This is a genomic window from Streptomyces sp. NPDC003038, from assembly GCF_040611115.1.
GTDB lineage: Bacteria > Actinomycetota > Actinomycetes > Streptomycetales > Streptomycetaceae > Streptomyces.
This window is the reverse complement of the sequence record NZ_JBEXNN010000041.1, coordinates 1-51,848: the sequence shown is the minus strand read 5'-3', so window position 1 is coordinate 51,848 and position 51,848 is coordinate 1. Positions and strand designations below refer to the sequence as shown.

The following is a 51,848-nucleotide window of genomic DNA, read 5'->3' as shown; positions in this document are numbered from 1 at the left end:
TCTCCGTCCAGCTGGCCGAGGCCATGGCCGAGTACTGGCACGCCCGCGTCCGCGCCGAGCTCGGATTCGGCGGCGAGGACCCCGCCAAGGTCGAGGACATGTTCGATCTCAAGTACCGCGGCGCCCGCTTCTCCCTCGGCTACGGCGCCTGCCCCGACCTGGAGGACCGCGCCAAGATCGCCGACCTCCTCCAGCCTGAGCGGATCGGCGTCCACCTGTCGGAGGAGTTCCAGCTCCACCCCGAGCAGTCCACCGACGCCATCGTGATTCACCACCCCGAAGCGAAGTATTTCAACGCACGCTGAGGCGGGCCGACGTAGACTAGTCGGTCCCATACAGGCCGGTCGCCTGTTCCCCGGGGCATGTCCCAGGGGAAGAGGTGACCGGCCTTCTCGTCCCTTCTGAGAGGTGTGCGCATGACGAGCACCGTTCCCGCCCCCGTCGCCCGTACGGCCGACGGCTCAGCCCTGCAGGCGGTGCTGCTCGACATGGACGGCACCCTCATCGACACAGAAGGCTTCTGGTGGGACGCCGAGGTCGATGCCTTCGGGGAGCTCGGCCACCGGCTCGACGAGTCCTGGCGTCACATCGTCGTCGGCGGCCCCATGAGCCGAAGCGCGGCCTTCCTGATCGAAGCCACCGGCGCCGCCATCACCGTCGGTGAGCTCAGCGTGCTGCTCAACGAGCGTTTCGAGGCGCGCATCGCCGACCGCGTCCCCCTCATGCCCGGCGCCGAGCGGCTCCTGAACGAGCTGGCCCGGCACAACGTGCCCACCGCCCTCGTCTCCGCCTCGCACCGCCGCGTCATCGACCGGGTGCTGCTCTCCCTGGGCCGTGACCGGTTCGCCCTGACCGTGGCCGGGGACGAGGTGCCGCGTACCAAGCCGCACCCCGACCCGTACCTGCTCGCCGCCGGAGGTCTGGGCGCGCACCCCTCCCGGTGCGCGGTCATCGAGGACACGACCACCGGCGTGGCCGCAGCGGAGGCCGCCGGCTGCCGGGTCGTGGCCGTCCCCTCCGTCGGTCTGATCACCCCCGCTCCCGGGCGTACGGTCGTCCGCTCGCTGGAGGACGTGGACCTGGCGTTCCTGCGCTCCCTCATCGTCCCGATGAACTGAGCGCACTCCCCACGAGGCCTGCGTGTGCCTGCCTGTGCCCGCGAGGCTGCCGATACATAACGAGACGCCCTGCACACGCTCTGTACCGAACAGAACACCCGCAGGATCGAATCCTGCGGAAGAATCTTCCGCGCGAGGCTCCGGAGGCTGAAATTCCATCCTCCCCGGGGCAGTTGCGCCGGGTGACCTTGGTCACGTGTCACGGCCTCGACGGACCTGTCCGCCGGCTCTGAAGGGTTCCCTTGTGTCCGCATTGATCAGCTCCTGACCGAATCTGCGGCGACCCCCTCATCAACAGGCAGTCCGCTCCCATCACCGTGCGATTACGTCCCAAGTCCGGCCAGTTCCAGCCATCCAGTCCACGGCCACTAGTGTCAATCCGGGCACTACGCCGCACCTCAGCCGTACCGGACACACACCCCTGTGCCGGGACCGCGTGGACCGATCGTCACAACACCGGCCCGATCGTTCCGCCCTGAACGGGCGACCGCCGCGAAGTGCCCTTCACACCGCTTTGAGCAAGTGCCGGTCATAGGGAGTACTTCCAGCATGAACCGCAAGACCCTGGTGCTGACGGCCGCGGCCGGACTGCTCACCCCCACGCTGGCCGCATGCGGCAGCGCGAGCGGCGGAGGAGCAGGATCCGGAGCGATCGTCGTCGGCACCACCGACCGGTTCGAAGCCGCCGACTCCGCCCCCGCCCCCTTCGACCCGGCCCACGCCTACGACGCCGGCGCCTGGAACGTCCTGCGCCAGACCGTCCAGACGCTGATGCACACCCCGCGCGGCGGCGGCCAGCCCGTCCCCGAAGCAGCCTCCGACTGCCGCTTCACCGACGCCGGCAACGAGAGCTACCGCTGCACCCTGCGCCCCGGGCTGAAGTTCGCGAGCGGTGACCCGCTCACCGCCAAGGACGTCAAGTTCTCCATCGACCGGGTCCGCGCCATCAAGGACGAGAACGGCCCGTCCTCGCTGCTCTCCACCATCGACACCGTCGAGACCAAGGGCGCCGACACCGTCGTCTTCCACCTGAAGACCCCGGACGCGACCTTCCCGAACAAGCTGTCCACCCCCGCCGCCGGCATCGTCAGCGAGAAGAACTACGACGCCAAGAAGCTCCGCGAGGGCTTCGCCGTGGACGGCTCGGGCCCGTACACGATGAAGGCCGAGGTCAAGGACAACCAGCTCGTCCGCGCCGTCTTCAGCAAGAACCCCCACTACAAGGGCGACCTCAAGCTGCAGAACGACAAGGCCGAACTGCGCACCTTCCCCGACTCCCAGGCCATGGGCAAGGCGCTCACCGACGGATCCATCCACATGGTGTCCCGCACCCTGTCGCCCGCCCAGATCACCGAGCTGTCGGCCAAGCCGCCCAAGGGCGTCAGGCTCGTCCCGATGCCCGGCCTGGAGATCCGCTACCTCGGCTTCAACACCGAGGCCCCGGTCGTCAAGGACAAGGCCGTACGCCAGGCCCTCGCCGCCGCCGTCGACCGGGGCGGGCTCATCTCGAAGGTCTACGGGAAGTCCGCGCAGCCGCTCTACTCGCTCGTCCCCACCAGCCTGACCGGGCACGTCAACTCCTTCTTCAACAAGTACGGCGAGGCCAACACCCCCAAGGCCGCCGCCCTGCTGAAGGAAGCCGGAATCAAGACCCCGGTCAAGCTGACCCTGAACTACACCAACGACCACTACGGCGACGGCACGGCCGCCGAGTTCGAGGCCCTCAAGACGCAGCTGAACTCCACTCAGCTGTTCGACATCACCGTCCAGGGCAGCGAATGGGCCGACTTCCGCCCCGCGCAGAAGAAGGGCGACCACGCCGCCTACGGGCTCGGCTGGTTCCCCGACTACCCGGACGCCGACAACTTCCTCGCCCCGTTCCTGGAGCAGGACAACTTCCTGGGCACGCCGTACGCCAACAGCACGGTGCGCACCAAGCTCATCCCCGACTCCCGGCGCGCGGTCGACCGTAACGTCGCCGTCCCCGCGATCACGGAGATGCAGGACATCGTCGCCGAGGACGTGCCCGTCCTGCCCCTGTGGCAGGGCAAGCAGTACGTCGCCGCACGCGACGGGATCACCGGAGTGGAGTGGTCGGTCAACGCCATCTCCGACCTCCAACTGTGGGAGCTCGGCCGCGGAGTCAGCGGCTGACACCGGCAAAAACCGGCAGCGGGTGTCGCAGGCCGGCGCAACGATTCGTTAAGACTGTGAAGGACGTTCGCGTGATGAGACGTAACCAGTGGTTGGCGGCCCCGCTCGGCGCAGCCACCGCCGCCGCGCTGCTCAGCGGTTGCGGTTCGACGGATGGCTCGAATGCCGGCAACGGCAAGGGCGTGGTCATGGGGATATCCGACAAGGTGAAGTCCACCGACCCCGCGTCGGGATACGACCCGGGCTCCTGGCTGCTCTTCAACAACGTCTTCCAGTCGCTGATGAGCTTCCCCAAGGGCGGCACCACGCCCGAGCCCGACGCCGCGCAGACCTGCTCCTTCGAGGGCAGCGAGAGCAAGGTGTACAAGTGCGTCCTGCGCGCCGGCCTGAAGTTCAGCAACGGCAACAGCCTCACCTCCAAGGACGTCAAGCACTCCTTCGAGCGCACGCTGAAGATCAATGACGAGAACGGCCCCGCCGTGCTCCTCTCGTCGATCGGCGGCATCGACACTCCCGACGAGAAGACCGTCGTCTTCCGCCTCAAGACGGCCGACGCGACCTTCCCCAGCAAGATCGCCTCGGGTGCCGGCGCCATCGTCGACCACCGCGAATACCCGGCCGACAAGCTCCGCACCGACAACAAGGCCGTCGGCTCCGGCGTCTACAAGCTGGACGCCTTCAGCGACAAGAGCGCCGGCTTCTCGGTCAACGAGTCCTACAGCGGCAAGGCCAAGGCGAAGAACAACGGCGTGACCCTGAAGTTCTTCAACGGGGACCAGGCCGCCCTCAAGACCGTCCTGGAACGCGGCGATGTCGACTTCGCCTTCCGCGGCCTGGCCGCCAAGGACATCGCCGGCCTGGCCTCCTCCAAGACGGGCGACCAGAAGGTCGACGTCGTCCAGGGCACCGGCGCCGAAGTCGAGCACATGGTCTTCAACATGAACGACCCGGTCGCCGGCAAGCAGCCCGTCCGCAAGGCCATCGCCTACCTCATCGACCGCGAGGCACTGGTCAAGGACGTGTACGCGGGCACCGCCACCCCGCTCTACTCCATCGTCCCGGCCGGCATCGCCGGACACACCACCCCCTTCTTCGACCGCTACGGCGGCACCCCGCAGCCCGAGAAGGCCAAGGCCGTCCTCAAGGCCGCCGGCATCACCGGCAAGATCAAGCTGACCCTGTGGTCCACGCCGTCCCGCTACGGCCCCTCCACCGACCAGCAGTTCCAGGTCATCGCCCAGCAGCTCAACGACAGCGGCCTGTTCGAGGCCGACATGAAGTCCGTCGAGTTCGACCAGTACGAGAAGGACATCAAGGCCGGCAAGTACGGCGTGTACGTGAAGGGCTGGGTCCCGGACTACCCGGACGCCGACAACTTCACGCAGCCGTTCTTCGGCGAGGGCAACGTCCTGGAGAACAACTACGACAACAAGGAGATCACCGGGACCATCATCCCGTCGACCGCCGGCAAGACCGACCGCGGCTCCGCCACGCCCGACTACACGCGCTTGCAGGACATCGTCGCCGACGAGATCCCCGTGCTCCCGCTCTGGCAGGGCAAGCAGTACGCCGTGGCGCGCCAGAACGTCGGCGGCCTCCAGTGGTCCCTGGACGCCTCGACCGTCTTCCGCTTCTGGGAGATCAGCAAGGGCTGACCCGACGGCCACGTGCGAACGGGCCGGCAGCCGCGCGACGCGGCTGCCGGCCCGTTCCCGTACCCGAGGGCTACTGCCCGGCGCCCGGGCGGACCAGACCGCTCTCGTACGCGTACACCGCCGCCTGAACCCGGTCCCGCAGGCCCAACTTCGTCAGCACATGCCCCACGTGCGTCTTCACCGTGGTCTCGCTCACGAACAGATCCGCCGCGATCTCCGCATTCGACAGGCCCCGGGCCACCAGCTTGAGCACCTCGACCTCACGCTCCGTCAGCGTCCCCAGCGAATGGGGAACGTTCTCCTCGCCCGACGGCAGGTGGCCCGCGTACTTGTCCAGCAGCCGCCGCGTGATGCTCGGTGCCAGCATCGCCTCACCCGCCGCGACCACCCGGATCGCCTGCACCAGCTCATGGGCGGGCGCGTCCTTCAGCAGAAACCCGCTCGCCCCGGCCCGCAGCGCTTCCACCACGTACTCGTCCAGATCGAAAGTGGTCAGGACGAGCACCTTCGCCGGGCCGTCCCGACCCGGACCGGTGATCTGCCGGGTCGCCTCCACCCCGTCCATCCGCGGCATCCGGATGTCCATCAGCACCACGTCGGGCTGGAGCGCCCGCACCTGGTCCAGCGCCTGCAGACCGTCCCCGGCCTCGCCCACCACCGCCAGGTCCTCCTCCGCCTCCAGGATCATCCGGAAGCCGGTGCGCAGCAGGGGCTGGTCGTCGACCAACAGGACGCGGATCGCCACGGGGTCTACCTCGATTCGTCGGACGGCTTCGGCGGACGCCGCCCATTCTGCCCTGGCCGGACGATCAGGATTCCGCCGGGCGGACCACCACGCCCTCCCCGGACGCCTCCGCCCCCGCACGCGGAACGATCACCAGCGGATAAGCCGGGGGAGTCCCCCCGAACTCCGGACACATCGCCTGGTGATCACACCAGCCGCACAGCTTCGTCGGCCGAGGCAGCCACTCACCGGTCTCCGTCGCCTCCCGGATCGCCTCCCACAGCGCGAGCAGCTTGCGCTCCACCCGCTCCAGATCCGCGATCACCGGGTCGTACGTCAGCACGTCCCCGCTCCCCAGATACACCAGCTGCAACCGCCGCGGCACCACCTGCTTCAGCCGCCACACCACCAGCGCGTAGAACTTCATCTGGAACAACGCGCCCTCGGCATACTGCGGCCGCGGCGCCTTGCCCGTCTTGTAGTCGACGATCCGCACCTCACCCGTCGGCGCCACGTCCACCCGGTCGATGATCCCGCGCAGCCGCAGCCCCGACTCCAGCTCCGTCTCCACGAAGAACTCCCGCTCCACCGGCTCCAGCCGCGTCGGGTCCTCCAACGTGAACCAGCGCTCCACCAGCGCCTCGGCCTCCGTCAGCCACCGCGCCAGCTCCGCCCCCTCGTCCCCGGCCGGGAACAGCTCCGTCAGCTCCGGCTTCGCCTCCAGCAGCCGGTCCCACTGCCCCGGGATCAGCGCCTTCGCCCGCGGCGCCGTCCGCTCCTGTGCCGGATGATCGAAGAGCCGCTCCAGCACCGCGTGCACCAGCGTCCCCCGCGTCGCCGCCGCACTCGGCTTCTCCGGCAGCTTGTCGATCACCCGGAACCGGTACAGCAGCGGGCACTGCATGAAATCGCTCGCCCGCGAAGGGGAGAGCGATGAGGGCCGCACAGCGCCCGGCGCTGCGTCGGCATCGGCTGCGCCTGGCACGGCACCGGAGCTCGTCGTCATGCGCAAAACCCTACGACCCGCCACCGACAGGAGGCGCATACCATCGACGCCGAGCCCCCCGGCACTGCATGATCGATGCATCACCCCGCGCTACGGCGCGGCCGGAAGCACGCCGGAACCACCGCGGAACCACACTGGGACCGTGCCGGAAACCGCCGACGGAACCGACCCGCCGGACAGCACCGAACGAAGGACAGCCGTGGCAGACACCGACGAAACCGGCGAGCGCGGAGCCCGGCGCTCCGGACCGGGCGGCGGACTCCTCATGGGCCGCCCCTTCGGCGTGCCCGTCTACGTCTCGCCCAGCTGGTTCCTGGTCGCCGCCCTCATCACCTGGGTCTTCGGCGACCAGCTCGACCGCATCCTGCCCGACCTCGGCCCGGTCCGCTACCTGGTCTCCCTCTTCTTCGCCGTCGCCTTCTACGCCTCCGTCCTCGTCCACGAACTCGCGCACACCGTCGCCGCCCTGCGCTTCAAACTCCCCGTGCGCCGCATCCAGCTCCAGTTCTTCGGCGGAGTCTCCGAGATCGAGAAGGAATCCGAGACACCCGGCCGCGAATTCGTCCTCGCCTTCGTCGGCCCCCTGCTCTCCCTCCTCCTCGCCGGAGCCTTCTACCTCGGCATGAAGGCCGTCGACCCGGCGACCGTCCCCGGCGTCCTGCTCGCCGGCCTGATGATCTCCAACCTGCTCGTCGCCGCCTTCAACCTGCTCCCCGGCCTCCCCCTCGACGGCGGCCGCATGCTCCGCGCCGTCATCTGGGGCATCACCGGCAAACCCATGACCGGAACCATCGCCGCCGCCTGGATCGGCCGCGGCCTCGCCGTCGCCGTACTCCTCGGCCTGCCGCTGCTCACCCACACCGGCCTCCTCGGCAACCGCACCGAGGAAATCGGCGGCATGGACACCGTCATGGACGCCCTGCTCGCCGCAATCCTCGCCGCCATCATCTGGACCGGCGCCGGCAACAGCCTGCGCATGGCCCGCCTGCGCGAACACCTCCCCGAACTCCGGGCCCGCACCCTCACCCGGCGCGCCATCCCCGTCGAGAACACCACCCCCCTCTCCGAAGCCCTGCGCCGCGCCAACGAAGCCGGCGCCCGCGCCCTCGTCGTCGTCGACGGCCACGGAGACCCCACCGCCATCGTCCGCGAGAGCGCCATCGCCTCCGTACCCGAACACCGCCGCCCCTGGGTCGCCGTCAGCACCCTCGCCCAAGACCTCACCGACGGCATGAAGGTCTCCGCGGAACTCGCCGGCGAAGAGCTCCTCGAACGCCTCCGCGACACCCCCGCCTCCGAGTACCTCGTCCTCGAAACCAGCGGCGAGATCTACGGCGTCCTGTCCACCCTCGACGTCGAGAAGGCCTTCGTGAAGGCCATGGCGCGGCCCCGGTCCTGAAGCCAATACACTGGTCACATGTCCGAACCGACCGGTGCCGCCCGCCGACGCGGGCCCTTCAAGGTCGGGGACCAGGTTCAGCTCACCGACCCCAAGGGCCGCCACTACACGTTCACGCTCGAAGCCGGGAAGAATTTCCACACCCACAAGGGTTCCTTCCCGCACGACGAGCTGATCGGTGCTCCCGAGGGCAGTGTTGTCCGCACCACGGGCAATGTCGCGTACCTCGCGCTGCGCCCCCTGCTCCCCGACTACGTCCTGTCCATGCCCCGCGGTGCCGCCGTGGTCTACCCCAAGGACGCCGGCCAGATCCTGGCCTTCGCCGACATCTTCCCCGGCGCGCGCGTCGTGGAAGCAGGTGTGGGCTCCGGCTCCCTGAGCAGCTTCCTGCTGCGCGCCATCGGCGATCAGGGCATGCTCCACAGCTACGAGCGCCGCGCGGACTTCGCCGAGATCGCCACGGCCAACGTCGAGCGCTACTTCGGCGGCCCCCACCCCGCGTGGCAGCTGACCGTGGGTGACCTCCAGGACAACCTGTCCGACACGGACGTCGACCGCGTGATCCTCGACATGCTCGCCCCCTGGGAGTGCCTGGAAGCCGTCTCCAAGGCACTCGTCCCCGGCGGCATCCTCTGCTGCTACGTGGCCACCACCACCCAGCTCGCCCGGACCGTCGAATCCATCCGCGAGTTCGGCTGCTACGCCGAGCCGCAGCCCTGGGAATCGATGATCCGCAACTGGCACGTCGAGGGCCTGGCCGTCCGCCCGGACCACCGGATGATCGGCCACACCGGCTTCCTCGTCACCGCCCGCCGCCTCGCGGACGGCGTCGAACCGCCCCTGCGCCGCCGCCGCCCCTCCAAGGGCGCCTACGGCGAGGACTACGACGGCCCCGGCAGCGACCGGTCCGCCTGACGGCTTCTCGCCGGCCCGGCCCGCCGGCCCAACACGAAGGCGCTGCCGCGCAGTTCCCCCAGCCATTCCGGGAACTGCGCGGCAGCGCCCTTTCGTTGTGCCGTACGACGGCTCCGCCGGCCCGGGCCCGGCCGAACCACCACGGACCCGGCCGTTCCGCGTCCGTGTGAGGTGTGGCACGATGCTGGCTCCCCGTCACCCTTCGCACAGGAGACACCCCGCGTGCCGTACAGCCCCGCCGAGCCGGCCCCGACATGGGAAAACCTGGCGCACAGCAGCGCCAGGCCCGTCCACTGGCTCGCCACGGCCTGCGCCATGGCCGCCGTCATGGCCATCGCGGGACTCGTCCAGCCGGCCACCGGCGCATCAGCCGAGACGTCCACCGAGACCGTCGCCGCCCCCGCGAACGGCCCCCGGCCCACCGCCCCCGACCTCACCGGCCTCATGTACCCCCTGGACTGCAAGGGCGCCCCACAAGCCACCACGGCCACCGCCCACGGCGACCTCGACGGCGACGGCCGCCCCGAGACCGTCGCGGCCGTCCGCTGCCAAGCAGGCTCCGGCACCCCGCCCCACGCGCTCTACGTCCTCACCCAGGACCGCACCGAAGGCGCCGGGCCCCGCGTCGTCGCCACCCTCCTCGACACCACCCGGCGACAGACCGTCACCGATCTCACCGTGCGCGACGGAGCGGTCACGGCCACCCTCCTCGGCTACTCCACCCCGGACGTCCCGCGCTGCTGCCCCGACACGAAGCAGCTCGCCAAGTGGCGCTGGAGCGGCGGAAAATTCCGCCAGGAGCTGACGGACTCGACCGCCAAGAGTGTTTGAAACGTCACTCGGCGTCGGGACCGAAGACTTCCACCCCGTCCGAAACGCGCCTTACGTGAATGCAGTCACCCGGACATTCCTTCGCCGAGTCGACCACGTCCTGGAGCACCGTCAGCGGCACCGGAGTCGTCGCCCCCGCGCTCTGCAGCAACTCGTCGTCCCCGCTCTTCACGTACGCCAGACCGTCGATGTCCAGCTCGAACACCTCCGGCGCGTACTGCGCGCAGATGCCGTCCCCGGTGCAGAGGTCCTGGTCGATCCAGACCTCAAGCGGCTCGCCGGCACCGCCGACGCCTGCCGCGGGAGCCTCCTGCTGCACGGTCATATCTCCTGCCGTTCCCTGCGCTGAGTGATCCGTCCCGGTCACTACTCGCAGCAAGTCGCGCGAGCTCTGACGGGTGTTGAACACTTCGACCTTACAACCGGCCGCTTTCCGATGTTGCTGGGTGGGTATTTCCCTGGTGTGAGGGAGTACGCAAGGGTGAAGATCGGACACACCCCTACCGTCTTTGTGATCTAGGGGTTTCAATCACCACCAGCCCAGGTAGGGTCAGGAAGCGTCCAGCTCCCCTTGGAGGAGGTGAGGACCGTGGCAGCCCACGACGACGACATCAACCGCGGCATCCGGCCCGGGCGAGGGTCCGAGGACCCCGCCGGCCAGGTTGCCTATCTCGAGCAGGAAATCGCCGTCCTGCGACGTAAGCTCGCCGACTCTCCGCGACACACGAGGATTCTCGAAGAGCGGATCGTCGAGCTGCAGACAAATCTGGCCGGCGTATCCGCACAGAACGAACGACTGGCGAATACGCTCCGTGAGGCCCGGGACCAGATCGTGGCCCTCAAGGAAGAAGTCGACCGGCTCGCACAGCCGCCGGCCGGTTTCGGTGTCTTCCTGCAAGCGAACGAGGACGGCACCGTCGACATCTTCACCGGCGGCCGAAAGCTCCGCGTGAACGTCAGCCCAAGCGTCGAACCGGAAGACCTCCGGCGCGGCCAGGAGGTCATGCTCAACGAGGCCCTCAACGTGGTCGAGGCCATGGAATTCGAGCGGGCCGGGGACATCGTCACCTTCAAGGAGATCCTCGAGGACGGCGAGCGTGCCCTGGTCATCGGGCACACCGACGAGGAGAGGGTGGTGAGGCTCGCCGAGCCGCTCCTGGACGTCCCTATCCGCGCCGGCGACTCCCTGCTGCTCGAACCCCGCTCCGGCTACGTCTACGAGATCGTCCCCAAGAGCGAGGTCGAGGATCTCGTCCTCGAAGAGGTCCCGGACATCGATTACGACAAGATCGGCGGTCTGGGCGACCAGATCGAGCTGATCCGCGACGCGGTCGAGCTCCCGTACCTCTACCCGGACCTGTTCAAGGAGCACGAACTGCGGCCGCCGAAGGGCATCCTGCTCTACGGCCCGCCCGGATGCGGCAAGACGCTCATCGCCAAGGCCGTGGCCAACTCCCTTGCCAAGAAGGTCGCCGAGGTGACCGGACAGGCCGCGGGGAAGTCGTACTTCCTGAACATCAAGGGCCCCGAGCTCCTCAACAAGTACGTCGGCGAGACCGAGCGGCACATCCGCCTCGTCTTCCAGCGTGCCCGGGAGAAGGCGAGCGAGGGCACCCCCGTCATCGTCTTCTTCGACGAGATGGAATCCCTCTTCCGCACCCGCGGATCCGGTGTCAGCTCGGACGTGGAGAACACCATCGTCCCGCAGCTGCTCGCCGAGATCGACGGCGTGGAAGGCCTGGAGAACGTCATCGTCATCGGCGCCTCCAACCGCGAGGACATGATCGACCCGGCCATCCTGCGGCCCGGCCGCCTCGATGTGAAGATCAAGATCGAGCGTCCGGACGCCGAGGCCGCGAAGGACATCTTCGCGAAGTACCTCAAGGCCTCGCTGCCCCTGCACACGGACGACCTGTCCGAGCACCAGGACTCGCGGCCCGGCACCGTCCACAGCATGATCCAGACCGTCGTCGAGCAGATGTACGCGGAATCCGAGGAGAATCGCTTCCTTGAGGTCACGTACGCCAACGGCGACAAGGAAGTCCTGTACTTCAAGGACTTCAACTCGGGCGCGATGATCCAGAACATCGTGGACCGTGCGAAGAAGATGGCCATCAAGGCCTTCCTCGAGCACAACCAGAAGGGCCTCCGCGTCGCCCACCTCCTCCAGGCTTGCGTGGACGAGTTCAAGGAGAACGAGGACCTGCCCAACACCACGAACCCGGACGACTGGGCCCGGATCTCCGGCAAGAAGGGCGAGCGGATCGTATTCATCCGCACGCTCGTCACCGGAAAGCAGGGCGCCGACACCGGACGCTCCATCGATACGGTGGCAAACACCGGTCAGTACCTCTGACGAAGCGGGGCGGCTGCGGGTGCCCTCCTCGGGCATCCGCAGCCGACTGCTTTACCGGCTGCTTTTCAGCCGGTGACAGGGAAAATTGAATGACGGAAATGATCTCCCCACGAGCGCGGAGTGGTTCTAGGCTCTTCCGTACCGCCGGACGCGCAGTGCGGGGACGGGCACCGCACAGGACGACGCACCGGAGCACCAGCGGTACTTGAGCGCCGCTCCCGAAGGGGAGCGCCGCCGGGCAAGGAGGGCCGCATGACCGTACGGCGAGTAATGGGGATCGAGACGGAGTACGGGATCTCCGTCCCGGGGCACCCGAACGCCAATGCCATGCTCACCTCGTCCCAGATCGTCAACGCCTACGCGGCGGCGATGCACCGGGCGCGACGCGCCCGCTGGGACTTCGAGGAGGAGAATCCGCTGCGGGACGCCCGCGGCTTCGACCTCGCCCGCGAGGCCGCCGACAACAGCCAGCTGACCGACGAGGACATCGGCCTGGCCAACGTGATCCTCACCAACGGCGCGCGCCTCTACGTCGACCACGCGCACCCCGAGTACAGCTCGCCGGAGATCACCAATCCGCTGGACGCCGTGCTCTGGGACAAGGCCGGCGAGCGGATCATGGCCGAGGCGGCCGTCCGGGCCGCGCAGCTGCCCGGAGCCCAGCCGATCCACCTCTACAAGAACAACACCGACAACAAGGGCGCCTCCTACGGCACGCACGAGAACTACCTGATGAAGCGGGAGACCCCCTTCTCGGACATCGTGCGCCACCTGACGCCCTTCTTCGTGTCGCGCCAGGTCGTCACGGGTGCGGGGCGCGTCGGCATCGGCCAGGACGGCCGCGAGCACGGCTTCCAGATCAGCCAGCGCGCGGACTACTTCGAGGTCGAGGTGGGCCTGGAGACCACCCTGAAGCGGCCCATCATCAACACCCGCGACGAGCCGCACTCGGACGCGGAGAAGTACCGCCGGCTGCACGTGATCATCGGCGACGCCAACCTCTCCGAGATCTCGACCTACCTGAAGCTCGGCACGACGGCACTGGTCCTGTCGATGATCGAGGACGGCTTCATCAACGTCGACCTGGCCGTCGACCAGCCCGTACGCACCCTCCACCAGGTCTCGCACGACCCCGACCTCCACCACCTGATCACGCTCCGCAGCGGCCGGACCCTGACCGCGGTGCAACTCCAGATGGAGTACTTCGAGCTGGCCCGGAAGTACGTCGAGGAGCGTTTCGGGTCCGACGCGGACGAGCAGACCAAGGACGTGCTGACGCGCTGGGAGGACGTGCTGGGGCGCCTGGAGAGCGATCCGATGAGCCTGTCGGGAGAGCTGGACTGGATCGCCAAGCGGGAGATCCTCGAGGGTTACCGGCGCCGCGACAGCCTGGACTGGGACGCGGCGCGGCTGCACCTGGTGGACCTCCAGTACGCGGACGTACGGTCCGAGAAGGGCCTGTACAACCGCCTGGCGGCCCGCGGCAAGATGAAGCGGCTCCTGGAGGAGCCGGCGGTGGAACGGGCCGCGAGCAAGCCGCCGGAGGACACCAGGGCGTACTTCCGGGGCCGCTGCCTGGAGCAGTACGCGGACGATGTCGCGGCGGCGTCCTGGGACTCGGTGATCTTCGACCTTCCGGGCCACGACTCGCTCCAGCGGGTCCCGACGCTGGAGCCGCTGCGGGGCACGCGGGCCCACGTGAAGGAGCTCCTGGACCGCTGCCGCACGGCGGAGGACCTGGTGCGCGTGCTTTCGGGGCGGTGATTGCGGCTGAAAGGCCGCCGGTCCGGGAATCATGAAGACAGCCGGACGTTATGCCGGATGTTATGACAACTACGGGGACGGATGTCGGACCCTCCTTGTAGAGTCCGACGTAGGGTCTGATCTTGAGAGGGGTCCCGATCCGGGGGCCTCTCGACGTGAGCGTGCGAACCGAGCGGGGTGAGGTATTCATGGCGACCAAGGACACCGGCGGCGGACAGCAGAAGGCGACGCGCTCGACCGAGGAGGTCGAGGAGCAGACCGTGGAGGCTGAGTCCGACCTCAAGGAACGACAGGAAAAGCTCTCCGACGACGTCGACTCCGTACTTGACGAGATTGATGATGTACTCGAGGAAAACGCCGAGGATTTCGTTCGGAGTTTCGTACAAAAAGGTGGCGAATAGCCTTCGAATCTGAGGCGGGTCCAATGGAACGAAGTGGTGTCGCGGCTGTAGCCGGGACGTGCCGCTGAGCGGATTCGCCTCAGATCGGAATCGTGGGGACGGCCTTCAGCCGAGGTGCCGGGAGTGCGTGGCGGCCTACAGTGCCGAGCACTACCGGCGCCGCCAGGCGTCCAGAGGCAAGGTCGTCAAGGAAAGGGTGCAAGTCCCGCCGGGCTGGAAGCTGTGCCGGACGTGCGGCGAGATGAAGCCACACAGCGAATGGCACAAGAACGCGACAGCTTCTGACGGACTGTCCACTCGATGCAAGGCTTGTCGGGCGATCCAGGGCCGGGCAGGCCACCTCAAGCGTTTTACGGCATGACCGAGGCCGAGCGTGACGAGATGATGGCAGCTCAAGGCGGGGTCTGCGTGATCTGCCAAGTGGCTCCGGCCGAGCACGTTGATCACGATCATCAGACGGGTAAGGTCCGAGGCGTACTGTGCTTCAGCTGTAACGCAGCGCTGGGGCAGTTCAAGGATCGGCCGGACGTCATGAGGCGTGCAGCCGCTTACGTGGAAGGAAACCTGTGGAACCCAACACTCTTAGCACAGGGCGTCTACCGGCAGCCTTCCTGACGCCGGGGTCGTCGTCCTTCATGGACTTCCTGGGCGCGCACTCGCCCCAGATGCTGCCCGGCAACCGCAGGCTGCCGGAGGGTGTCGTCGAGGCGCCGCACGGGACGACCATCGTCGCGGCCACCTTCCCCGGCGGGGTCGTGCTGGCCGGTGACCGGCGGGCGACCATGGGGAACATGATCGCGCAGCGGGACATCGAGAAGGTGTTCCCGGCCGACGAGTACTCCGCCGTCGGCATCGCCGGTACGGCCGGCCTGGCCGTGGAGATGGTGAAGCTGTTCCAGCTGGAGCTGGAGCACTTCGAGAAGGTGGAGGGGGCGACCCTTTCGCTGGAGGGCAAGGCCAACCGGCTGTCCACCATGATCCGGAGCAATCTGGGGATGGCGATGCAGGGGCTGGCCGTCGTGCCGCTCTTCGCGGGCTATGACGAGGCCAAGGAGAAGGGCCGGATCTTCTCCTACGACGTGACCGGGGGCCGCTCCGAGGAGCACGGCTTCGCGGCCACCGGTTCGGGCTCGATCTTCGCCCGCGGTTCGATGAAGAAGCTGTACCGCGACGATCTGACGGAGCAGCAGGCGACCACGCTGGTCGTGCAGGCCCTGTACGACGCCGCGGACGACGACTCGGCCACCGGTGGCCCGGACTTGTACCGCCGGATCTTCCCGATCGTCACCGTCATCACCGACGAGGGCTTCAGGAGGCTCAGCGAGGAAGAGTCCTCGGAGCTCGCCCGCGCCATCACCGAGCGCCGCATGGAGCAGCCCGACGGGCCGCGCGCCGCCCTGCTCTGACCATCCGCCGCCCCGTAGGAGCCCAGAAGAAAGGGACGGACAGCCGGTGTCGACTCCGTTCTATGTGTCACCCCAGCAGGCCATGGCCGACCGGGCGGAATACGCCCGCAAGGGCATCGCCCGCGGTCGCAGCCTTGTCGTGTTGCAGTATGCCGACGGCATCGTGTTCGTCGGTGAGAATCCGTCTCGCGCGCTGCACAAGTTCAGCGAGATCTATGACCGGATCGGCTTCGCGGCCGCCGGTAAGTACAACGAGTACGAGAATCTGCGGATCGGCGGCGTGCGCTATGCCGATCTGCGGGGATACACGTACGACCGTGATGATGTGACGGCCCGTGGGCTGGCGAATGTGTACGCCCAGACGCTGGGCACGATCTTCTCCTCGGCCGGTGAGAAGCCGTACGAGGTGGAGCTGGTCGTGGCCGAGGTCGGTGCGACCGCGGCGGGGGACCAGATCTACCGGTTGCCGCATGACGGGTCGATCGTGGACGAGCACGGTTCGGTCGCGGTGGGCGGCAATGCCGAGCAGATCAGTACGTTCCTGGATCAGCGTCACCGGGACGGGATGACCCTGGCCGAGGCGTTGAAGCTGGCGGTGCAGGCGCTGTCGAGTCAGGCGAACAGTGCGGACAAGACGATTCCGGCCGAGCGGCTGGAGGTCGCGGTGCTGGACCGGACGCGGGCGCAGCAGCGGAAGTTCAAGCGGATCCGGGGCCGGCAGTTGGCACGGTTGCTGGAGGCGGACGTTCCGGCGGCCGCGCAGGCGGATGCCGTGTCGAACGACGAGGCTCCGGAGGATGACGCGGAGTAGTACCCGGCTGGGGAGGGAGCCCCGGTCCGCCGTTTCGGCGGGCCGGGGCTTCGTCGTGTCCGGGTCCTGGGCGGGGTCCGGGTCGCGGGGTTCAGAGGGTGGGGTTCAGAGGGTGGGGTTCAGGGGGTGGGGGCGGGGCCGGAGGAGTCGCGGACGATCAGTTCGACGGGGATGTCGGGGCCGGTCCAGGGGGAGCCTTCGAGGACGGCGAGGAGGGCGGTCATGCCCTGTTCGCCGACGCGTTCGGCGGGGAGGCGCACGGTCGTCAGCTCGGGTTCGACGGCGGTGGCGAGGGCGAGGTCGTCGAAGCCGGTGACGGAGAGGTCCTCGGGGACGCGCAGGCCGAGGCGGCGGGCGGCTTTGCAGGCGCCCGCGGCGAGGATGTCGTCGTCGCAGACGACGGCGGTGGGCCGGCCGTGGGGGGTGGCCAGGGCGCTCTCCATGGCCGTACGGGCGCCGTCCACGCTGAGGGGGGCTCGTACGGTGCGCAGCTCGGCGGGGGGCGCCAGGAGGGCGGCCAGGGCCCCGGCGCGGATGTCGAAGGTCCAGGAGTCGACGGCGGAGGCGAGGTGGAGGAAGCGCCGGTGGCCCAGGGCCAGGAGGTGTTCGGTGACCTGGCGCATGCCGTCGGCCATGGCGAGGTTGACGTGGGCGGCGGCGGCGCCGCCGGCGGTGGGGTCGCTGTCGAGCATGACGAGGGGGAGTCCTTCGCCGCCGATGGCGTCGAGGGCGTCGGCCGCCATGGAGGAGGCGATGACCCCGTCGAGGGCGGCGCGGGCGGAGGCGAAGGGGTCGCGGGCGGGGCCGGTGCCGTCGGGGGAGGGGTAGAGGACGACGCCGAAGCCGTGTTCGGCGGCGACGCGGGCGGCGCCGGTGTAGACGCGGGCGAAGAACTCGTTGGTGAGGGCGGGGACGACGAGGAGGGCGGTGCGGGTGGAGCCGAGGCGGAGGTTGCGGGCGGCGAGGTTGGGGCGGTAGCCGAGCCGGGTGGCTGCTTCGCGGACGAGGCCGGCGGTGCGTTCGGAGACGCGGCCGCGCCATTTGTCGCCGAGGACGAGGGAGACGGTGGCCTGGGAGACCCCGGCGGCGGTGGCCACGTCCCGGCTGGTGGGTCTCGTCACGGGTGCTCCTGAGGTGCTGGGTCGTCGGGGGTGTGGGGCGGGCCGGGGTGGTCGGGGGAGTGGACTGGTGGGCTGGGGTCATGGTACGTATGACTCGTCACGTTATACGTATTACTCCGGTGGGATCCGGGCGGAAGGGGGCGGACATGGCCGCGGGATACGCGGAGCTGCTCAAGACCCGGCACGCGGCGAGGCTGCTGGCGGGCACGCTGATAGGCCGGCTGCCGAACGGCACCGCGCCGATCGCGATCGTGCTGTTCACGCGGGCCGAGGGCGGCAGCTACAGCCTCGCGGGGGCGCTGGCGGCCGTGTACGGCGTGGCCAACGCGGTGGGCCAGCCGCTGCTCGGGCGGGCCGTGGACCTGTTCGGGCAGCCCAGGGTGCAGCTGCCGGCCGCCGTGGTCTCGGCGCTCGGGATGGTGTGGCTCGCGCTCGCGGGTACGGGCTCGACGGGCGCGGCGTACGCGGCCGTGGTCGTCGCCGGGTTCTTCACGCCGCCGCTGGAGGGCGGGCTGCGTGCCCTGTGGCCGAGCGTGCTCGGCGGCCGCGAGGACCGGGTGCACGCGGCGTACGCGATGGACGCGGTGGCCCAGGAGGTCATGTTCACCGTCGGCCCGCTGCTGGTGACGCTGTTCGTCTCGCTGTGGTCCCCGGCCGGCGCGCTGCTCGCCCTCAACGCCATCGGGGTGCTGGGCGCGCTCTCCGTGGTGGTCTGCGAGCCCTCCCGTACGTGGCGGTCAGCTCCTCGCGAGGCGCACTGGCTGGGCGCCCTGCGCTCGCCGGGCCTGCTGGCGCTGCTCGGTGCCTTCTTCTTCGTCGGGACGGCGCTGGGGTCCATCACGGTGGCGGGCATCGCGTACGCGGACGACCACGGCGACCAGGCCGTGTACGGGTGGCTGATGGCGGCCCTCGGCCTCGGCGCGCTGATCGGCGGTGTGGTCTACGGCGCCCGCCAGTGGCCAGGGGCGCCCGAGCGGCGGCTGCGGATGCTGGTGGCGCTCCTCACGCTCTGCTACCTGCCGTTGACGCTGACCCCGGACCCGGTGGCCATGACGGCGCTCACGGCGCTCGCCGGGGTGTTCCTGGCGCCGGCCATCGCCTGCGCGTTCATCGTCGTGGACCGGCACGCCCCGGCCGGGACGGTGACGGAGGCCTTCTCGTGGCTGGTCACCTTCTTCGGTGTGGGCGCGGCGATCGGTACCGCGGCCGCCGGGCCGGCCGTGGAGCTGGGCGGTACGGCGGTGAGCTTCGCGGTGGCCGGTGCCGCGGGCGCCGCCTCGCTGATGGTGCTGACGGTCACTCAGCGGGTGCTGGCGACTCCCGGTCGCGGCAGGGCGGTGGCGGGCTCGTCGGAGAGGCCGTCAGGCGACTCGTCCGGGGCCGCGTTCGAGGTGCCCTCCGCGGGTTGACGGCGAGCTGACCACGGGCCGGCCGCGGGCCGGCCGATGGGCCGATCGGCGGTCCCGTCCGGCGTGTCATCGGAAAATGATCGGAACGGCGCTCTCGAACCCGGTTTCAGAACAGGGCAGAAGGCGTAATGTTCAGTCATGGACCGCCGCATTTTCGGGCTGGAGAACGAGTACGGCGTCACGTGCACGTTCAGGGGACAGCGCCGACTGTCTCCTGACGAAGTGGCGCGCTACCTCTTCCGCCGTGTTGTCTCATGGGGCCGCAGCAGCAATGTCTTCCTGCGGAACGGCGCCCGCCTCTACCTCGACGTGGGTTCGCATCCGGAATATGCAACTCCCGAATGCGACAACGTGACCGAACTGGTCACGCACGACAAGGCCGGCGAGCGCATTCTCGAAGGCCTGCTCGTCGACGCAGAACGCCGCCTGCACGAGGAGGGAATCGCGGGCGACGTCTATCTCTTCAAGAACAACACCGACTCGGCGGGCAACTCCTACGGCTGCCACGAGAACTATCTGGTGGCCCGGCACGGAGAATTCTCCCGCCTGGCGGACATCCTCATTCCGTTCCTCGTCACGCGGCAGCTGATCTGCGGCGCGGGCAAGGTGCTGCAGACCCCTCGGGGCGCGGTCTACTGCGTCAGTCAGCGGGCCGAGCACATCTGGGAGGGCGTCAGCTCCGCCACGACCCGCTCCCGGCCGATCATCAACACCAGGGACGAGCCGCACGCGGACGCCGAGCGCTACCGGCGGCTGCACGTCATCGTCGGCGACTCGAACATGTCCGAGACGACGATGCTGCTCAAGGTCGGGGCCACCGACCTGGTGCTGCGCATGATCGAGGCGGGCACCGTGATGCGGGACCTGACCCTGGAGAACCCGATCCGGGCGATCCGCGAGGTCAGCCACGACATCACCGGCCAGCGCAAGGTGCGCCTCGCGAGCGGCCGGGAGGCCTCGGCGCTGGAGATCCAGCGCGAGTACTACGACAAGGCCGTGGACTTCGCCGAGCGCCGGGGCATCCGTACCGGCGTGGTGGACCAGGTGCTGGAGCTGTGGGGCCGCACCCTCGACGCGATCGACGAGGAGGACCTGGACCGGATCGGGACCGAGATCGACTGGGTCATGAAGTACCAGCTGATCGAGCGGTACCGGGGCAAGCACAACATGACGATGTCGAATCCGCGGGTGGCCCAGATAGATCTCGCCTACCACGACATCCACCGCCGGCGCGGTCTCTACTACCTGCTGGAGCGCAAGGGGCAGGCGGCGCGGATCTGCAACGACCTCAAGATCTTCGAGGGCAAGTCGGTGCCGCCGCAGACGACGAGGGCGAGGCTGCGGGGCGACTTCATCCGCCGGGCGCAGGAGCAGCGGCGGGACTTCACGGTCGACTGGGTGCACCTGAAGCTAAACGATCAGGCGCAGCGCACCGTGCTGTGCAAGGACCCCTTCCGGTCGGTGGACGACCGGGTGGAGAAGCTCATCGCGGGCATGTAGCTCCGCCGTGTGACAGCGGCTGATCTCCGGGGCTCGGGGCGGGGTCCCCGTACGCATCTCGTACGGGGCCCTGCCCACGGCTTAGAGTGGCTGGCGACCGCCTTGCCGTCTGAGATCTGAGGAACACGTGCGCCGACTTGCCGGCCTGCTTGTCGTACCCCTTCTGCTGCTGTCGACAGCGGCCTGTGGCGACGACAGCGGCTCCGACTCCGCCCAGATGAAGAACGGGGTGCCCGCGATCACGAAGGGCGCCAAGTTCGGGGAGAAGCCCACCCTGTCGCAGGGGAAGGGCGAGCCGCCGAAGGAACTGAAGGTGGAGACCATCAGCGAGGGCACCGGCCCGGCGCTGAAGAAGGGCGACATCGCCCAGGTCAACTACCTCGGTCAGGTGTGGGACGGCAAGGAGCCGTTCGACGAGAGCTTCGGCAAGGGCAAGCCGTTCGATGTGAACATCGGGGCCGGCGCCGTCATCAAGGGCTGGGACCAGGGCCTGGAGGGCCAGAAGGTCGGCAGCCGTGTCGAGCTCGTGATCCCGCCGGCCCTCGGCTACGGCGAGCAGGGCTCCGGCGAGAAGATCAAGCCGAACGCCACGCTGGTCTTCGTCGTGGACATCGTCAAGGGTGCCTCCGTCCCGGCTTCGGCCACGGGCAAGGAGACCGCGCAGGACAACAAGGACCTGCCCAAGATCGGTACGAACACGGACGGCAAGGAAGTCTCCGTGGCCGTCCCGAAGGACACCGCCGAGCCGGCCAAGCTGGTCTCGAACTACGTCCTGGAGGGTGACGGCGCGGTCGTGAAGGACACCGACAGCGTCGTCGTCAAGTTCAACGGGAAGACGTGGAAGGACGACAAGACCTTCGAGAGCACGTACACCAGCGACCAGACGGTCACCTGGCCGATGGACCAGCTGTCCGTCAAGGGCCTGAAGGAAGGCCTGATCGGCAAGAAGGCCGGCAGCCGCATCCTGCTGGTCATCCCGCCGGACATGGCCTTCGGCGACAAGGAGCAGGGGACGATCCCGGCCAAGTCGACGCTGGTCTTCAGCCTCGACATCCTCGCGGTGATGTAAGACTGTTCCGGTTGTCCCCCAGCCACCGCTGGGAGGGGCCCCGTTCGTACGTATGAGGAGCAGTATCCGTGAGCGACAAGCTCGAGAAGCCTGAGATCGACTTCCCCGAGGGTGAAGCCCCCAAGGACCTCAAGATCGAGGACATCTGGCTGGGCGACGGCGCCGAGGCGAAGGCCGGTTCCCGGGTCTCGGTCCACTACGTGGGCGTGGCCTTCTCCACCGGCGAGGAGTTCGACGCCTCCTGGAACCGTGGCGCTCCGCTCCAGTTCCAGCTGGGTGTCGGCCAGGTCATCTCCGGCTGGGACCAGGGTGTCCAGGGCATGAAGGTCGGCGGCCGTCGCAAGCTGACGATCCCGGCCCACCTGGCCTACGGTGACAGCGGGGCGGGCAGTGCCATCGCCCCGGGCGAGACGCTGATCTTCGTCTGCGACCTGATGGCCGCCTGACCGTCCGAACCCCAGATCGGGACTTCCGCGATCAGCGCAGGGGCCCCCGCCGTCCGGCGGGGGCCCCTCGCTTTTGCCGGGACGCGCCGGGGCGGTACGGTCAGCGCTCACGGGTCCGTCCGTGTGACGGTGACGATCACGGCGCACAGGTGACGGTGCGACGGATGTGTACGCGGAGAAGGGCGGAAAGGCGTCGATGGCGATTGCCAAGGCCGAGCGGCTGATGAATCTGGCGCTGTGTCTGCTGGGGACCCGCCGGCCGCTCAGCAAGCGCGAACTGCGCGGTTCCATCGAGGCCTACATGGAGGCCGGCAACGACGAGTCCTTCAACCGCATGTTCGAGCGGGACAAGGACGATCTGCGCGAACTCGGCCTGGTCATCGAGACGGTGGAGAACCTGGACGGCGAGACCGGCTACCTGGCCCGCCGGGACAGCAACCGGCTGCCGCCCGTCTCCCTCGACGCGGAAGAGGCCGCCGCCCTGGGGCTGGCGGCCAAGGTCTGGCAGCAGGCCCGCCTCGCCGGAGCCGCGAGCGGCGCCCTGCAGAAGCTGCGCGCGGGCGGGATGCCCGAGGCAGGGGACCCGTACGAGGGGCAGCACAGCGCCATCGAGCCGCGCATCCCGGTCCACGAGGCGGCCTTCGAGCCGCTGATGCTGGCCTGCCGGGACCGCCGGCCGGTGGTCTTCGACTACCGCAAGTCCACTGCGGCGCGGCCCGAGTCGCGCCAGGTGGAGCCCTGGGCGCTGGAGTGCTGGCGCGGCCACTGGTACCTGGCCGGCTTCGACCGCGACCGCGGGGCGGAGCGGGTGTTCCGGCTCTCCCGGATCACCGGCAAGGTCCGCTCGCGGGCGGCGAAGTACACCGCCGAGGTGCCCGACGTGGTCACCGTACGGGAGACCGTGGAGAGGTGGGCGGGGGAGAGCGCGGAGCGCTCCGCGCGGATCCGGCTGCGCACCGGGGCGGGCTACCCGCTGCGGGCCAAGGCCACCGCCGTGCGCGAGGGCGGGGACGGCTGGGACGAGCTGGAGATCCCGTACGGGCACGGGCTGGACGCCTGGCTGGTGGAGTTCGGGCCCGACGTCGTCGTGCTGGACCCCGCCGACCTGCGGGCGGACGTGGTGGACCGGCTGCGCGCCGTCGCCGCCGGCTGACCGGGGCCGTACCGCACCACCCGTAACCGCACCATCTGCCGAGCACGCCCTGAGGGGGAGACGTACCAGCATGGCTGCCAACGCCATCGACCAGACGCGCCGGATGCTGTCCCTGGTGACCTACCTGCGCGAGCGCCCGGGGGCGCACGTCGCCGATGTGGCGCGCGCCTTCGGGATCACCGAGGACGAGCTGATCTCGGACCTCGACGTGCTCCCCATGTGCGGGACGAGCTTCCGGGGCGGGGACCTGCTCGACATCGACACTGACGGGGAGCGCATCTGGTGGCGCAACCCCGACGCCTCCGGGGAGTCCACCGCCGAGCCGCTGCGGCTCGCCGCCGACGAGGCGACCGCGCTGCTGGTCGCCGCCCGCGCGGTGGCGACCCTGCCAGGGCTGCGCGAGAGCGACCGGGACGCCCTGCTGCGGGCCACCGCCAAGCTGGAGGCGGCGGCGGGCGAGGTCGCCGGCGCCAGCTCCCGGCTCTCGGTGACCTTCGAGTCCGAGGGAGGGGTCTTCGCGGACGTCGACCGGGCCATCGCGGAGCGCCGGCGGCTGTGGCTGCGCTACTACTCGCCCGCGCGCGACGAGCTCACCGAGCGCAAGGTCGACCCGATCAGGCTCTTCGCGGTGGGGCACACGTACATGGAGGGCTGGTGCCACCTCTCGGAGGCCCGGCGCACCTTCCGCCTCGACCGGGTGGCGGAGATCCGGCTGCTGGACGAGCGGGCCGAGCCGCCCGCCATCGAGCCGCGCGATCTGTCCGAGGGGCTCGTCCAGCCGGCCGCCGAGGACCCCGAGGTCGTGGTCGAGGTGGGTCCGGGCGGCCGCTGGGTCGCCGAGTACTACCCCCACGACAGCGCCGAGGAGCTGCCCGGGGGCGGCCTGCGGATCACACTGCGCAGCCCGGACCCGGCCTCGCTGCGCAGGCTTGCCCTGCGGCTGGGCCGCGAGGGGCGGATCGTGGCTCCCGCAGAGCTGGCGGACAGTGCCCGCAGAGCGGCTCGAGAAGCACTCGAGGGGTACGGGGAACAGGTCTGAGGGACGGGTCCGAGGGGAGCGCGGCCGATGTCGTCAACGTCTGGGCCCGTGTCCGGGCCGCCGGGAGTACCGGTCACGGCGGGTCCCGCCGCCGGGAGGTCCGCGGTGGGGCCCGCAGGACAGGGGCCCTCAGGACAGGGGCCCGCAGGAGAGGGGCCCTCAGGACAGGGGCCCGCAGGAGAGGGGCCGGTCGCCTTCAAGGCGGCGTGTCCCGACTGCACGGCCCGCTTCGAGCTGGACGCGGGCGCCCTGCGGCTGGCCATCGGTGGGAGCCCGCGGACCACCTTCTACTCCTTCACCTGTCCCGCGTGCGGTGTCTCCGTCCGTAAACCGGCCGGTCAGCGCATTGTGGAACTGCTGACCGGTGGCGGCGTGAGCACCCTGCGCAGTATCTGAGCCGGCCGGTGGCCTAGGCTCTTGCCCATGCTGTGGCCGATGTTCGCAATTGCCCTGGGCTTTCTGGGGATCACCGTCCTGGCCGTCCTGGCCCTGAGGGTCTTCGTGGAGGTGCGCAGACTGTCCGGTCAGGTCGCACAGGCCAGCCGCCGGATCGCGGACGCCTCGGGGGATCTGGAGCGCGCGGCCGCCGATCTGGCCCGGGCGGGGCACGCCGTCCGGCCGTAGAAAGCGGGGCGAAAGGGTCGGTCCGGGCCCGTAACGGCCGACCTCGGCGCAAGCGGGGATACGCCAGGGGATTGCCGGGCGTTCACCCCCGGGGGTTACGATCCTTGCCTGAGCGGTCACCGGATTCCGTCCGCGCCGCCCGAGCCACCACAACCAGCCGTTTCGGTGAGAAGGAAGACCTACATGATCGGCAATTTGAAGCCCCTTGAGATTTTTCTGATCATCGCTGTCATCGTGCTGCTGTTCGGCGCCAAGAAGCTCCCCGAGATGGCCCGTTCCCTCGGCAAGTCGGCCCGCATCCTCAAGAGCGAGGCGAAGGCCATGAAGAAGGACGGCGAGTCCGAGGACGCGGCCGCCGCGGCCAAGGCCGCCGACCAGGCTCCGCAGCAGCCCGCCGCCCCGCGCACCATCCAGGCCGCGCCCGGTGACGTCACCAGCTCCCGGCCCGTCAGCGAGCCGAACCGCACCGCTCAAGGCTGATCGTCAGGTCACGCCGGTATCTGCAACGAGACAAGGGACCTGGGTTGCTCAAGTCTGCCCGCAAGCAGGGGAAAGCGGACAAGGACGCCGAAGGGCGGATGCCTCTTGTCGAGCACCTGCGTGAGCTGAGAAACCGCCTGCTGAAGTCGGTCCTGGCGATCCTCGTGATCACCGTCGTGTCGGCCTTCTTCTACAAGGACCTCATCGACTTCATGCTGAAGCCGATGCTGGATTCCGTCGGCTGCACCGGCGGGGTGGTCTCGCAGCGCAACGGCCGGCCCTGCGCCGACATGACAGTGAACGGTCTCATCGCGCCGTTCTCGATCGCCCTCAAGGTCTCGCTCACCGCCGGTGTGGTGCTCTCGGCGCCGGTGTGGCTCTACCAGCTGTGGGCCTTCACCGCCCCCGGCCTCCACAACCACGAGAAGAAGTACGCGATGAGCTTCGTCGCGGTCGGCGCGCCGCTGTTCGGCGCCGGCGCGGTGCTCGCGTACAAGGTCCTTCCGCAGACCGCGACGATCCTCCTCGACTTCACCCCCGAGCACGCACGCAACCTGCTCCCGGTCGATGACTACCTCGACCTGGTCACGCGCATGGTCGTCGTCTTCGGCCTGGCCTTCGAGCTGCCGCTGCTGCTGATCCTGCTCAACTTCACCGGGGTGCTCACCGCGAAGCGGCTGGCGAGCTGGTGGCGCGCCATGATCCTCGGCATCACGGTCTTCTCCGCCTTCGCGACGCCCACCGGTGATCCGCTCACCATGCTGTCCCTGGCCGTCCCGATCGTCTCCCTCTACTTCATCGCGCTCGGCATCTGCATGGTCAATGACCGCAGGCGGCGGCGCAACGACCCCGACGCGGCCCTGGACGACGACGAAGCCGCCGAGCTGGACCTCACCCCGGCTCCGGTCGGCCAGATCGAAGCGGTGGCGGCCCCCGCGGCCCTGCCCGGGCAGGACGACGGCGGACGCCAGCGGATCAACGGTTACGACGACGCGACCTGACCCGTCCTGCACCGGCCCGACCGGGCCGACCCCACCTGACCTGGGGCGACCGGGACCGACCGGGTCCGACCCGACGGGTACGGCCCGGTCGCCGCGGGTAGCGGCAGCGGCTTCGCGGGCTCCGCTTAAATGACCGCGACTGTTGTCAGAGGCGGCGGGTAGGCTCGTTGACAAGATGACCGAAGAACTCTCACCCGCCGAGCGGTACGCCGCTGCCCGGATCCGCGCCGCCGAAGAGGCCACCGCCCTGGCCCCCTTCCGTGACATGTACGAATTCGACCTGGACCCGTATCAGGTCGAAGCCTGCAAGGCGCTGGAGTCCGGCAAGGGCGTCCTCGTCGCAGCCCCGACCGGATCGGGCAAGACCATCGTCGGCGAGTTCGCCGTGCACCTGGCCCTGGAGCAGGGCCGGAAGTGCTTCTACACGACGCCCATCAAGGCCCTGTCGAACCAGAAGTACGCCGACCTCGTCAAGCGCTACGGCGCCGGCAAGGTGGGCCTGCTCACCGGCGACAACAGCGTCAACTCCGAGGCGCCCGTGGTCGTGATGACCACCGAGGTGCTCCGCAACATGCTGTATGCGGGCTCGCAGTCGCTGCTCGGCCTCGGCTACGTCGTGATGGACGAGGTGCACTACCTCTCCGACCGCTTCCGCGGAGCCGTCTGGGAGGAAGTGATCATCCACCTCCCCGAGTCGGTGACCCTGGTCTCCCTGTCGGCCACCGTGTCCAACGCGGAGGAGTTCGGCGACTGGCTGGACACCGTGCGCGGCGACACCGAGGTCATCGTCTCGGAGGAGCGGCCCGTACCGCTGTGGCAGCACGTCATGGCCGGCCGCCGGATCTACGACCTCTTCGAGGAGGAGTCCGACCACGGAGGCCGCAGTTCCGCACGCCGGGAGGTCAATCCCGACCTGCTGCGCATGGCGCGCGACGAGAACAACCGCATGTACAACCCGCAGGACCGGCGGCGCGGCAAGATGGTCCGCGAGGCCGACCGCGAGCGCGAGCGGCGTTCCCGCGGCCGGATCTGGACCCCCTCCCGCCCCGAGGTCATCGCCCGCCTCGACAACGACGGGCTGCTGCCCGCCATCAACTTCATCTTCAGCCGGGCCGGCTGCGAGGCCGCCGTCCAGCAGTGCCTGTTCGCCGGCCTGCGGCTCAATGACGACACCGCCCGCCTGCGGGTCCGCGAGATCGTCGAGGCCCGGACCGCCTCCATCCCCACCGAGGACCTGCACGTCCTGGGGTACTACGAGTGGCTCGAAGGCCTGGAGCGGGGCATCGCCGCGCACCACGCGGGCATGCTCCCCACCTTCAAGGAGGTCGTGGAGGAGCTGTTCGTACGCGGCCTGGTGAAGGCCGTCTTCGCCACCGAGACCCTGGCGCTGGGCATCAACATGCCCGCGCGCACGGTGATCCTGGAGAAGCTGGTCAAGTGGAACGGCGAGCAGCACGCCGACATCACCCCGGGCGAGTACACCCAGCTCACCGGCCGCGCCGGGCGGCGCGGCATCGACGTCGAGGGCCACGCGGTGGTGCTGTGGCAGCGGGGCATGGACCCGGCGGCGCTGGCCGGGCTGGCGGGCACCCGTACCTATCCGCTGCGCTCCAGCTTCAAGCCCTCGTACAACATGGCCGTCAACCTGGTCAGCCAGTTCGGGCGGCACCGCTCGCGCGAACTGCTGGAGACCTCCTTCGCGCAGTTCCAGGCCGACCGCTCCGTCGTCGGAATCTCGCGGCAGGTGCAGCGCAACGAGGAGGGACTGGAGGGCTACCAGGAGGGCATGACCTGCCACCTCGGGAACTTCGAGGAGTACGCGCAGCTGCGCCGCGACCTGAAGGACCGCGAGACGGACCTGGCCAAGCAGGGCGCCGCCCAGCGCCGGGTCCAGGCGGCCAGTTCGCTGGAGAAGCTCAAGCCGGGCGACATCATCCACGTGCCGACGGGCAAGTTCGCCGGGCTCGCGCTGGTCCTGGACCCCGGGGTTCCGGCCGGGCGGTCCAACGGCCACCGCGGGCACGAGTACACCGAGGGCCCGCGCCCGCTCGTGCTCACCGTCGAGCGGCAGGTCAAGCGGCTCGCCTCGATCGACTTCCCGGTTCCGGTCGAGGCCATCGACCGGATGCGGATCCCCAAGACCTTCAACGCCCGTTCGCCGCAGTCGCGCCGGGACCTGGCGTCCCAGCTGCGCACCAAGGCCGGACACGTCGCACCCGAGCGGCGGGGCCGTGGGCGGGCCGTGGCCGCCGACGACCGCGAGATCGCCCGGCTCCGTGCCGCGCTGCGCGCGCACCCCTGCCACGGTTGCGACGAGCGTGAGGACCACGCCCGCTGGGCGGAGCGCTACCACCGGCTGAAGCGGGACACCCAGCAGCTGGAGCGGCGCATCGAGGGCCGGACGAACACCATCGCCCGCACCTTCGACCGGATCCACGCCCTGCTCACCGAGCTGGACTACCTGCGCGAGGACGAGGTCACCGTGCACGGCAAGCGGCTCGCCCGGTTGTACGGGGAGCTCGACCTGCTGGCATCGGAGTGCCTGCGCGCCCGCATCTGGGAGGGCCTGAACCCGGCCGAACTGGCCGCCTGCGTATCGGCGTTGGTCTTCGAGGCGCGGCAGTCCGACGACGCGGTCGCACCGAAGGTGCCGGGCGGCGCGGCGAAGGCGGCGCTGGGCGAGATGGTGCGGATCTGGGGCCGGCTCGACGCGCTGGAGGAGGAGCACCGCATCAACCAGGCGGAGGGCGTGGGTCAGCGCGAGCCGGATCTCGGCTTCGCGTGGCCGGTGTACCAGTGGGCCTCCGACAAGAGCCTGGACGAGGTGCTGCGCGAGGCGGAGATGCCGGCGGGCGACTTCGTGCGCTGGTGCAAGCAGGTGATCGACGTGCTGGGGCAGATCGCCGCCGCCGCTCCTTCCGCCTCCGGCGACAGCGGGAGCACGGTGGCGCGAAATGCCCGTAAGGCCGTGGACGCACTGCTTCGGGGTGTAGTGGCCTACAGCTCCGTCGGCTAGGCGCTTTTGGGGCTTCCTCCAAGAGCGGGGATGGCGTGATCTGATCTCTTGCCATGATCGGTTCGGCGTGCGCTGTGCGACGATCGGACTATGAGTGCGGCAGCAGATGATGGACCGAGACGGGTCGGTCGGCCACGCGCCGACCAGCTGAGACCGCAGAGTGACAGGCCGCCGCGCGAGGAACTCCTCTGCGCGGCGGCTGAGCTGTTCACCGTCCAGGGATACGCGGCGACCACCACCCGGGCGGTGGCCGAACGGGCCGGAATGCGCCAGGCCACGATGTACCACTACTTCGGCGGCAAGGAGGAACTCCTCGCCGAACTCCTGGAGTCCACGGTCGCGCCCTCGCTGGTGCTGGCCCGGAAGCTGCTCGCAGATGCCCGGCGGCCGGCCGCTGAGCGGCTGTGGGAGCTGTGCCGCTCCGACGTGCTGCTGCTGTGCGGAGGGCCGTACAACCTGGGCGCGCTCTACCTGCTGCCCGAAGTGGGAGGGGCGCGGTTTACGCGCTTCCGCCGGATGCGCGGTGAACTCAAGGACGCCTACCGCGTATTGCTCGCCGGGACCTCCGTCGGCACGGAACTGGCCGGGGACAAGGCCGGGCTGGAGCTGCGCAACGATATCGTCTTCGGGCTCATCGAAGGCGTCATGCTGATCCACCGCGCCGATCCCGCACGGCCCGTGAAAGTGTTCGCGCACGCCACCGCCGACGCCGCGCTGCGGATCGCGGGCGTCGGCGCGTCCTAGGGTCGGGACAGGGTCTGGACGCCCGGGCCGGTCTCCCAGGCCGCGCGGTCCTGCCAGGCCTGGAGGGTGAGGCCGCTTTCGAAGCGGTGGTCGGCGCCGGTGACCGGGTCGGTGAACTCGAGGACCCGGGCCAGGAGCTGGAGCGGGCGCCGGTAGTCGTCCGGGGCGGGATCGGTGACCCGCGGATACACCGGATCGCCGAGGATGGGCAGGCCGAGGCTGTTCATGTGCACCCGCAGCTGGTGGGTGCGGCCGGTGTGCGGAGTCAGCCGGTAGCGCCCCAAACCGCCCCGGGCGCCGACGAGTTCGATCCGGCTCTCGGCATTCGGCTCACCGCCCGGGACCTCGGCCGCCGCGATGACTCCGCGGGTCTTCTCTATCCGGCTGCGGACCGTGCGCGGGAGGGCGAGCGCCGGGTCGTGGGGGGCGAGGGCCTCGTACTCCTTGTGCACCCGGCGCTGCTGGAAGAGCAGCTGGTACGCGCCGCGGTCCGCGGGCCGGATGCTGAACATCACCAGACCCGCCGTGAGCCGGTCCAGGCGGTGCGCCGGGCTCAGGGCGGGCACGTCCAGCTCCTCGCGGAGCCGGGCCAGGGCGGTCTGGGTGACGTGGCTGCCGCGGGGGGTGGTCGCCAGGAAGTGCGGTTTGTCCACGACCAGGAGGTGCGGGTCTCGGTGCACCACGCGGATCGGGAAGGGCACCGGCGGCTCGGCCGGGAGGTCCCGGTGGAACCACACGTAGGCACCGGGTTCGTACGGGTCCCCGGCGTGCAGGACGCGCCCGCCGGAGCCGAGCACCCGGCCGGTGCTCAGCAGCCGGGCGATGGCCTCGGCGCCGGGGCCGCCCGCGTAGTGCGCGGTGAGGTAGCCGCCGAGGTCCGGCCACATCCCGTCCGGGTCCGGGGGCAGGCGCAGCCGCACCGGGTCGATACCGGCGCGCTGGGGGAGGGGCGAGGGGGGTGCCACGGCTCTGCGTCTCATCGGGAACAGGCTATGCCCGTCCGGGAGCGGGCCGTGCGGCCCTCTCCCGCCGGCACCCCTGCCCGGCCCGTGATCAGGACTTCGTGAAAGTTCCCAGGCGGTTGGCGTCGAGGTACTCGATGCGGACCGTGCCGTCGGCGAAGGTCACCCCGGTGCGGCCGACGGCGTTCTCGCCCGTGGTCTCGAAGCTGAAGGTGTCCCCGTCGTAGTGGGTGAGGGGGAAACGCAGGGGTTTCGGGCCGAGGGAGAGGGTGAGCGCGTTCTTGTCGTCCGCCGTCACCGTGAGTCCGCCGTAGTACGGGTTGTCGTAGCGTCCCGTGTACGCGGAGACGTCCTGGGCCGGCTTCGCGCCGGAGGGCGGGCGCGCGTAGTCGGTGGGAGAGCGGCCCGCGTCCTCCATCTGGGCGTAGAGCCCGCCGGTCAGCCCCAGCCAGTCGGCGGTGGCCTTGCCGTGCTCGGCGAAGTCGAAGAAGTCGAGGGCGACGGCGTCGGCCAGGCCGACGGGAGCGCCGTTGGTGAGGACGACGATGCCGAGCTCCTCCAGCGGGAGCATGGTGACGTTGGTGTTGGCGCCCAGGTCGAAGGCGCCGGAGTGGCTGAGGCGGAGCCGGCCCGCGTCGTCGTAGGAGACGTTCCAGCCGAGCCCGTAGAAACCGGTGCGGGCGGTGGGACCGGAGGGCGGCTGTGCCACGATCTCCGGCTGGTGGGTGCGGGCGAGGGTGTCGGCGGGGATGATCCGCTGCCCGTCGAGAACGCCTTCGGCCAGCTGGAGCCGCAGCCAGCGGGACATGTCCCGGGCCGTCGAACTGACCCCGCCGGCCGGGGCCTGGGCGTCGGGGTCGCGGACGAAGCGGGGGCTCCAGGTGCCGTCGGGGTTCCGGACGTGACCGGCGGCCCGGTCCTCGGCCTTCGTGAAGGCGGAGAACTCGGTGCTGGTACGGGTCATGCCGGCGGGCTTGAACAGGGTGTCGGCGCTGAGCTTCTGCCAGCTGGTGCCCTTGGCGCGGGCGACGGCCTCCGCGGCCGCGGTGAGGCCGAAGTTGGTGTAGGCGTAGCTCGCGCGGAAGGGGGTGAGGGGATCGAGGCGGAGGTGGTCGAGGATGTACGACTGGTCGTAGCCGAGGTCTTCGAGGAGGTCGCCGGCGTGGTCGGGGAGGCCGCTGCGGTGGGAGAAGAGGTCGGCGGTGGTGACGTGGTCGGTGACCCAGGGGTCCTTGAGGGAGAACCCGGGGAGGGTGGTGTGGCGGTCCCACGCGCCGGGGTCGGTGAGGGCGCCGGCCACGACGGTGGAGGAGACGGGCTTGGAGAGGGAGGCGATCTGGAAGACGGTGTCGGGGCCGACCGCTCCCGCGGGGGTGGGGGGCGTGGCGGGGGTGGCGGGGGTGCCCGGCGCTCGCTCACCGGTGTTGCGGACTCCGAAGCCCTTGAGGTGGACGACCTCGTCCTGGTGGACGACGGCCACGGAGACGCCGGGGACGCCGGTGCGGCGCATCATCGCCGTGACGGTCTCGTCCAGGCGGGCGACGGCCTTGTCGACCTGGGCGTCCGTGATGCGGGGCTTCGGGGCCGGGGGTGGGCTGGGGGCGGCGGTGGGCGCGGTGCCCGCGGTCGCCGCCGTCGCGGTGAGGAGGACGGCGGCGCCGGCCGCGCCGAGTGCGCGGAGCGTACGCATGGGGTCATTGTCCCGCCGGGCGGGCGGGGGTGCGCGGCGGGACGGATGCGGCGCCGCGGCTGGGGCTCCGGCCCAGGCCCACGCCCGGAGCTCACACCGGCCACCGCTGCGAGGCGCCACCTGGCGGGGAGCTCCGGGCCCGCGCCGGGAGCTCCCCCGGCCACCGCTGCGAGGCGCCACCTGGCGGGGAGCTCCGTGGCGCCGCCCCGGGCCCCGGGCCTCCATCGCCGGCGGGGCTGCGGGTGTGGCTCGCCCGGGTGAGGGCGGAACCGGAGGCCGTGCGGGGTTGGGGTGCGCCTCCATCGCCGGCGGGGCTGAAGGTGCGGCTCACGGGGTGAGGGGGGTGAGGGGGGGTGAGGGCGGGAGCCGCAGGCGGTGCCGGGGCTGAGGCTCAATGGCCGACGGGTCGAGAGTGCGGCTCGGGTGCCGGCGGGGTCGAGGGTGTGGCGCGCGGGGGCGGGGGCCCGGAGGGCGCGGGGGGTCAGGCCGCCGCGTGGTCCTGTTCGGCTTCGACCGCCGCGTTCCAGTCGCGCTTGATCGCGCGCCAGCCCTCGTCCGTCTCGCCCAGGCGCCAGTAGCCCGAGATCGACAGGCGTTCGCGCGGGATGCCGCGTTCCAGGCGGAGGTGGCGGCGGAGCTCCTTGACGAAGCCCGCTTCGCCGTGGACGAAGGCGTGGACGTCCCCGGAGGGGAATTCCAGGGCCTGGACCACTTCCACCAGGGCCTCGCCGATCGGGCGGGCGCCGCGGTGCAGCCAGACCGGGACCACGCCGTCGGGGGTGGCGAACTTCTGCTCGTCGTCCGGGCCCTCGATCTCCACGAAGGCGTGCACCTCCGCGCCGGCCGGCATCCGCTCCATCGCCGCCGCGATCGCCGGAAGCGCGCTCTCGTCGCCGACCAAGAGGTGCCAGCCGGCCGCCGGGTCCGGGGCGTAGGCGCCGCCCGGGCCGAGGAAGCGTACGACTTCACCCGGCTGGACGCGCGCAGCCCACGGGCCGGCCAGGCCTTCGTCGCCGTGGACGACGAAGTCGAGGGTCAGCTCCAGGTGCGAGGGGTCCCACGCCCGTACGGTGTACGCGCGCTGGCGCGGCCACTGCTCGCGCGGGTACTGGCCGCGGATCCGCTCCAGGTCCCACGGCGCGGGGTAGCTGACGCCCTCCGGGGCAAACAGAATCTTGATGTAGTGGTCGGTGAACTCGCCGGCGCCGAAACCCGCCAGGCCGTCACCGCCCAGCACGACCCGCACCATGTGCGGCGTCAGCCGCTCCGTGCGTACGACGACTGCGGTGCCGACTGTGCGGGCGCGTCCTTCTGCCACGGCGTCTCCCCTGACTCCCCTGAAACTTAGGATTACCTAAGTTAGCACCTCATCGGAGTAGCGCGCCGCTCAGGCGCGACACGGCCCCGCCGAGGCCCCACCGGTGGGCGAGGGCGGCGACCAGTTCCGGCTGCGCCGGGGCCGCCGGAAGCGCCGGGTCGAACGGCGGCAGCGGGACGTCCGCGGCCACCTGGACCACCTTCGGCGCCACCGCCAGATACGGCCGGGAATCATTGAGGCGCTTGCGCTGGGTGAGGGTGAGCTTCGACTTGGGGTCTTCGACGGCGGCCATGATCCCGGCGAGGTCGCCGTACGCCTCCAGGAGCTTGGCCGCGGTCTTCTCGCCGATGCCCGGGACCCCGGGCAGGCCGTCGCTCGGGTCCCCCCGCAGCAGCGCCAGATCCGCGTACCCGGGGCCGTCCACCCCGTACTTCTCGCGCAGCCACGCCTCGTCCGTCACCTGGAGGCTGCCCACGCCCTTGAGGGGGTAGAGCACCCGGCGCTGCCTGGCGTCGTCCACCAGCTGGTACAGGTCCCGGTCGCCGGTGACGATGTCCACGGGGCCGGTCGCGCGGGCGGTGAGCGTGCCGATCACGTCGTCCGCCTCGTAGCCGGCGACGCCCACACGGGCGATGCCGAAGGCGTCCAGCGCCGTCTCGATGATCGGCACCTGCGGAGTGAGGGTGTCCGGGGTCTCCTCCACGTCGGGCCCGTTCTCGTTCTCCTTCGCGACGCGGTGGGCCTTGTAGGAGGGGATCAGCTCCACTCTCCAGTGGGGCCGCCAGTCGGCGTCCATGCACGCCACCAGATCGTCCGGGTGGTGGTCCTGCACCAGCCGTCCGATGAAGTCCAGCAGCCCGCGGACGGCGTTGACCGGGGTGCCGTCGGGGGCCTTCACGGAGTCCGGCACACCGAAGTAGGCGCGGTAGTAGAGAGAGGAGGTGTCCAGGAGCATCAGGCGTCGTGTCGTCACGGAGACGATGATGCCGCAACCCGCTCGTGAGCCCACGGGGCCGCCTGTACGGACGGTGGGCGCGGGCGTACGGGAATGCGCCAGGCCGCCGGGAGCGGTGAACTGGTGCACGCGAATCCTGAGGCGGTTGCTGCGTAAGGTGCTTACAGCACACCGATGTGCGACGGACAAGGGGAGGGCAGCCCCGACATGAACGACAGGGACGGCACGAACGGCCTGGACGACAAGGATCACAAGGACCACGAGGACCACGCGGCCGGCATGGACGACACGGACGAGAAGAAGCACGACGCCAAGGAGCCCCTTCGCGTCGGCGTGGCCGTGCGCAAGCGGCGCCGCGCGCTGCACCTCACCCTTGCCGCGGTATCGGCGCGCAGCGGCCTGTCGGTCCCCTTCCTGAGTCAGATAGAGAACGAGCGGGCCCGGCCCAGCATGCGGTCCCTGGAGCGGGTCGCGGACGCGCTGGAGACCACGGCCGTCGAGCTGCTGGCTGCCTCCGACACGGCGCGCACGGTGGACCTCGTACGGGCCGGCGACGAGTCCGGGCTCACGCCGGTCCCGGGCGTACGGCCCCTCGTACGCGGGCACCACCAGCTGCACGCGCTGGAATTCACCGGGGACCAGGACGCGGGCCGCGAGTACCAGCACCGCAATGACGAGCTGATGTACGTGGTGTCGGGCGCGTGCCAGGTGGAGGCGGAGGGGCGGGCGTACCGGCTGGAGAGCGGGGACGCGCTGTTCCTGTCGGGAGGCGTACGGCACCGCTGGCGGGCCGTCACGGAGGACACGAAGCTCTTGGTCGTCGCGGTCGGCGACCACATCGACGCGACGTCCGAGCCGCCGTCGCCCGGGCACTGAGCGGCATGCCGCGGGTGGTCTCGCTGGTGCCGTCGCTGACCGAGGCGGTGGCGGTGAGCGCGCCGGGGCTGCTGGTCGGAGTGACGGACTGGTGCGCGCATCCCCCGGATCTCGGGGATGCGGTGCGGATCGGGGGGACGAAGAACCCCGACGTACGGCGGATCGTCGGGCTGCGCCCGGACCTCGTGATCGCCAACGAAGAGGAGAACCGGGCTCCGGACCTGGCGGCGCTGCGGGCGGCGGGCGTGGAGGTGCTGGTCACCGAGATCCGGAACCTGCCCCAGGCCGTGGCGGAACTGGACCGGGTGCTGGTGGGGGCGCTGGGGCTGGTGAGGCCGGGGTGGCTGGCGGAAGCCGAGGCCGCGTGGGCCCGGGTGGAACCCCTCGGCCCGCTCACCGCGTTCGTACCGGTGTGGCGGCGGCCGTGGATGGTTCTGGGCCGCGACACCTTCGCCGGGGACCTGCTCGCCCGGCTGGGGGTGCGCAACGCGTACGCCGGGCACCGGGAGCGGTATCCGCGGGTGTCCGTGGAGGAGCTCGCGGCCACCGGCTGCGAGCTGGTGGTGCTTCCGGACGAGCCGTACCGCTTCACGGCCGAGGACGGGCCGGAGGCCTTTCCCGGACTTCCCGCCGCGCTGGTCAGCGGGCGCCACCTCACCTGGTACGGGCCCTCGCTGGCCGAGGCCCCGGTGGTACTGGCACGGGCACTGCGCGCGGCGCGGCCAGGAGACGGCCGGTGAACAGGCCGCGCAGGGTGTGGGCCGCCGCCAGGAGCCAGGCGGTCACCAGGGCGAGGAAGAGGCCTGCGGCCAGCCAGGCGAAGGCGGTCAGGCCGGTGTGGCGGGCCAGGCCGGCGGCGCCGGTGACGCAGGTGCCGACGGGGAAGGTCAGGGCCCACCAGGTCATGGAGAACCCCATGCCGCTGCGCGCCGCCCGCACGAGCATGGCCGCGGCGAGAGCCAGCCACAGCAGGGCGAAGCCCATCACGGGAACCCCGTAGACGACGGCGAAGGCGCCGAGCGCGCCGGCGTACGGGGCGCCGATCGACAGGGGGGCCATGTCGGCGAGCTGGTTGACGGCGGTGGTGGACTGACCGAGGGGGCCGAGGACCAGGAAGAGGGTCGGGGTGAGGGCCAGGGGGAGCGGGCCGCTCACGATCAGCCGGCCGAAGATCAGGGGAAGCATGAGGAGGGTGGCGAGCAGGCTGATGCCGAACATGGCGTAGCAGGCCAGGAGCATCGCCTCGCGGGGCCGGCCTTCGGGCAGGTGGGGTATCAGCAGCGGGCCGAGTGCGGCCGAGACCATCGGGGCGACCAGGGGGAGGAGCCAGACGGGGGTGGCCTGTGCGGCCTCGACCTTGTGGCGGACCACCATCAGGTAAGGCACTGCCACGGCCGTGAGCAGGCCGATCGCGGTGCCGGCGGTGAAGAGCACGGCGTCCCCGGCGACGGCGGCGCCGGTCCCGATGAGGTCCTTGCCGACGATGAGGGTGCCGCCGCCGACGGCCAGCAGCGCCATCGCGAGGCAGCCGTAGAACGGGGCCACGGTGGGGTCCAGCAGGTGGGTGCGGGCCTGGTCGCGGTGGTGGATCCAGTGGCCGGCGCGGGCGGTGAGCAGGACGGCGAGCGCGGCGGCGGACAGCGCCCACACGAGCTGGCAGGCCACGCGCTGGCCGGGGAGCTGGTAGGGGAGGGTGGCACCGGCGTTGGCGATGATCGCCGTGCCCATGACGGAGGCGTACCAGTTGGGGCCGAGGTGGCGCAGGGCCTTGTGGGCCCGGGGCGCGGTCCCGGTGGTGCGGGTGGAGCCGGTGCGGGGTCGCAGGATGGTGGTGGCCATGGCTCCAGCGTCCTGCCGGGGTGGACCGGGCGGCAGAGGTCATCCTCCTATGAGGCCATAAACTGATGTTATGGGGAATGAGGAGTGGGTTCCGCTGGCGCACCGGGTCCCGGACCTGGGCGCGCTCGAACTGCTGCTCGCGGTCGCGCGGGTCGGCAGCCTGAGCGGCGCGGCCCGGTGGCTGGGCATCACCCAGCCCGCGGCGAGCAGCCGGATCCGGGCGATGGAAACCCGCCTCGGCGTGGCCCTCGTGGACCGGTCCCCGCGCGGATCGACGCTGACGGCGGAGGGCGCGCTGGTCACGGACTGGGCGCGGCGGGTCGTGGAGGCGGCGGAGGCCTTCGACGCGGGGGCGCAGGCGCTGCGGGGGCGGCGGGACTCGCGGCTGCGGGTGGCCGCCAGCATGACCATCGCGGAGTACCTGCTGCCCGGGTGGCTGATCGCCCTGCGCGGGCAGCGGCCCGACACGGCGGTGTCCCTGCACGCCGGCAACTCGGCGGACGTCGCCGAACGGGTCCTCGCGCACGAGGCGGACCTCGGCTTCGTGGAGGGGCTGACCGTGCCCGAAGGACTGGACTCGGCGGTGATCGCGCAGGACCGCCTCGTGGTGGCGGTGGCGCCGGGGCACGCGTGGGCGCGGCGCTCGCGCGGGGTGAAGGCGGCGGAGCTGGCGTCGACCCCGCTGATCCTGCGGGAGCGCGGGTCGGGGACCCGGCAGGTGCTGGACGCCGCGCTGGCGGGGTGCGGAGGGCTGGCGGCGCCGCTGCTGGAACTGGCGTCGACCACGGCGGTGAAGTCGGCGGCGCTGAGCGGTGCCGGGCCGTGCGTCCTGTCGGAGCTCGCGGTGGGGGACGAGCTGGCGGCGCGGCGGCTGGTGGCGGTACCGGTGGCCGGTGCGGCGCTGGACCGCGCACTGCGGGCCGTCTGGCCGACGGGCTCCCGCCCGGCGGGCCCGGCGCGCGACCTGCTGTCGCTCACCCGCCGCCCGGCCTGAGCCGTCTCTTCCGGATCTTGCCGGGCCCGCGCTGCCCGGCACCGCACCTCGCTGCCGTGCCGGGCGTCGCGGCCGGTGAACCTTTCCGGTCACAGCACTAGCCGCGGGCCCGGCGCCCGAGCGGGGCCTGAGCAGCGCCGCTGCCGGGGGCTGCGCCGGGGCCCGGCGCCTGCCGGGCGGCGGTGTTCCGTCGGCCGGGCGCCGCGCAGCGGTTACGGCACCGGGAGCGCCCTGCGCGCATGGGCCGCTTCGATCATCGAGGCCATCACGCGGGTGTCCTTGTCGCGTTCCGGGTGCCACTGGACGCCCATGACCCAGCGGGTGGGGTCGGGGAGTTCGATCGCCTCCACCGTGCCGTCCACGGCGTGGGCGCAGGCGATCAGGCCGCGGCCCAGGCGGTCGACCGCCTGGTGGTGGTAGGTGGGGACCTCCGCCTCCTCGGGGACCAGCGCCGCGTACCGGGTGCCCGGGACCGGGAGGACCGGGTGCCAGGACATGACGCCGGGGCCCTCCGCGTGGCCGTCGAGGTGCTGGATCAGGGTGCCGCCCAGGGCGACGTTCAGCGCCTGCATGCCCCGGCAGACGCCGAGCACCGGCAGGTCGGCCTCCAGAGCGGCGGCGATCAGGGACAGCTCCCAGTGGTCGCGGACCGTCGCGGGGGGGCCCGTACGGGGGTCGCGGGCGGCGCCGTAGTGGACCGGGTCCACGTCGGCGCCGCCCGCGACGACGAGGCCGTCGAGCCGGCCCAGCACTTCCGCCGCTGTCCCGGAATCGTCCGGCGGGAGCAGCACGGCCGCGCCGCCCGCCGCCTGGACGAGTTCGTAGTACCCGGCGGGTACGAGGGACGTCGGGAGGTCCCACACGCCGTAGCGGGTGGATTCCTCCACGTAGGTGGTGATGCCGATGAGCGGCCTGGGCACGGGTTTACCTCCAGGGGCAGGCAACGGGGGCATGACGGCGGGGCATGACGACGGGGCAGGGCCAGGATTTCAGTCGCGGGTCAGTTCCGCCTCAGCTTCGGCCAGCGCCGCGAACTCCTCCTCGGGCGCCGAGGCCACGAGGTGGTGGCGACTGTAGAGCGCGAAGTAGGCGAGGGCGACGGCGTAGACGGCCAGTGCGATGAATGCCGCGTCCCGGTCCACCAGGAAGGTGGCGACCAGGGCCGACAGGGCGAGTACGAGGGCCGCCGAGGAGGTCAGGATGCCGCCCGGGGTGCGGTAGGGCCGCTCCAGGCCCGGCTCCCGGCGGCGCAGCACGATGTGCGAGAGGGCCATCAGGGCGTACGAGATGGTCGCGCCGAACACCGCGATGTTCAGCATGCGCGGCCCGTTGCCGGTGGCCGCGGCCAGCGCGAAGCCGATCGCGCCGGGGATCAGCAGGCCGAGGTACGGCGCCTTGCGCTTCGAGGTGAGGGAGAGGAAGCGCGGCAGGTAGCCCGCCCGCGAGAGGGCGAACAGCTGGCGCGAACCGGCGTAGATGAGGGAGAAGAAGGAGGCCACGAGGCCCGCGAGGCCGGCGTAGTTGACGAAGGTCTTCAGCCACGACAGGCCGGAGTTGCCCTCCAGGGCGACGACCAGCGGGTTTCCGGCCTCCTTGAGGACGTCGGCGCCGCGGGCGCCGGTGGAGGCGAGGAAGGTGATCAGCGCGAGGAGGACGAGGATGCCCATGGAGATCGACAGGGCGCGCGGCATCGAGCGGACCGGATCCTTGGCCTCCTCGGCGGCGAGCGGTACCCCCTCCACGCCGAGGAAGAACCACATGCCGAAGGGGAAGGCCGCCCAGATGCCGAGGAGGCCCATCGGCAGCCAGGAGTTGGAGCCGAAGGCGGTGGGGTCGACGGCGATGTCGTCGAGGTTGGCCGCGTCGAACTCGGTGAAGGCACCGACCGCGAAGACCAGCAGCGCCGCGACGGCTATGGCGGTGACGACGAGGGAGAAGCGCAGGGCCTCGCCGACGCCCCAGAGGTGGATGCCGATGAAGACCGCGAAGCAGGCGAGGTAGACCGGCCAGCCGGAGCTGAGGCCGAAGAGCCGCAGGGATTCGACGTAGTCGCCGATGAAGATGGCGATCGCGGCCGGCGCGAGGATGTACTCGATCAGGATCGCGGTGCCGGTGAGGAAGCCGCCCCAGGTGCCGAGCGCCCGCCGGGCGAAGCCGTAGCCGCCGCCCGCGGTCGGCAGGATCGCGGACAGTTCCGCGAGGGAGAAGACCAGGCAGGCGTACATCGCGCCCATCAGGACGGTGGCGATGGCGAGGCCGCCGAAACCGCCCTCCTTGAGACCGACGTTCCATCCGGAGAAGTCCCCGGAGACGACGTACGCGACGCCGAGTCCGGTGAGCAGCAGCCAGCCGGCGCTGCCGCGGCGCAGCGTGCGGCGCTGCAGGTAGCCGTCGCCTTTGCGGAAGGTGGGGGGTTCGGGCACGGCTGTCAGCCGGGCCTCGGTGTCGTCGGCCATGTGCGCTCCTGCCTAGGGCAATGGTTGTGGGGCGTACCTTTGCGGTAAGGGAGTGGGCCGCGCAAGACCTCTGCGTTAAACGGGGGTTACGAAAACCTCTCCGGCCCCGCAGGAGGCGGAATTCGCCGCTCGGATCCGCCCAGGCCCGCCGCTCGCGCGGGGCCGCCTCAGGCCAGGAACCCCCGCAGCAGCGCCGCCGTGCCGCAGCAGTGCTCGCGCATCGTCTCGCGCGCCCCGGCCGCGTCCCGCTCCAGCACCGCCTCCACCAGTGCGGTGTGCTGCTGCTGCGAATGCTCCAGGTTGCGCACGAGCAGCGGGATGCAGTCGAGCAGGTCGTTCACGGTGGCCCGGACGGCCGCGTACTGGGCCGTCAGGGTGGCCGAGCCGGCGAGTTCGCACAGGGCGAGGTGGAAGAGGGTGTCCTGGCGGCGGTAGTCGGCGAGCGGGGCGTCGTGGGTGGCGGCCAGCGCGCCGAGGAGCCGCTCGGTGCCGTCCTCGGTCAGCCCCTGGGCGGCGCACAGTCCGGCCGCGCCCACCTCCAGGACCTCGCGGAACCGCAGGACGTCCTCGATGTCCACGCCCGCGACACGCCGGCGCAGCTCCTCCTCGACGCCGCCGGCCGGGGTATCGGGCCGCGACAGCACGAACGTTCCGCCGTACCGCCCGCGCCGGGCCTCCACCAGGCCCTGGTCCTGCAGTACCTTCAGCACCTCGCGCAGCGTGACCCGGCTGATCCCCATGCGCTCCGCCAGCTCCCGCTCGGGCGGCAGCCGTTCGCCGCCCGGCACCAGTCCCAGCCGGACCACCTGGAGGATCTGCTCCAGCGCCTCCTCGAAACCGTTGCCCGCCCGTACCTGTCGCAGTACGGGATTCAGCCGCGCGACGGCATCGTCTTCACTCGCCGTGTGGGTCATCTCGCCCCCTCCCCTTCCCAAGCAATGGTTCTATTCAATACCTTAGGCCTCCTCGGCTCACCGAAGGAGAGATTCCCGTGGTAGACCGCAAGCCGCCGCTCGCGACCGAGGAGCTCCGTGCTCTCGTCGCCAGCGGTGAGATCGACACAGTCGTCCTGGCCTTCCCCGACATGCAAGGACGGCTCCAGGGCAAGCGGTTCGCCGCACAGTTCTTCCTCGACGAGGTCCTCGCCCACGGCACCGAGGGCTGCAACTACCTCCTGGCCGTCGACACCGAGATGAACACCGTCGACGGATACGAGATGTCCTCCTGGGACCGGGGTTACGGCGACTTCGCCATGCACCCCGACCTCGCCACCCTGCGCCGCATCCCCTGGAGCCCCGGCAGCGCCTTCGTCCTGGCCGACCTCGCCTGGAGCGACGGCTCGCCCGTCCCCGCCGCACCCCGGCAGATCCTGCGCCGCCAGCTGGAGCGCCTCGCCGAGCACGGCTACACCGCGATGGTCGGCACCGAGCTGGAGTTCATGGTCTTCCAGGACACCTACGAGCAGGCCTGGGACGCCGACTACCGCGGCCTGACCCCCGCCAACCAGTACAACACCGACTACTCCATCCTCGGCACGGGCCGCGTCGAGCCCCTGCTGCGCCGCATCCGCAACGAGATGCAAGCCGCGGGCCTGGTCGTGGAGTCCGCCAAGGGGGAGTGCAACCTCGGTCAGCACGAGATCGTCTTCCGCTACGACGAGGCGCTGACCACCTGTGACCAGCATGCCGTCTACAAGACGGGGGCGAAGGAGATCGCCGCCCAGGAGGGTGTCTCGCTCACCTTCATGGCCAAGTTCGACGCGCGCGAAGGCAACTCCTGCCACATCCACCTCTCGCTGAACGACGCCGACGGACGCAACGCCATGGCCGGGGACGACCCGGACGCTCCCGGCGGAATGTCACCCCTGATGCGACACTTCCTGGCCGGCCAGCTGGCGGCGCTGCGCGACTTCTCCCTTCTCTACGCCCCCAACATCAATTCGTACAAGCGTTTCCGCCCGGGATCCTTCGCGCCGACCGCCGTCGCCTGGGGCGTCGACAACCGGACCTGCGCCCTGCGCGTGGTCGGCCACGGCCGCTCCATGCGCTTCGAGAACCGCCTCCCCGGCGGCGACGTCAACCCCTACCTCGCCGTGGCCGGCCTGGTCGCGGCCGGGCTCTACGGCGTCGAGCACCGCCTGGAGCTCCCCGAGGCCTGTGCGGGCAACGCCTACACCGCCGACTACGCGCACGTCCCCACCACCCTGCGCGAGGCCGCCGAGCTCTGGGAGAACAGCGAGATCGCCAAGGCGGCCTTCGGCCCCGAAGTGGTCGCCCACTACCGCAACATGGCCCGCGTGGAACTCGACGCCTACGACTCCGCGGTGACCGACTGGGAACTGCGCCGGTCCTTCGAGCGCCTGTAAGCCCGGACGGGCCCGCCGACCGACCGACCGACCGGCACCACACGGCACCGCATCGCATCGCATCGCACGGCACCACACCGCATCGCACCGCACCGCACCGAACCGAAAGTCTGTGAGGCACCACGTGTCCGATGTGCTGGAAGTCCTGAATCCGGCCACCGAGGAAACCGTCGCCATCGTCCCGGCCGCCACACGGGACGATGTCGACGCCGCCGTCGTACGGGCCACCGCGGCCCAGCGCGCATGGGCCGCGGCCGCCCCCGCCGACCGGGCCCGCCTGCTGCGCCGCTTCGCCGCGGTCGTCGACGGACACATCGAGGAACTGGCCCAGCTGGAGGTCCGCGAAGCCGGCCACACCATCGGGAACGCCCGCTGGGAAGCCGGCAACGTACGCGACCTCCTCGACTTCGCCGCCGGGGGAGTGGAACGGCTCTCCGGCCGCCAGATCCCCGTCGCCGGCGGCATCGACGTCACCTTCCTCGAACCCCTCGGCGTCATCGGCGTGATCGCGCCCTGGAACTTCCCCATGCCGATCGCCGCCTGGGGCCTGGCACCCGCCCTCGCCGCCGGCAACGCCGTCATCCTCAAGCCCGCCGAGACCACCCCCCTCACCGCACTGCGCCTCGCCGAACTCGCCCTCGAAGCCGGGATCCCCGAGCACCTCTTCCAGGTGCTCCCCGGCCGCGGGGCCGTCGCGGGCGACGCGCTGGTCGAGCACCCCGGCGTGGCCAAGATCGTCTTCACCGGCTCCACCCGGGTCGGCAAGCAGATCATGGCCAAGTGCGCGGACCGGGTGAAGCGCGTCACCCTCGAACTGGGCGGCAAGAGCCCCAACATCGTCTTCGCCGACGCCGACATCGAGGCGGCGGCCGCCGCCGCGCCCATGGCCTTCCTCGACAACACCGGCCAGGACTGCTGCGCCCGCACCCGGATCCTCGTACAGCGCTCGGTGTACGACCGGTTCCTGGAACTGCTCGCCCCGGGCATCGAGAGCGTGGTCGTGGGCGACCCGGCCGACGAGAAGACCCAGATGGGACCGCTGATCTCGCGGACCCAGCTGGAACGCGTACGGTCCTACGTCACCGACGATCTCGCCGCCATCCGCGGCACCGCCCCCGAGGGCCCCGGTTTCTGGTACCCGCCGACCCTCGTCACGGACGTCGCCCCCACGGCGCCCGTGGCCGCCGAGGAGGTCTTCGGCCCCGTAGCCGTCGTCCTGCCCTTCGAGGACGAGGAGGACGCCGTACGTCTGGCCAACGCGACCGAGTACGGCCTCTCCGGCTCACTCTGGACCCGCGACATCGGCCGGGCGCTGCGCGTCTCGCGCGCCGTCGCCGCGGGCAACCTGTCCGTCAACTCCCACAGCAGCGTCCGCTACTGGACCCCCTTCGGCGGCTACAAGCAGTCCGGACTCGGCCGCGAGCTCGGACCCGACGCCCTCACCGCTTTCACCGAGACCAAGAACGTCTTCATCAGCACGGAGGCCTGAACCACCATGACCGACCGCACCGAAGAGATCGTCTGCCGCCGCCTGGTCGGCCGCACCGCCGTCATCACCGGAGCCGGCAGCGGCATCGGGCTCGCCGCCGCCCGCCGCCTGGCCTCGGAGGGGGCACACATCGTCTGCGGCGACATCGACGAGGTCGCGGGCAAGGCCGCCGCCGAGGAAGTCGGCGGCACCTACGTCAAGGTCGACGTCACCGACAAGGAGCAGGTCGACGCCCTCTTCAAGACCGCCTTCGACACCTACGGCTCCGTCGACATCGCCTTCAACAACGCGGGCATCTCGCCCGCGGACGACGACTCGATCCTCCTCACCGAGCTCGACGCCTGGAAGCGGGTCCAGAACGTCAACCTCACCTCCGTCTACCTCTGCTGCAAGGCGGCCCTGCCCTACATGCAGCGCCAGGGCCGCGGCTCCATCATCAACACGGCCTCCTTCGTGGCCCTCATGGGCGCCGCCACCTCCCAGATCTCCTACACCGCCTCCAAGGGCGGCGTACTGGCCATGTCCCGCGAACTGGGCGTCCAGTTCGCCCGCGAGGGCATCCGGGTCAACGCGCTGTGCCCGGGGCCGGTCAACACCCCGCTGCTCCAAGAGCTCTTCGCCAGCGACCCGGAGCGGGCCGCCCGCCGCCTCGTGCACATCCCGGTGGGCCGCTTCGCCGAGGCCGAGGAGATCGCCGCCGCCGTCGCCTTCCTCGCCAGCGACGACTCCTCCTTCGTCAACGCCGCCGACTTCGTCGTCGACGGCGGCATCTCCGGCGCGTACGTGACCCCGCTGTAGAGCACCGCGCCGTAGAGCACCCGCTCGCTCCCTTCCTTTCCCCTCCCCGCACCTGGACCGCACCCTCCCGGTGGCCGGGCGTCGCACGACGCCCGGCCGCCGTAAGACAGGAGTGTTCACAGTGATCCGGCTCAGCACCGCGCGACGGCTCCAGGCCGCCGGCGCCGCCGTCGCGATAGCCGCCGGCACCCTCGTCGTCGGCGCGCCCGCAGCCCGGGCGGCCGGGCCCGGCGCTTCCTGCACGACCCCGCAGCTCGGCACGGGCTGGTACGGGGACAACCAGGGCCGGCTCCAGCAGCTCATCGACGACTACGGCACCTGCGGCCCCGACCGGCACCGCCGCCCCAAGCCCGTCGCCGTCTTCGACTGGGACAACACCGTCGTCAAGAACGACGTCGGCGACGCCACCATGTACTGGCTCCTGCGCAACGGGAAGATCCGCCAGCCCGCAGGCGGGGACTGGACCACCACCAGCCGTTTCCTCACCCCGGCGGCCGCCGGGGCACTGTCCGAAGCCTGCGGCCCGCTCGCCCGCCCCGGCGCCCCGCTGCCCACGGGGACCCGTACGGCCGAGGGCGATCGCTGCGCGGACGAGATCAACGCCGTCTACGGCACGGCCGCGACCACGGCCGGCGCAGCCGCCTTCACGGGCTGGGACCGCCGTACGACCGACCCCGGCTACGCCTGGCTACCGCAGCTGATGCAGGGCTGGACCGCCCGCGAGATCCGCGGCTTCGCGGCGGCCGCCCGCACGGAGAACCTCGCCGCACCCGTCGGCACCGCGCAGCGGGTCGGCAGCGGTACCGCCACCGGCTGGGTCCGCTACTACGACCAGCAGAAGGACCTGATCCGCGCGCTGCGCCAGGCCGGCTTCGACGTCTGGATCAGCTCCGCTTCGCCGCAGCCGGTCGTGGAGGTGTGGGCCGAGGAGGTCGGCATCGACGCGGACCACGTCATCGGCATCCGCAACGTGACCTCGCGCGGCGGGAAGTTCACCGCGCGCCTGCAGGGCTGCGGATCGGTGAAGGACGGCGCCGACACGATGATCACGTACATCGACGGCAAGCGCTGCTGGATCAACAAGGAGGTCTTCGGCGTGCGGGGCGCGGCCGCCGAGAAGGTCCAGCCGCCCGTCCGACGGCAGGTGTTCGCCGCGGGCGACTCCGACACGGACATCTCGTTCCTGCGCGACGCCACCGCCCTGCGTCTCGTCGTGAACCGCAACAAGAACGAGCTGATGTGCCGGGCGTACGACAACAGCGACGGCCGGTGGATCGTGAACCCGATGTTCATCGAACCCAAGACCCGGAAGGCCACGCCCTACCCGTGCGCGACCACGGGATACGTCGACCACGACGGCACGGCCGGCCCCGTCCGCCGGACCGACGGGAGCGTCGTCCCGGACCAGACGGACTCGGTCTACTAGCCGTTTCGTCGTCCCGCCGTCCCGTCGGCTAGAGGAAGGTACGGCCCTCGCCCCGGTACGTCGGGGCGGTGGCCGTCACGCGGTCCCCCTCGATCAGGTGCAAGGCGTCGAAGCGCTCGCACAGTTCGCCCGCCTTGGCGTGGCGGAACCACACCCGGTCCCCGATCAGAAGATCGTCGGCCGGGCTGCCGAGCAGCGGGGTCTGCACCTCGCCCGCGCCCTCCTGGGAGTCGTAGCGCAGGCCTTCCGGCAGATACGGGACGGGCAGCCGGTCGGTCCCGGCGGCGCCGGAGGCGGGATAGCCGCCGCCGAGGACGGTGACCACGCCGACGCCGGGCCGCCTCACCACGGGCTGCGCGAAGAGGGCGGCCGGACGCCCACGGAACGAGGTGTAGTTGTCGAACAACCGCGGTACGTAGAGACCCGAGCCGGCGGCGATCTCCGTGACGGCGTCCTCCGCGGCGGTCTGCTGCACGCTGCCGGTGCCGCCGCCGTTGACGAACTCCAGATCCGGGACGACCGCGCGGACGGCGCGTACGGCCTCGGCGCGGCGGGCGGCGAGCTCCTTGCGGGCCGCGCTCTGCATGAGCCGGATGGCGCGCGAGCGCAGCGGGCGCCCGGCCAGCGCGTCCCCGACACCGGCGACATGGCCCTCGTACGCCATGAGCCCCACCACCCGGAAGCCGGGCCGGGCAGTGACCGTACGGGCCAGCGCGGCCAACTGCTCGGGCTCGCGCAGCGGTGAACGCCGGGCGCCGACCCGCACCCTGCCGCCGAAGAGGTGCAGGGCGGTGTCCAGTTCCAGGCAGACCCGTATCTCCTGCGCGCCGCCGTCCCGCGAGCGGTCGATGAGCTCCAGCTGGGCGGGGTCGTCGACCATGACGGCGACCGCGGCGGCGAGTTTGGGGTCGGCGGCGAGCTCGGCGAAGCCGGCGCGGTCGGCCGACGGATAGGCGAGCAGCACGTCCTCGAACCCGGAACGGGCGAGCCAGAGCGACTCGGCGAGCGTGTACGACATGATTCCGGCGAACCCCGGCCGGGCGAGTACGCGTTCGAGCAGGACGCGGCAGCGGACGGACTTGCTGGCGACGCGGACGGGCTTGCCGCCGGCCCGGCGCACGAGGTCGTCGGCGTTGGCGTCGAACGCGTCGAGATCCACGATGGCCAGCGGCGCGTCGAGGTGCGCGGTCGCCCGGTCGTACCGGGCGCGGTCGGCGGCGGGGGAGTTCATGGGCGGCAGCTTGCCAGACGCCTCTACCGGTGGGTAGGCCCCCGCGGCCGCCGCCCCGCCAGGGGACCCGCCCCCGTCGGTCCGCCCCTTTCTTCCCCGGCCGCGTACCCACCGGGCAACCCCGGGCCGGTCTCCGCGCCCGGGCCCGCCGGAGCCGCTGGCAGTCCGCCCCTGAGGCCCGCCGGCCGAGCCCGAGACGGCTGGGCCCCACGGCCGGTGTCCGTCCCGCAGCCGCTGGGACCCGGGCGGTTCGGGGCCTTGGGGCTGGGCCGTCCGGAGAGTCCCGCGGTGCGCCCTGGATCCGGGCGGCACGGGCGGTTGGGGCTGGGCCGGCCACCGCACCGGGGCGCGGCGCCTCCCCGTGCGCCCCGGGTCGGGCAGGGCACGGGGGCAGGCGGCGGGACCGTAGAGTACGCACAGGCAGCCGTACGGAACGGGGGGCGGAGCCGCCGGATGACCACGTCGACACCGCACAGCGCGGTCCTGGGCGAGCCCGATCCGCCCCCGCCCCCGCGCCGGCGGCCCGTACGGGTCCTCGGCGCCGTGCTGTCGGCCTTGCTCGGTACGGGTCTCCTCGCCGGGGCCGGGGTCGGCACCTGGGCCGAGCACCGCGCCGCGCACCGCCCGCCGGCCGCGGACGCCGCCTACCGCAAGGCCGAGTCCCTGTGGCGGGCCACCCCCGTGGACCACCTCTTCCCGCCCGTCCTGGCCGGACCCGCGGCCGGCCCCGGCGGCGCCGACCGCACCTGGACCCGGATCGCGCTGGCGCCCGATGCCGACTGCGCGGCCGCGCTCGCCCCCGACTGGCAGACCCTGCTCGCCCCCACCGGCTGCACACGGGTGCTCCGCGCCACCTACACCGACGCCACCCGCAGCTCCCTGATCACCGCCGGCATGGTGTTCACCCCCGCCGACGCCCCCGCCATGGCCGCGCTGACGGGCCGCCTGACCGCCCCGCCCGCGTACGGTTTCGCCGACGCCCAGCGCGCCGCCTGGACCGCGTCCGTCCTGCCCGAGGCGCCCGTCGTCGTGTACGCGGTCTCCGCCTTCGCCGACGGCCGCGCCCTGGACGATGCCCGCCCGGCCGGGGACCTGCTGAAGAAGGACGCCACCGGAGCCGCGGCCCAGGCGGGCCTCGGCCACGAGGCGAAGGGCGTCGCCGACCGCCTCGAACGCGCCGTACGGGCCCTCGCGGTCCCGTCGGCCGCCTCCGCCGCTTCGGCCCCGCCCGCCCCAGCCGCCCTGCCCGCCCCGGAGCCCGCCCGATGAGCAGAGGCCGGACGGCCGTCGCCCTCGCACTCGCCGCCGTCCTCGCCGGCGCCACCGCGCCCCCGGCCGCCGCGGACGCCATCCGGGACCGGCAGTGGGGCCTCACCGCCCTGCGCGCCGAGGAGGCCTGGGGCATCACCCGGGGCGACGGCGTCACCGTCGCCGTCCTCGACACCGGGGTCGACCACACCCACCCCGACCTCGCCGGGCAGGTCCTCGACGGCACCGACCTCATCGGCATGGGCGCCGGTCGCGGCGACCGCGCCTGGGCCCGTCACGGCACCGCCATGGCGGGCATCATCGCCGGTCACGGCCACGGCACCCACCGCGGCCAAGGCGTGCTCGGCATCGCCCCCCAGGCCCGGATCCTGCCGGTCCGGGTGATCCTGGAGGAGGGCGACCCGGGCCGCGCCCAGGCCCGCGACAGCAAGGGCGGGGCCCTCGCCGAGGGCATCCGCTGGGCGGCCGACCACGGCGCCGACGTGATCAACCTGTCCCTGGGCGACGACAGCGACTCCGCCCACCACGAGGCCGGTGAGGACGAGGCCGTCCAGTACGCCCTCGCCAAGGGTGTGGTCGTCGTCGCCTCCGCGGGCAACGGCGGCGAAGCGGGCGACCGCGCCTCCTATCCGGCCGCCTACCCCGGGGTCATCGCGGTCACCGCCGTCGACCGCCGCGGCAAGAAGGCGGCCTTCTCCACCCGGAACTGGTACGCCACCGTCAGCGCCCCCGGCGTCGACGTCGTCATCGCCGATCCCGACCGGTCGTACTACGAGGGCTGGGGCACCAGCGCCGCCGCGGCCTTCGTCTCCGGCGCCGTGGCCCTGGTCAAGGCCGCGCACCCGGACCTGTCCCCGGCTCAGATCAAGAAGCTGCTGGAGGACACCGCCTCCGACGCCCCCCGCGGCGGCCGCGACGACGCCCGCGGGCACGGGATGGTGGACCCCGTCGCCGCGCTCCAGGCCGCGGAGGCGCTGCGACCGCAGGCTCCGGTGCCCGCGCCGGCCCTGGCCGGGAGCGTGTACTTCGGCCCCGGCCCCGAGCCGGTCCGCCCGCCCCAGCGGACCGCACGCCTGGGGGCTCCGGCGGCGGCGGTCGCGGGGGCGGCGCTGCTCGCACTGGCCGGCGTACTGGCACGGCGCCCGCGGCGGGGCACCCGGCACCGGGCCCCGCGAGCGGCACAGTAGGGTCGGGTAACTGTGGCGAACATGGCGAACAAGAACATTCCCGACCCCGGTTTCTCCGACGACGACGGCTCCGCCGACCCCCGGCTGAGCGCGGCCCTCGCCGCCTGGGCCGAGGACAGGGCGAAGGAGCCGGAGGTGCTGGCCGCCCTCAGGGGCGCCCGCCTGCTGGTCCCTGTCGTCGCCGTCCTCGGCGAGGTCGAGACGGACCCCGAGACGGGTCTGTCGCGTGAGAAGACCAGCGACATGGCAGTCCCGACCCTGCGGGCGGGGGACCGGCGGGCGCTGCCGGCCTTCACCTCGACCGCCTCGCTCGCGCTGTGGGACCCGGCGGCCCGGCCGGTGGCCGTCCCGCTGCACCAGGCCCTGGCGGCCGCCGCGCACGAGAAGGCCGACACCCTGGTCCTGGACCTGGCCGGCCCGGTCACCTACCAGTTGACCGGCTCCGCGCTGCTCGCGCTGGCGGAGGGCCGTACGGACGCGGGCCCGCTGGCCGATCCCGCCGTACGGGAAGCCGTACGGGCCGCGGTGTCCGCCGAGCCGGCCGTCCTGCGCGCCCACCTCGGCCCGGGCGGCGCGGACGCCGACGGCACCCTCGCGCTCGTGCTGGCCGCCGACGCGCAGGCCCCGGCCGCCGCCCGCCGCGTCGCCGAGGCCCTGGCGTCGGACGAGACCCTGCGCGCCCGGCTGGTGCGTGGTCTGGACCTGGCGCTGCTGCCGCCGCAGGCCCCCGTACCGCCCGGTGAGCCGCTGTTCGTCCGCTGAACGACGGCGGGGGCGGGGGGCGGGGGGGACCCCCCCGGCGCCGCGCGGGGGCGGGGGCGGCCCGGCCCCGGCCCCGGGGGTGGAGACCC

At 71.4% G+C, this 51,848-nt stretch carries 48 protein-coding genes; 35 read left to right on the top strand and 13 right to left on the bottom strand.

Annotated elements, in window-relative coordinates; translation table 11 throughout:
- The 4 genes from ABZX75_RS30950 to ABZX75_RS30935 all read left to right on the top strand — a co-directional run.
- Nucleotides 1-305: vitamin B12 dependent-methionine synthase activation domain-containing protein (locus ABZX75_RS30950; RefSeq protein WP_355416386.1), on the top strand; the 305-nt coding region annotated here is incomplete at its 5' end.
- Nucleotides 306-416: 111 nt separating this feature from the next.
- Nucleotides 417-1,118, top strand: coding sequence for an HAD family phosphatase (locus ABZX75_RS30945; protein ID WP_355416383.1), 702 nt, complete (start codon nucleotides 417-419; stop codon nucleotides 1,116-1,118).
- Nucleotides 1,119-1,667: 549 nt separating this feature from the next.
- Complete coding sequence (locus tag ABZX75_RS30940; protein WP_355416380.1) at nucleotides 1,668-3,272, top strand: ABC transporter substrate-binding protein; 1,605 nt, start codon at nucleotides 1,668-1,670, stop codon at nucleotides 3,270-3,272.
- Nucleotides 3,273-3,346: 74 nt separating this feature from the next.
- Nucleotides 3,347-4,927 carry an ABC transporter substrate-binding protein gene (locus tag ABZX75_RS30935; RefSeq protein WP_355416398.1) on the top strand — a complete coding sequence of 527 codons (1,581 nt, stop codon included), beginning with the start codon at nucleotides 3,347-3,349 and terminating at the stop codon, nucleotides 4,925-4,927.
- Nucleotides 4,928-4,997: 70 nt separating this feature from the next.
- Here the strand turns inward: ABZX75_RS30935 and ABZX75_RS30930 are convergent, their stop codons facing one another.
- The gene (locus tag ABZX75_RS30930) at nucleotides 4,998-5,672 is read right to left on the bottom strand and encodes a response regulator transcription factor (RefSeq protein ID WP_355416377.1); all 675 of its coding nucleotides are present in this window, start codon (nucleotides 5,670-5,672) and stop codon (nucleotides 4,998-5,000) included.
- A gap of 64 nt (nucleotides 5,673-5,736) precedes the next feature.
- Nucleotides 5,737-6,657 (bottom strand): RecB family exonuclease, encoded by a 921-nt coding sequence (locus ABZX75_RS30925; RefSeq protein WP_355416374.1) that lies wholly within the window; start codon nucleotides 6,655-6,657, stop codon nucleotides 5,737-5,739.
- On the opposite strand from ABZX75_RS30925, the gene ABZX75_RS30920 reads away from it, so the two are divergent.
- The 3 genes from ABZX75_RS30920 (at nucleotide 6,554) to ABZX75_RS30910 (ending at nucleotide 9,802) form a co-directional block, all read left to right on the top strand.
- Complete coding sequence (locus ABZX75_RS30920; protein WP_355416371.1) at nucleotides 6,554-8,056, top strand: site-2 protease family protein; 1,503 nt, start codon at nucleotides 6,554-6,556, stop codon at nucleotides 8,054-8,056. The two genes, ABZX75_RS30925 and ABZX75_RS30920, sit on opposite strands and share 104 nt — an antisense overlap.
- 18 nt (nucleotides 8,057-8,074) lie before the next feature.
- Nucleotides 8,075-8,971: a tRNA (adenine-N1)-methyltransferase gene (locus ABZX75_RS30915; protein ID WP_355416368.1), complete on the top strand. Its 897-nt coding sequence runs from the start codon at nucleotides 8,075-8,077 to the stop codon at nucleotides 8,969-8,971.
- A 315-nt stretch (nucleotides 8,972-9,286) separates the two neighbouring features.
- On the top strand, nucleotides 9,287-9,802 hold the full coding sequence (locus tag ABZX75_RS30910) for a hypothetical protein (protein WP_355416395.1): 516 nt from the start codon (nucleotides 9,287-9,289) through the stop codon (nucleotides 9,800-9,802).
- 4 nt (nucleotides 9,803-9,806) lie between these two features.
- Here ABZX75_RS30910 and ABZX75_RS30905 read toward each other — a convergent pair whose 3' ends face one another.
- Complete coding sequence (locus ABZX75_RS30905; RefSeq protein WP_355416365.1) at nucleotides 9,807-10,127, bottom strand: ferredoxin; 321 nt, start codon at nucleotides 10,125-10,127, stop codon at nucleotides 9,807-9,809.
- A 264-nt stretch (nucleotides 10,128-10,391) separates the two neighbouring features.
- Between ABZX75_RS30905 and arc the strand changes: the two genes are divergently transcribed.
- The 6 genes from arc to prcA all read left to right on the top strand — a co-directional run bounded on the left by arc (nucleotide 10,392) and on the right by prcA (nucleotide 16,540).
- Nucleotides 10,392-12,158 (top strand): proteasome ATPase, encoded by a 1,767-nt coding sequence (arc, locus tag ABZX75_RS30900; RefSeq protein ID WP_355416362.1) that lies wholly within the window; start codon nucleotides 10,392-10,394, stop codon nucleotides 12,156-12,158.
- Between the two features lie 252 nt (nucleotides 12,159-12,410).
- Nucleotides 12,411-13,922, top strand: coding sequence for a depupylase/deamidase Dop (dop, locus tag ABZX75_RS30895; protein WP_355416359.1), 1,512 nt, complete (start codon nucleotides 12,411-12,413; stop codon nucleotides 13,920-13,922).
- Nucleotides 13,923-14,110: 188 nt separating this feature from the next.
- Nucleotides 14,111-14,323 (top strand): ubiquitin-like protein Pup, encoded by a 213-nt coding sequence (locus tag ABZX75_RS30890; protein WP_243630220.1) that lies wholly within the window; start codon nucleotides 14,111-14,113, stop codon nucleotides 14,321-14,323.
- Between the two features lie 300 nt (nucleotides 14,324-14,623).
- Nucleotides 14,624-14,938 (top strand): endonuclease VII domain-containing protein, encoded by a 315-nt coding sequence (locus tag ABZX75_RS30885; RefSeq protein ID WP_355416356.1) that lies wholly within the window; start codon nucleotides 14,624-14,626, stop codon nucleotides 14,936-14,938.
- Nucleotides 14,890-15,729, top strand: coding sequence for a proteasome subunit beta (prcB, locus tag ABZX75_RS30880; protein WP_355416353.1), 840 nt, complete (start codon nucleotides 14,890-14,892; stop codon nucleotides 15,727-15,729). The genes ABZX75_RS30885 and prcB overlap by 49 nt, the downstream gene beginning before the upstream one ends.
- Before the next feature lie 46 nt (nucleotides 15,730-15,775).
- Nucleotides 15,776-16,540 (top strand): proteasome subunit alpha, encoded by a 765-nt coding sequence (gene prcA / locus ABZX75_RS30875; RefSeq protein ID WP_355416350.1) that lies wholly within the window; start codon nucleotides 15,776-15,778, stop codon nucleotides 16,538-16,540.
- A 119-nt stretch (nucleotides 16,541-16,659) separates the two neighbouring features.
- On the opposite strand, the gene ABZX75_RS30870 is transcribed toward prcA, so the two are convergent.
- A complete protein-coding gene (locus tag ABZX75_RS30870; protein ID WP_355416347.1) occupies nucleotides 16,660-17,661 on the bottom strand; it encodes a LacI family DNA-binding transcriptional regulator in 1,002 nt (333 codons plus the stop codon).
- A 146-nt stretch (nucleotides 17,662-17,807) separates the two neighbouring features.
- Here ABZX75_RS30870 and ABZX75_RS30865 point away from each other — a divergent pair, with 146 nt between their 5' ends.
- From ABZX75_RS30865 to ABZX75_RS30810, 12 genes are all read left to right on the top strand, one after another.
- Nucleotides 17,808-19,070 carry an MFS transporter gene (locus tag ABZX75_RS30865; RefSeq protein WP_355416344.1) on the top strand — a complete coding sequence of 421 codons (1,263 nt, stop codon included), beginning with the start codon at nucleotides 17,808-17,810 and terminating at the stop codon, nucleotides 19,068-19,070.
- Between the two features lie 138 nt (nucleotides 19,071-19,208).
- The gene (gene pafA, locus ABZX75_RS30860) at nucleotides 19,209-20,570 is read left to right on the top strand and encodes a Pup--protein ligase (protein ID WP_355416341.1); all 1,362 of its coding nucleotides are present in this window, start codon (nucleotides 19,209-19,211) and stop codon (nucleotides 20,568-20,570) included.
- A gap of 127 nt (nucleotides 20,571-20,697) precedes the next feature.
- Entirely contained in the window at nucleotides 20,698-21,639 is a 942-nt protein-coding gene (locus tag ABZX75_RS30855) for an FKBP-type peptidyl-prolyl cis-trans isomerase (protein WP_355416338.1), read from the top strand.
- 68 nt (nucleotides 21,640-21,707) lie between these two features.
- Complete coding sequence (locus tag ABZX75_RS30850) at nucleotides 21,708-22,085, top strand: FKBP-type peptidyl-prolyl cis-trans isomerase (RefSeq protein ID WP_355416335.1); 378 nt, start codon at nucleotides 21,708-21,710, stop codon at nucleotides 22,083-22,085.
- Between the two features lie 196 nt (nucleotides 22,086-22,281).
- Complete coding sequence (locus tag ABZX75_RS30845; protein ID WP_355416332.1) at nucleotides 22,282-23,238, top strand: WYL domain-containing protein; 957 nt, start codon at nucleotides 22,282-22,284, stop codon at nucleotides 23,236-23,238.
- A 70-nt stretch (nucleotides 23,239-23,308) separates the two neighbouring features.
- Complete coding sequence (locus ABZX75_RS30840; RefSeq protein WP_355416329.1) at nucleotides 23,309-24,277, top strand: WYL domain-containing protein; 969 nt, start codon at nucleotides 23,309-23,311, stop codon at nucleotides 24,275-24,277.
- A gap of 27 nt (nucleotides 24,278-24,304) precedes the next feature.
- Nucleotides 24,305-24,673, top strand: a complete 369-nt coding sequence (locus ABZX75_RS30835) for a hypothetical protein (RefSeq protein WP_355416326.1) — start codon at nucleotides 24,305-24,307, stop codon at nucleotides 24,671-24,673.
- A 27-nt stretch (nucleotides 24,674-24,700) separates the two neighbouring features.
- Nucleotides 24,701-24,901 carry a hypothetical protein gene (locus tag ABZX75_RS30830; RefSeq protein ID WP_355416323.1) on the top strand — a complete coding sequence of 67 codons (201 nt, stop codon included), beginning with the start codon at nucleotides 24,701-24,703 and terminating at the stop codon, nucleotides 24,899-24,901.
- Between the two features lie 183 nt (nucleotides 24,902-25,084).
- Complete coding sequence (tatA, locus tag ABZX75_RS30825) at nucleotides 25,085-25,381, top strand: Sec-independent protein translocase subunit TatA (protein WP_355416320.1); 297 nt, start codon at nucleotides 25,085-25,087, stop codon at nucleotides 25,379-25,381.
- Between the two features lie 44 nt (nucleotides 25,382-25,425).
- Nucleotides 25,426-26,382, top strand: coding sequence for a twin-arginine translocase subunit TatC (tatC, locus tag ABZX75_RS30820; protein WP_355416317.1), 957 nt, complete (start codon nucleotides 25,426-25,428; stop codon nucleotides 26,380-26,382).
- Between the two features lie 175 nt (nucleotides 26,383-26,557).
- Complete coding sequence (locus ABZX75_RS30815; protein ID WP_355416314.1) at nucleotides 26,558-29,398, top strand: DEAD/DEAH box helicase; 2,841 nt, start codon at nucleotides 26,558-26,560, stop codon at nucleotides 29,396-29,398.
- A gap of 90 nt (nucleotides 29,399-29,488) precedes the next feature.
- Nucleotides 29,489-30,142, top strand: a complete 654-nt coding sequence (locus tag ABZX75_RS30810; RefSeq protein ID WP_355416311.1) for a helix-turn-helix domain-containing protein — start codon at nucleotides 29,489-29,491, stop codon at nucleotides 30,140-30,142.
- On the opposite strand, the gene ABZX75_RS30805 is transcribed toward ABZX75_RS30810, so the two are convergent.
- The 4 genes from ABZX75_RS30805 to ABZX75_RS30790 form a co-directional block, all read right to left on the bottom strand.
- Entirely contained in the window at nucleotides 30,139-31,122 is a 984-nt protein-coding gene (locus ABZX75_RS30805) for an RluA family pseudouridine synthase (protein ID WP_355416308.1), read from the bottom strand. The two genes, ABZX75_RS30810 and ABZX75_RS30805, sit on opposite strands and share 4 nt — an antisense overlap.
- A 73-nt stretch (nucleotides 31,123-31,195) precedes the next feature.
- On the bottom strand, nucleotides 31,196-32,794 hold the full coding sequence (locus ABZX75_RS30800) for a serine hydrolase (RefSeq protein ID WP_355416306.1): 1,599 nt from the start codon (nucleotides 32,792-32,794) through the stop codon (nucleotides 31,196-31,198).
- 481 nt (nucleotides 32,795-33,275) lie between these two features.
- Nucleotides 33,276-34,112, bottom strand: a complete 837-nt coding sequence (locus tag ABZX75_RS30795) for a siderophore-interacting protein (RefSeq protein WP_355416303.1) — start codon at nucleotides 34,110-34,112, stop codon at nucleotides 33,276-33,278.
- A gap of 49 nt (nucleotides 34,113-34,161) precedes the next feature.
- Nucleotides 34,162-35,067, bottom strand: a complete 906-nt coding sequence (locus ABZX75_RS30790; protein ID WP_355416392.1) for a 5'-3' exonuclease — start codon at nucleotides 35,065-35,067, stop codon at nucleotides 34,162-34,164.
- Between the two features lie 279 nt (nucleotides 35,068-35,346).
- Between ABZX75_RS30790 and ABZX75_RS30785 the strand changes: the two genes are divergently transcribed.
- Entirely contained in the window at nucleotides 35,347-35,943 is a 597-nt protein-coding gene (locus ABZX75_RS30785) for an XRE family transcriptional regulator (RefSeq protein ID WP_355416389.1), read from the top strand.
- A gap of 5 nt (nucleotides 35,944-35,948) precedes the next feature.
- The gene (locus ABZX75_RS30780; protein WP_355416300.1) at nucleotides 35,949-36,683 is read left to right on the top strand and encodes a helical backbone metal receptor; all 735 of its coding nucleotides are present in this window, start codon (nucleotides 35,949-35,951) and stop codon (nucleotides 36,681-36,683) included.
- Here the strand turns inward: ABZX75_RS30780 and ABZX75_RS30775 are convergent.
- Nucleotides 36,598-37,782, bottom strand: a complete 1,185-nt coding sequence (locus tag ABZX75_RS30775; RefSeq protein WP_355416297.1) for a TDT family transporter — start codon at nucleotides 37,780-37,782, stop codon at nucleotides 36,598-36,600. The genes ABZX75_RS30780 and ABZX75_RS30775 overlap by 86 nt on opposite strands.
- A 70-nt stretch (nucleotides 37,783-37,852) precedes the next feature.
- On the opposite strand from ABZX75_RS30775, the gene ABZX75_RS30770 reads away from it, so the two are divergent.
- Entirely contained in the window at nucleotides 37,853-38,776 is a 924-nt protein-coding gene (locus ABZX75_RS30770; RefSeq protein WP_355416294.1) for a LysR family transcriptional regulator, read from the top strand.
- 212 nt (nucleotides 38,777-38,988) lie between these two features.
- Here ABZX75_RS30770 and ABZX75_RS30765 read toward each other — a convergent pair whose 3' ends face one another.
- The 3 genes from ABZX75_RS30765 to ABZX75_RS30755 all read right to left on the bottom strand — a co-directional run bounded on the left by ABZX75_RS30765 (nucleotide 38,989) and on the right by ABZX75_RS30755 (nucleotide 42,146).
- Nucleotides 38,989-39,696 (bottom strand): gamma-glutamyl-gamma-aminobutyrate hydrolase family protein, encoded by a 708-nt coding sequence (locus ABZX75_RS30765; RefSeq protein ID WP_355416291.1) that lies wholly within the window; start codon nucleotides 39,694-39,696, stop codon nucleotides 38,989-38,991.
- Nucleotides 39,697-39,765: 69 nt separating this feature from the next.
- Nucleotides 39,766-41,232 (bottom strand): ethanolamine permease, encoded by a 1,467-nt coding sequence (gene eat / locus ABZX75_RS30760; protein WP_355416288.1) that lies wholly within the window; start codon nucleotides 41,230-41,232, stop codon nucleotides 39,766-39,768.
- Nucleotides 41,233-41,399: 167 nt separating this feature from the next.
- Nucleotides 41,400-42,146 carry an FCD domain-containing protein gene (locus ABZX75_RS30755; protein ID WP_355416285.1) on the bottom strand — a complete coding sequence of 249 codons (747 nt, stop codon included), beginning with the start codon at nucleotides 42,144-42,146 and terminating at the stop codon, nucleotides 41,400-41,402.
- Nucleotides 42,147-42,223: 77 nt separating this feature from the next.
- Here ABZX75_RS30755 and ABZX75_RS30750 point away from each other — a divergent pair, with 77 nt between their 5' ends.
- From ABZX75_RS30750 to ABZX75_RS30735, 4 genes are all read left to right on the top strand, one after another.
- Nucleotides 42,224-43,597, top strand: a complete 1,374-nt coding sequence (locus tag ABZX75_RS30750) for a glutamine synthetase family protein (RefSeq protein WP_355416283.1) — start codon at nucleotides 42,224-42,226, stop codon at nucleotides 43,595-43,597.
- Nucleotides 43,598-43,721: 124 nt separating this feature from the next.
- Complete coding sequence (locus ABZX75_RS30745; protein ID WP_355416281.1) at nucleotides 43,722-45,086, top strand: aldehyde dehydrogenase family protein; 1,365 nt, start codon at nucleotides 43,722-43,724, stop codon at nucleotides 45,084-45,086.
- Nucleotides 45,087-45,092: 6 nt separating this feature from the next.
- On the top strand, nucleotides 45,093-45,884 hold the full coding sequence (locus ABZX75_RS30740; RefSeq protein WP_355416279.1) for a 3-oxoacyl-ACP reductase: 792 nt from the start codon (nucleotides 45,093-45,095) through the stop codon (nucleotides 45,882-45,884).
- Nucleotides 45,885-46,005: 121 nt separating this feature from the next.
- On the top strand, nucleotides 46,006-47,310 hold the full coding sequence (locus ABZX75_RS30735) for a haloacid dehalogenase-like hydrolase (RefSeq protein WP_355416277.1): 1,305 nt from the start codon (nucleotides 46,006-46,008) through the stop codon (nucleotides 47,308-47,310).
- 28 nt (nucleotides 47,311-47,338) lie between these two features.
- Here ABZX75_RS30735 and ABZX75_RS30730 read toward each other — a convergent pair whose 3' ends face one another.
- Entirely contained in the window at nucleotides 47,339-48,541 is a 1,203-nt protein-coding gene (locus tag ABZX75_RS30730) for an amino acid deaminase/aldolase (RefSeq protein ID WP_355416275.1), read from the bottom strand.
- Nucleotides 48,542-48,994: 453 nt separating this feature from the next.
- Here ABZX75_RS30730 and ABZX75_RS30725 point away from each other — a divergent pair, with 453 nt between their 5' ends.
- The 3 genes from ABZX75_RS30725 to ABZX75_RS30715 are packed head-to-tail and all read left to right on the top strand — an operon-like array spanning nucleotide 48,995 to nucleotide 51,759.
- Entirely contained in the window at nucleotides 48,995-49,810 is an 816-nt protein-coding gene (locus tag ABZX75_RS30725; protein WP_355416273.1) for a hypothetical protein, read from the top strand.
- On the top strand, nucleotides 49,807-50,997 hold the full coding sequence (gene mycP / locus ABZX75_RS30720) for a type VII secretion-associated serine protease mycosin (RefSeq protein WP_355416271.1): 1,191 nt from the start codon (nucleotides 49,807-49,809) through the stop codon (nucleotides 50,995-50,997). The genes ABZX75_RS30725 and mycP overlap by 4 nt, the downstream gene beginning before the upstream one ends.
- Before the next feature lie 21 nt (nucleotides 50,998-51,018).
- On the top strand, nucleotides 51,019-51,759 hold the full coding sequence (locus ABZX75_RS30715) for an SseB family protein (protein ID WP_355416269.1): 741 nt from the start codon (nucleotides 51,019-51,021) through the stop codon (nucleotides 51,757-51,759).
- Nucleotides 51,760-51,848 lie beyond the last annotated feature (89 nt).

Bases quoted from the DNA above. Each gene is read 5' to 3' on its own strand.
- ABZX75_RS30775 (WP_355416297.1), bottom strand. From the start codon at position 37,782: ATGGCCACCACCATCCTGCGACCCCGCACCGGCTCCACCCGCACCACC.
- ABZX75_RS30935 (WP_355416398.1), top strand. From the start codon at position 3,347: ATGAGACGTAACCAGTGGTTGGCGGCCCCGCTCGGCGCAGCCACCGCC.
- ABZX75_RS30910 (WP_355416395.1), top strand. From the start codon at position 9,287: ATGGCCGCCGTCATGGCCATCGCGGGACTCGTCCAGCCGGCCACCGGC.
- ABZX75_RS30725 (WP_355416273.1), top strand. From the start codon at position 48,995: ATGACCACGTCGACACCGCACAGCGCGGTCCTGGGCGAGCCCGATCCG.
- eat (WP_355416288.1), bottom strand. From the start codon at position 41,232: ATGGCCGACGACACCGAGGCCCGGCTGACAGCCGTGCCCGAACCCCCC.
- ABZX75_RS30785 (WP_355416389.1), top strand. From the start codon at position 35,347: ATGGACGACACGGACGAGAAGAAGCACGACGCCAAGGAGCCCCTTCGC.
- ABZX75_RS30805 (WP_355416308.1), bottom strand. From the start codon at position 31,122: ATGAGACGCAGAGCCGTGGCACCCCCCTCGCCCCTCCCCCAGCGCGCC.
- ABZX75_RS30780 (WP_355416300.1), top strand. From the start codon at position 35,949: ATGCCGCGGGTGGTCTCGCTGGTGCCGTCGCTGACCGAGGCGGTGGCG.
- ABZX75_RS30815 (WP_355416314.1), top strand. From the start codon at position 26,558: ATGACCGAAGAACTCTCACCCGCCGAGCGGTACGCCGCTGCCCGGATC.
- ABZX75_RS30835 (WP_355416326.1), top strand. From the start codon at position 24,305: ATGTCGTCAACGTCTGGGCCCGTGTCCGGGCCGCCGGGAGTACCGGTC.
- ABZX75_RS30940 (WP_355416380.1), top strand. From the start codon at position 1,668: ATGAACCGCAAGACCCTGGTGCTGACGGCCGCGGCCGGACTGCTCACC.
- ABZX75_RS30890 (WP_243630220.1), top strand. From the start codon at position 14,111: ATGGCGACCAAGGACACCGGCGGCGGACAGCAGAAGGCGACGCGCTCG.
- ABZX75_RS30790 (WP_355416392.1), bottom strand. From the start codon at position 35,067: ATGCTCCTGGACACCTCCTCTCTCTACTACCGCGCCTACTTCGGTGTG.
- tatA (WP_355416320.1), top strand. From the start codon at position 25,085: ATGATCGGCAATTTGAAGCCCCTTGAGATTTTTCTGATCATCGCTGTC.
- ABZX75_RS30800 (WP_355416306.1), bottom strand. From the start codon at position 32,794: ATGCGTACGCTCCGCGCACTCGGCGCGGCCGGCGCCGCCGTCCTCCTC.
- mycP (WP_355416271.1), top strand. From the start codon at position 49,807: ATGAGCAGAGGCCGGACGGCCGTCGCCCTCGCACTCGCCGCCGTCCTC.
- ABZX75_RS30925 (WP_355416374.1), bottom strand. From the start codon at position 6,657: ATGACGACGAGCTCCGGTGCCGTGCCAGGCGCAGCCGATGCCGACGCA.
- ABZX75_RS30810 (WP_355416311.1), top strand. From the start codon at position 29,489: ATGAGTGCGGCAGCAGATGATGGACCGAGACGGGTCGGTCGGCCACGC.
- ABZX75_RS30865 (WP_355416344.1), top strand. From the start codon at position 17,808: ATGGCCGCGGGATACGCGGAGCTGCTCAAGACCCGGCACGCGGCGAGG.
- ABZX75_RS30885 (WP_355416356.1), top strand. From the start codon at position 14,624: ATGCAAGGCTTGTCGGGCGATCCAGGGCCGGGCAGGCCACCTCAAGCG.
- ABZX75_RS30740 (WP_355416279.1), top strand. From the start codon at position 45,093: ATGACCGACCGCACCGAAGAGATCGTCTGCCGCCGCCTGGTCGGCCGC.
- ABZX75_RS30920 (WP_355416371.1), top strand. From the start codon at position 6,554: ATGAAATCGCTCGCCCGCGAAGGGGAGAGCGATGAGGGCCGCACAGCG.
- ABZX75_RS30715 (WP_355416269.1), top strand. From the start codon at position 51,019: ATGGCGAACAAGAACATTCCCGACCCCGGTTTCTCCGACGACGACGGC.
- ABZX75_RS30905 (WP_355416365.1), bottom strand. From the start codon at position 10,127: ATGACCGTGCAGCAGGAGGCTCCCGCGGCAGGCGTCGGCGGTGCCGGC.
- ABZX75_RS30915 (WP_355416368.1), top strand. From the start codon at position 8,075: ATGTCCGAACCGACCGGTGCCGCCCGCCGACGCGGGCCCTTCAAGGTC.
- ABZX75_RS30840 (WP_355416329.1), top strand. From the start codon at position 23,309: ATGGCTGCCAACGCCATCGACCAGACGCGCCGGATGCTGTCCCTGGTG.
- ABZX75_RS30755 (WP_355416285.1), bottom strand. From the start codon at position 42,146: ATGACCCACACGGCGAGTGAAGACGATGCCGTCGCGCGGCTGAATCCC.
- ABZX75_RS30770 (WP_355416294.1), top strand. From the start codon at position 37,853: ATGGGGAATGAGGAGTGGGTTCCGCTGGCGCACCGGGTCCCGGACCTG.
- ABZX75_RS30845 (WP_355416332.1), top strand. From the start codon at position 22,282: ATGGCGATTGCCAAGGCCGAGCGGCTGATGAATCTGGCGCTGTGTCTG.
- ABZX75_RS30730 (WP_355416275.1), bottom strand. From the start codon at position 48,541: ATGAACTCCCCCGCCGCCGACCGCGCCCGGTACGACCGGGCGACCGCG.
- ABZX75_RS30945 (WP_355416383.1), top strand. From the start codon at position 417: ATGACGAGCACCGTTCCCGCCCCCGTCGCCCGTACGGCCGACGGCTCA.
- dop (WP_355416359.1), top strand. From the start codon at position 12,411: ATGACCGTACGGCGAGTAATGGGGATCGAGACGGAGTACGGGATCTCC.
- pafA (WP_355416341.1), top strand. From the start codon at position 19,209: ATGGACCGCCGCATTTTCGGGCTGGAGAACGAGTACGGCGTCACGTGC.
- ABZX75_RS30830 (WP_355416323.1), top strand. From the start codon at position 24,701: ATGCTGTGGCCGATGTTCGCAATTGCCCTGGGCTTTCTGGGGATCACC.